Here is a 57,671-nt window from a genome sequence, read left to right as displayed (position 1 = left end):
CTTCCAGTTGCCATTGCATTAATTTCTTCACGTCCTAATGGCATGCATGGAATCCCTTTTTCCTTTGCACGATGTAAGATAAAGTTTAAGTCCTTATCATTTTTATGTTTATCATAGTAAAGTTTTTCTACTTTGCGATGATTCCCAAGAATGGCAGCTTTTACACTGACATTTCCTTCTAATAACATTAGCGTGCCCTCCGCACTAGGTCATTTTCACCTATTTCAAATGGAATTGGAACTTGTACCACTACCATTGGACGTCTAGAACTTACAAGGTATTCTCCCTTTGGATCTTTAATCCACTCAACTTTGAAAGTACGCTTGTCTTTGCCAGGTGAAATCACTTCTAACATCTCACCAACATCAAAGGCATTACGCGTCTCTAAGTAGGCTACATTTGCGTCTTGATCGTATCCAGCAACCTTGGCTAGGAAGTCATGATTTACATCTGCATCAGAGTATGCATGATAGATGAGTGTATTTAATCCTGCTTCACCAGGATAGAACGCTGTTGTTGTCTGGCGATTTTCAGCACGTGAGATTTCCTTTTTGTGATATGCCAATCTTTCTGGTGAAAGTGGTCCATCATTCTCTGCAATCTCATCGATCAGATGACGATATGCACTAACAACAGATGCGACATAATACTCTGTCTTCATACGTCCTTCAATCTTTAAGGAACTAACACCTGCATCCATTAATTCATACATGTAGTCCGCTGCTAGTAAGTCTTTAGAACCCATGGAATATAAAATATCTGTATTTATTTCTTTATCGTCTTGATAAACATGATATTGCCAACGACAACTTTGTGCACAACCTCCACGGTTAGCATCTCGCAATGTCATACGGTTGGATAGTGTACATCTACCAGAGTAGTTTACACACATACCACCATGGATAAAGGCTTCTGTATCTACTGGACATTCCTTTGTGATGGCATAAATATCTTCAATTGAACACTCACGCGCAAGTACCGCACGGTCTAACCCTAACTGTTCGTGGAGGAATTTAGCTGTTTCTACATTGGTAATACTCATCTGGGTGGAACAGTGAATTTCTAATTTTGGTGCACATTCACGTGCTAGTTTCATAATCGATGGTGATGCTGCAATAATCGCTGTAACACCATACTCTTCTAACTTCATTAAATACTCGCGTAAACCCTCATAATCTTCTTCATGAGGAATCACATTGGTTGTGACATGGATATGTGCGTTATGTTGACGGGCAAATTCACATGCCTCCTTGATATCTTCCATCGTAAAGTTAGAAGCTCTTGAGCGTAAGGAATAGGATTGTCCACCAATATAGACCGCATCAGCACCATAACGAATCGCTGTCTTACAACGATTCAGATCCCCTGCCGGGGCTAATAATTCAGGTTTCTTCATCATAACTTTATCTGATCGTCTTCTGTCCATAATATCCATCAGATACTGGTAATTCCGGATATTTTAGAACAAATTCCTTTCTAACACTCTCGCCATCTTCCCCATCAAGCACACGACGATACATACGTACCGCATCTAATAGCGCTGCTTGCGGAATATAGTTTCCATACATTTCAAAACGCTGAATGCCTGCGTTTGAAAAAGGCTCTAACCACGCAAATGATTCCTGTACGAAATCTGTATAGATCATCATACCTGCTTCATTTTCATATGCTGGCATCATACCATCACGTTTCTGTTCACGAAGGTATAGATGATGGTTATGATGTAACGGCTCTTCAATATTTGCGACTTCCTGATATGCTGTTAGTAATGGTCGCTTGGAAATACTCATAAGTAGGTAACCAAATACCTGAATACCAGAGTGACGTACACATGAGGCAATCTTTAAGATTTCCTCCTCTGTTAAAAGCGGTGAAATATTCACCGAATACATTCCTGTCGATAGCCAAAACTTTGCGTCCTCTGCAGAGGTTACTAAGGTTTCTGGGCTGTAGATGAGCTTATCTTCTAACGATAATTCCTTGGCTGCTTGATATAGACCAGGATCAGCAATAATAACACCATCAACCCCTATCTCTAGTAACTGTTGGATTTGTTGTTGTGCTAATTTAATTTCACTTTGTGGAAACAAACGATTCATTAGCACAAATAGCTGTATCTGCACCACACGTGCTTGTGTTAATAGTTCTTCAATCTGCGCAATCGAAAAAGTATGGAGCGAGCTAAATACTCCTCCTTCGAGTGCAACGATTACTTCATCAGCACCAGCTTCTTTAAGCAGTGCGATATCTTCTTTTCTTTCACATGTAACTGATATTTTCTTCATACCGCCCTATTATAACATGGATTTCAAGCACACCATTTGACATTGCACCTACTTATGCTATGTTATAGACGTAATTGGCGTTAAGTGCTGTTTGGGACGGGTCCTTACAGACGAAAAGCATAGCTTGCGGTCATTACAACTCCCATTATGTGAATGAAAACCTTTCTTCACAAATGGATGTGAAAGGAAGGTTTTTTATATGTTTAAAAAAGAATTTTGGAACTCATCCGCTTCAAAACTAAAATCAGTAAAATATCTTGCGTTAATGGGTGTGTTTATCGCGCTCAAGATTGTAGCTTCTAAACTATACTTCCCAGTATCCGAAAATTTAAAAGTCGGATTTGGCTTTGTGCTACTCGCAATTGAGTCATCCATTCTTGGTCCAGTTGCTGGTGCACTATCCGCAATTATTACAGATAACCTAGGTTTCTTCTTGGGTGGTGGCGGTGTCTACTTTGCAGGATATACATTAACACCAGTGCTAGCGTGCCTAGTATGGTCATGTTTCTTATATAAACAGAAGATTACTGTCGTTAAGATTGTCATCGCAAAACTCATCAACTCATTATTTGTAAATGTAGTAGTTGGATCACTTTGGAGTTCTATGTTATATGGCAAAGGTTATATTTTCTACTTTACAAAGAGCTTCATTAAGAATTCTCTTTTATTCCCAATTGAAGTCATTTTACTAGTCATTGTATTCAATGCATTAGCACCTGTACTCAAGCGCTATAAGCTCATTGATTCATCCAATACATTTCCAATTCCTTGGTTTTAATTCTCGCCTGCTGTAACATCAGCAGGTTTTCTTTTTGTATGCACAAAACCATTGGTGTATAATTGCAATATGATAGAAAAACATTACTGGAAGATTAAGCAAGCAGCCTTAAATATAGATTTATGTGTTGTTTCCAAGCATCACAGTACCGAAGAAATACAATCTTATTACGACGCAGGCGAAAGAATCTTTGCAGAAAATAGAACTGCTGAACTCGTTAAAAAGGCAGCTGTTCTACCAAAAGATATCGCTTGGCATTACATAGGACATTTACAACGTAATAAAGTAAAAGATATCTTACCTGTTGTATCCTGTATTCAATCACTCGATAATATCGCTCTTGCGAAAGTTATTGAAAAAGAAGCGACCAAACAAGATCGTAAAGTTGATGTGCTAATTGAACTACATTTAGCTGATGAAGATACCAATAAGAGTGGACTAGATCCAGCTGATGTAGAGGTATTTACAAACTTCCTCTTACAAGAGTGTCCACATATTGCAATTCAAGGTTTAATGACCATGGGACCACATACAGATGATGAAGTACGAATTCATGAAGTCTTTGCTAAAGCACATGAAATCTTCAAACATCTTCAAGCACTATTTGGTAAACAATACTTCCATACTCTTTCTATGGGTATGAGTCATGACTATCCAATCGCAATTGAACATGGTAGTACCATGTTGCGGATTGGAACATATTTATTTGAGGAGAATGAATTATGACATTTACAAAAAAGAGCGCAAATCTAACTCCAATCGCAGATGCAGTATTTACTGTCGTTGCGAAAGCAAAGGAAGATAAGCGTATCAACGGTGAAGAAAATGTAATAGACGCAACGATTGGTACACTTTGTGATAACGATGGAAACCTCGTTGCACTCAAGTCAGTATTTGATCACTACGATACAATTGACCACCGCATCAAAGCTTCCTATGCCGCAAGTTTTGATGGTAACCCAAACTTTCGCAAAGATGTATATGAATGGGTAACCCAAGGCAACAACCTAAAACTTGCACATAACGTTGTCGCAACGCCAGGTGGATCAGGTGCTGTCAGTTCTACCTTTACTTCTGTATTAGAAGAAGGAGAAACTGTCATCATCCCAAATATTGCTTGGGGTAGTTATCGTTTGATGGCTACAGAAAATAACTTAAAAATTGCTGAGTATGAACTCTTTAGTGAAGATAATCATTTCAATATCGCTTCCATCAAAGAAACGGTTCAGAAAGTGATGAAGACGCAAGAACGTATTCTATTACTCATCAATGACCCTTGCGAAAATCCTACTGGATATACGATGAGCCATGAGGAATGGAAAGAAGTTATCGACTTTGTAAATGAAGTATCTAAAACACATCCTATCATTTTAATGGATGATATTGCGTATATCGATTATGCTTACAATGTAGATACATCACGTAAGTATATGGAAACCTGGAATGCACTTAGTGATAACGCAATGATTATCGTCTGCTTCTCCTGTTCTAAAACAATGACTTCCTATGGCTTACGTTGTGGAGCTACTGTGATTCTTGCTCAACAGGAAGAATCCGTTACAGAGATGAAGACAGTATTAGAAAAGAAAGCACGTGCTACTTGGTCTAATATTCCGAATGCTGCAATGGAAAACTTCAGTTGGGTTGTTAATGAAAATAGAGAAGAATTCCTTAAGGAAAAACAATCTTACATTGATTTAATGAAAGAGCGCTCATCAATCTTCTTAACAGAAGCAAATGAAGTTAACCTACCACATTATCCATATCGTGAAGGTTTCTTCGTAACATTAAAAATCTATGATAATGATTTATGCAAAAAAGTTCATGAAGCATTCTTAGAGAATCATATTTATACAGTGAGAGTAAACCACGGTATTCGCGTTGGTTTATGTTCCCTACCAAGCCATAAGATTTATGGTCTAGCAAAGAAAATGAAGGAGATTGAGGATACTATCCTCAAGTAGAAAACTATGCCAGCTGCAACTACACACGTTGAATTTGCGAAAGATGTACTTCGTACAATAGATGAAGAACATGCACGCATGATTACTAACAAAGGGATGTTTTATCTAGGCTCTCAAGGCCCAGATATGTTATTCTTCTCAAGAGCTTCCCTATTACCAGGATCACTTAAAAAATATGGTGATTTAATGCATGATGAAAAATGCGATGAGTTTATTGATTATTTTGATAAATATAGCGAAAATGATTCTGATCTTAGAAGTTACTTCTACGGATTCTTATGTCACTACGCCCTAGATTCAACTGCGCACCCACTCATTAATGCAGTCGCAAGAGATACTCATATACAAACAGGATTACACGAAGGTGCTGCTCACGTTATTAGTGAAGCTAATATTGACGTATGGATGTTACACCAACGTGGAAGAAGTGAACAAAGCTATGATGTCTTCAACTTTATGAAGATTGATAAGGTATCTAAATCCAAGCTTGGATTAATGTATGCAGGAATGTTCCAAAATGTATTTAATCTAGAAATCAAACCTAGTTTATGTGCAGAATCTGCGACAGAGATTGTTCGTTATACAAAGTTCTTATATCCAACGAAGTTAAAGTATGATTTATTATGTGCATTAGAGAAACAAATTAAAATACCACCCGTTTTATCCGGCATGGTATTGTATAACAAAAATGATTTTAAAGTATTAAACCTTGAACATAAATCTTATCCACTTCGCTATGACTTAACAAAAGAGATTCATGCGTCATTTCCAGAATTATATGGTAAAGCAGTTAACTTCGCAAAGCAGTTAATTGATACACGTAGTCCAGAAGATTTCCGTATCAACTTCAATGGTGAACCATACCAAGAATAAAACCGATTCAATGGAATCGGTTTTTTAAATATCTGTTTCTGCCCAAGATGGTAATTCATTACCCTTACGGATTAATACAGTCTTTTGATAATTTGTTTGGTTGAGGAAACGCAATACCTGGTCTACTTCTTCCTCTGTACAACCCACAAGAACCTTTACATCTAATTCCTTGATGAGGATGTCTGCCGCAACAACTAATGCGCTAATCTCATATCGATTGCCACTACCAGCATAAACTGATACACCATCTTTTCCAAAACTCTTTGTATCGTTGATATATCCATAATCAACTGGATAGATTAAGTTCTGAAAACGTGGATGAACTTCACCTTTTTTTCTTGTAATTTGGTATCCACTGGATAAGTACAGTGTATCTAACTTCTGCCAGAAATAGGCATTATTTTCAAATTCAATCATTGTATACCCCTTTGATGTTTTCATTATACTATTACAGAATATTTCTGTAAACATATCCCATTTTCTCTGAAAAAAATTTCACTAAAATTAGAATTTTGAAATATTTATTTCAATTACTATCATTCCCAAATACTGGAATCTTTTCCTGACGCAACTTCAAAGTGATACTTTGCAATACCAATATCGGTATCTAGCGCAAAGCCAAGGCCCTTTTTAACATATACCTTTCCATCTCTATAGCCAAAGCGATAACTATGTTGGTTTAAAGCAGATGGAGCCATAGCCACAGCCTCTATTCCTTTGATAAACCAATCCGGTAGTTCAGGATAGCCAATGGATAAGTCTTTCACCTTCTTATATTTATGTTCTCTTCCTTGGTTTTCACCATATCCAATTGCGATAATCATTAAGAACTTTTCACCAGGTTTGATATCTACAACACTTTCAATCTTTTTATAGGTGCCACCTACCCAACAGGTATTAAGACCTAACATCTGTGCCTTAAGAACAATCTTTTCTCCATAGTAGCCACAGCGCTCATTCAAGGTTGAATCCTCCTTACCTACTAATGCGATATAGTTCTTTACGTTAGAGAATAATCCATAGTGATATAAACGTTTTGCGAAAGCCTGTGGTTCATTTTCAATCAGTTGAATATGTAAGTTTCCTTCTTGATTACATTCGTCAATATACTTACATAATTCATTACGCACATCTATATCAATTGACTTATCTAAGTACGAACGTACGGAATGTCTTTGCTTGATAGCATCTAATAATTCCATAATCATATCTCCTCTAAAAAGAAATGGCACAAGCTTTCTAAGATTGTGTCATTATCAATGGATGTATTATAACAGGATAGTCTTCATTATCACCATTATTTCATTTTCTATCTTGCAAAGAAAGCGACTAGATTACTAGCCGCTTATATGTATGTATTAGCGATAAGACTTCTTCATATAGGCAATGGATACCACTGCTAGTGAAGAAAGACATAGGATAGCCATATACCAAGCCATTTGGTTATGGTCAGCTGTCTTTGGTGTAGAGATACCTACCCATCGATAGACATGAGTAGTATCACCATTTACAGCTGTATTTGTAGATACATATACATATCCATCAAATACTTCTGGACCAAATGTTCCGTAGACTGTTTCCTTAATTGGCGTACCATCTTCCGTTACCCAATTTGTCTTCACGCGGTATGTATAGATAAAATCTAATAGATTCATCTGATCAGATGAAAGTGTTAAATTCTTACTTTCATAATCTACTGCATAATCTGGAATCAACTTTCCATATCTAAAGAGTACAGTATAGAGATTATCTTCACCTGTATCTTCTTGTGCTAGCACTCTTCCTTGATCATCAATATAACGGATTCTCCAACTTGTTGTCTTACGATTAATCCACTTTGCATAGATTGTCATATCATAGGAAATTGATTCATTGATATCGAACGGCTGCGTAAATGATGGATCCTTATACCAACCATCAAACCAATATCCGTCCTTAGAAGGAATATTTGGAATATCTTTACGAACACTAGACATCATTGGAATCGTTACAACTCCTGGTAGTACAGAAGTAGCGCCATTACTTACAACCGTTACATTTACACTAGGTTCTTCCCATTTTGCATAAATGAAGCGATCACGGCTAGACATTGTTGTGTTCTCTTTCAACTTAGTACCCTCTTGGAATGTATCAGTTGTATACCAACCCGTAAATACATAGTGTGATGGTACATTGCTTGGCTTAACTGGATTATTTAGGATATTTTGATAGTTGGATAATGGCTCTCCATAATAGAGATTTAGTACTGTTCCATCTGTATTTTCTAGGTGGAGATTATACTTATTACGTGTTTTATATACGTGCATATATGTTTGGCCATCACCATCATAGTCATTTACCACTTGATTATTGTTATATACAACAATTAGTGAGCCACCTGTATATGCAGTTAAATCAGGGTTAGACGCATTAACATCTGTCGTATACTCATCTACCCCATTCGTCCAATAATAATAGGAATAGTTAAATGCGGCTGTATTAGGAAAATATACGCTAAACTTACTGTAAGTAAGTGTATCTACATCCCAAATACGATTATTTGGATTTCTTGACCATGTGCCATCAGGATTTTGTTCATGATAGATTACATGAATTTTCTTTGCACTAGGAGCCACAGCTAATTTTCTAGCATGGAATTCCAAATGATATGGATCGACATTAAAGAATTGTTGTTCTGTAAAGGTAGGTGGTGTCTTGTCATAGTGAGAGCTTGCATTATTTGGTGCAGACCATAGATATGTTAGGTCAATGCTAAAAATACCATCTGTCTTATGCCCATAGATTCCCTGGTATGACTCACGACGCTCTTCTGTATTTGTAGAAAAGTTATAATACACAAGTGTAATTGTCATCACCGGACGATCATAGTAGACATTTACCACAGTTGAACCATCCGCTAAGACAAGCTTTGTCGCATTTTCTGCATCAGTCTTTGCCTGATTGTATTTACGATAGGTCGTATCGTATTGTGGACCATTATATACAACCGTACTATTTACATTCTGTGTTTTTGTTTCTGTATTAAATAATGTATATGTCTTTTGTGCATCTGTAAAGGATAATTCATCCGTTGCGTTTTGATACCAATAATTAATAATATATGTCGATTGGAATGGAATATCATACTCTGCATAAACATGCATATCCTCTGCTGGTTGTATTCCAGCATTCCATGTCTGTAAAGCACCTGTGCTATCCTGATATGCCCAGCGAATAAATACCTTGCCTGGAATCGTTGGTTGAACTGGTTGTGTCTGTGTACTTTCATATAAATATGTTAAATGGAAATCTTGTGCTGGATCACCTGTATGAAAATATGTCGTTAGCTTCTTTCTTGCATAATAAACAGAAACCGTAATATCTCCACTTGGTGCTATCTGTACCTGTTCAGGAATCAGAGCTTGAAACCCAGGATATGTTCGATTGGCTAGTGCCTGTGTCATATCCCCTACATTACCTGTAAGAGTTTCGTATTCTGCCAAGGATTCGTCTTCATAGCTGCCAGACAATGTCTGACGAATATGTCGAACGGTATAAGTTCTAGTCGTTGGTACTGGTTGTGTTGTAGGTGTTGATGAATCTGCGAATACTGCAGTAGAAATTGTGGTCACACAAATACTACATACCATCAGCAGAGCACAAAGAAAACTAATCACTCTGATTTTCTTCATTCTTTTGTCCCCCATAAATAATAGAGTTATTTTAGCACGTAAAAAGGAAATTGTAATCATTTTTTGGTGTTGTTTTTTACAAAAAAAGTTGATATGAATCTAGTAAAAAAAACAATGAATATAAAGCGTATCCATTGTTCGTTTTATAACTGATAAAGTTTTGTTTGACAACGTTCTAGTAGTTGGTAAATATCATACTCTCCAACCAGATTCATCACTGCCATGACAATTTCCAAACAACCATTCGCATCACTTAATGCATTATGGTGGTCCAGCTCAATTCCAATATACTCACATACATCATTGAGACGATGATGTTTGAGATTCGAAAAGACACGTTTACATAATTCCACTGTATCAAAGTATTCTATTACAGGTATCTTCTTACCTGTATTCAAACAAGTTTGTTTTAAACAGTTCATATCAAATCGTGCATTATGTGCCACGATCACCGCATCTTCAAAATATCCCGTTAATTCACGATAGATTTCTGAAAATGTAGGCGCATCTTCAACGTCTTTTGCAGTAATGCCATGAACACGAATATTGTAAGGTGAAAAATAACTAACGTTTTCTTCCGGTTTAATCAAAGAGTAATAGTGATCAATGACCACTCCATCTTCCATTACCGCAATACCAACTGAACAAACACTCGACATTTGATTGTTTGCAGTCTCAAAATCAATCGCAACGATTTTAGTCATCTTCTTTAATATGCTCGTATGTCATCTGGTAGATCTTTTCAATATGTTCATCTGCCATAGAGTAATAAACATTCTTGCCAATCTTCTTTGTCTTTACCAATTTCGTTTTCTTTAAAGAAGATAACTGATGGCTGATAGCACTTGTACTCATCTGTAATAAAGACGCTAAATCACCCACACATAGTTCACTGACAAAGAGTGCGTTCATAATCTTGAGTCTAGTACTATCACTAAACATATCAAAAATTAAACTCATATCATCTACGTCTGCTTCACAAATCATATTCGCTTTACATTTTTCTACTGCTTCAGGATTTACTAATTTTGTCATACTCCCTACTTTCTATGATTCTTTTTCGCTTGCTTGCCTGGTGCTAAAGAATTTAACCATTTCTCTATGCGATATTTCGCATAGACTTCTTGTTTTTCAACACTGCCATCTACTAATGAAATGACCAGCTGATCAGTACTTGGATTCCATTCATAATGCCAAGATACCATATCTTCATAGTAGATGATGAAACACTCTCTTTTATCATGACGATTGTAAAGCACAATGTAGTCCTGATGAATTTCATATAGTTTACAATCCGGCAACATTAATAGCGAGAATAACGATACCATGATGACCATAACCCCAATCACCTGTAAATAGGAACGTATCCATAAAAAAATAATGCCAGCAATCATCGCAATCATTAAAAATGATGTTGGTTTTACATTGGAAACGTAAAAAGGAACGTCATCTTTCGGTAAATTTCTTACACGTATTTCTTTCGATTTCATAAAAACATTATAACACGCAGATGTTTCTCAGCGAATTAAAGTAATATTTGATATACTTTATAGCGGAAAAGAGGGAAACTATGAAACAACCAGTTACTTTTGAAATTACACATATCTGTAAACAATCCGGTGCCCGTACTGGTATTTTACATACACCACACGGTGATGTAGAAACACCAATGTTTATGCCTGTCGGTACACAAGCAACCGTTAAATTCGTATCCCCAGAAGAACTAAAAGATATAGGTTCTGGTGTAGTGCTTGCCAATACCTATCATTTATGGCTAAGACCTGGCGAAGATATCGTTGACCAAGCTGGTGGAGTTCAAAAGTTTATGAACTACAAAGGTCCTATGTTAACAGATAGCGGAGGATTCCAAGTATTCTCCCTCGCAGATCAACGTAAGATTACAGAAGACGGTGTTACCTTCAAGAATACTCTCAACGGAGATACACTCTTCCTCTCCCCAGAAAAATCAATTCAAATTCAAAATAAGATTGGTGCAGACATCATTATGTCCTTTGATGAATGTATTCCATACCCTGCAACACGTGAATACGTTGAAAAGAGTACAGAGAGAACATTACGTTGGGCACTTCGTGGCAAACAAGCACATAGCCGTCCAGAAGAACAGGCACTCTTTGGTATTGTACAAGGTGGTGACTATGAAGATCTTCGTAAATACTGTGCTGAAAAGTTAATTGAGATGGACTTCCCTGGTTATGCGATTGGTGGTACATCGGTTGGTGAAGATAAGGAAACAATGTATCGTATGGTGAAGTGGGCTTCTGATGCCTTACCATTTGATAAGCCAAGATACCTCATGGGTGTTGGTGCAGTCAATGACTTATTAGAGGCAGTTAGCCGCAATGTCGATATGTGCGATTGCGTATTACCAACTCGTATCGCAAGACATGGAACACTAATGACAAGTGAAGGAAGAATCTCTATCCGTAAGGCCATCTATAAGAATGACTTTACACCACTTGATCCAGAGTGTGATTGTTATACATGTCGTAACTACACAAAGGCTTACCTCAATCATCTGCAGCGTACAAACGAAGGATTTGGTACACGCCTAATGTCTATCCATAACTTACGATTCTTAGTAAAGCTGATGGAAGACGCAAGAAAAGCAATCAAGGAAGATCGCTTTAATGACTTCAAAGAGGAAACTCTTGCGAAGATGAAATTTGACCACAGAGGATTTTAATATGAAATGGAAAACAAGTGATTTTGATTATGACTTGCCAGAAGAACTAATTGCGCAAACTCCTTTGCTCGATCGCACTTCTTCTCGTATGCTTGTCATCCACAATACAGAAAAGAAATATGAAGACAAACACTTCTACGATATTGTAGACTACCTGCATGCAGGTGATGTTCTAGTACGTAATAACACACGTGTTATCCCTGCTAGATTATTTGGTACAAAGGAAGAAACAGGCGCTCACGTTGAGCTACTTCTACTAAGACAGCTTCCAGATGATATTTGGGAGTGTCTAGTTGGTAATGCGAAGGTTGTAAAACTTGGTGCGATTGTCTCCTTCCATGATGGACGTTTACGTGCAGAATGTATAGAAATTGGTGAAAAAGGTTTACGAAAGATGCGCATGATCTACAATGGTATCTTCAATGAAATCTTAGATGAATTAGGAAATGTACCATTACCGCCATATATCAAAGAGAAGTTAAATGACCCAGAACGTTACCAGACTGTATATGCCAAGGTAAGAGGCTCTGCCGCAGCCCCAACTGCTGGTTTACACTTTACAGATGAAATCTTTTCAAAGTTAAAAGAAAAAGGTGTTACTGTCGTTGATGTAACATTACATGTAGGTTTAGGGACTTTTAGACCAATGGATACAGAAGATGTCGAAGACCACGACATGCATAGTGAAGTTTACTACATGTCTAAGGAAGCTGCAGACACACTAAACGCTGCCAAGTCTAATGGTCAACGTATCTTTGCGATTGGCACGACATCTGTACGTACACTTGAGTCCGTATGGAATCGCTTTGGTAAGTTTGAAGAATGTTCTGGTGAGACAAAATTATTCATCTATCCAGGATATCAGTGGCATACTATCGATGGTATGTTAACAAACTTCCACCTACCAAAATCAACTCTGATTATGATGATTGCGTCCTTTGCAGGATATGAATTTACTCTAGAAGCGTATCGCCATGCAGTACAGGAGAAATACCGTTTCTTCTCCTTCGGCGATTGTATGTTAATTACCAATGAATGAGAAAGAAAAAGAAGCCTATATTGCCTATTTAAAGAATCGTAAATCTTCTGCGAAGACAAACTACTATGTAGAGTCTCTCAAAGAGATGAAAAACATCAAAGCTAGTACAAATGAAAAGCCAAAGTTACTCTTGCATGCATGTTGTATTGTATGTGCATGTTGGCCTCTGGAATTCCTTCACGAAGTATTTGATGTAACGATTATGTATAACAACTCCAACATCTGGCCAGCCTCAGAATACGACATGCGTTTATCTGATATGAAACGGTATCTGGATGAAAGATGGCATGGAGAAATTAAAATGGTAATAGAGCCATATAACTATGATGCTTTTGACCAAAAACTTTTGGCAAAAAGAAAAGATGATCCTGAAGGATGGCTACGTTGTTTCTCATGTTACACAGAGAGAATGAATGCAGCGTTTGCCTATGCAGACCAAAATGGCTATGACTACTTTACAACGGTCATGACCTTCTCACGTCAAAAAGATTCTCAGAAGCTCAATGAGATTGGCCGCTCATTACAGCAGAAATATTCACACACGAAGTATTTCTACTCTGATTTCAAAAAGGGAAATGGCCAACAACATTCTACAGAAATCTCTGATGCATATTGTCTATATCGTCAAGATTACTGTGGTTGTAAGTATTCCTATGATTCTCGTAAAAAAGATAAGTGCGACTCCTAAGAATCGCACTTTTTCATTACTTCTCTAATACATCTAACTTTTCGTTTAATAGTTCAATCAACTTTTCTTTTGTACGGATATTGTCCATTACTTCTGTATATGTACCAGACTTCTTATTGATGACAATATCGTTGTAGTAGTTACGGCCTAATGTTTCATAGTACTTAGATAGCTCACGTGAGTGATGTCCAATCTCGGCACGAATTTCAGCCTTTTGCTTTTCAACCTTTAACTTAGAAGTAAGACCTTCTGTACTTTCTGTTACAACCTTTGTAACGTTTGTTAGTAAATCGGAAATTGTTTTTCCTAAATCTTCGAATCCATTCTTGTTATTTTCTGACATGTCCTTAGTCCTTTCCGGCCCTTTCAATGAGGTCCCAAATAATAAATGCGATTTCTTCATTTGTAGCTTCGCCTTGGTCAATCAACTCTACAATACCACTGATTAAGATGTTTGCGTAATACTTCGTGTTGTCTAATGTTAACTCACCAAGTCGTACTCCTTCATCAAATAGTTTTGTTAAATCTGTGATTGCTTTATTCTTCGCTTCCAAGGTAGATCTAACACTTAGGTTAGAAAGATCTGCACCATCTTCGCCATTCAGCTTTTCGTGTAATACGCGGAAAGACTTCACAGAGTTATTTACGAACTGTTGTAAACGTTCTGTATAATCCTCTTTATTCATGCTTTCCTGCATCATGGCATTAAATGCTTCGTTGTATTTATTACTGATTGCTTCAATTACATCATCTTTTGATTTGAAGTAATAGTAGAATAGTCCTTTTGCTACATCCATCTCTTTTACAATGGAGCTGATTGTTGTTTCTACAATGCCATTTTCTTTAAATAGCTTTTCTGCCGCATCTATAAACTCATTCTTTCGTTCTTCGTTATCTTTATTTTCTGGCATTTTTATTACCTCCTACATCTACTATAACTATTGACTGACTTTCAGTCAAGTACTTTGTGCTATACTTTTTCTATGAAATTAATTTGCCCAATTTGTCAGTCAAAATTAAATCGTTCCACCCGAGAAGCAATCTGTGAAAATAACCATCATTTTGATTATGCTAAACAAGGCTATATCAATTTATATCGCTCAAATAAACCATTTCATGGTGATAATATCGAGATGGTAAAAGCACGTACTGCCTTTTTAGAAAAAGGTGTCTATGCCTTCTTAAAAGAATATCTCATTAACTTAAATACAACTTTTCATCCAAAAGTCTTTGTCGATTTAGGTTGTGGGGAAGGCTATTATACCGATGGTTTTATTGCACAGGAAAAATATGGATTTGATCTTTCAAAGGATGCTTTAAAACATGCTTCTAAAAATGATAAGTCAACCCAGTATGTTGTAGCTTCTATTTTCCACCTTCCGCTCGAAAGCGACTCTTGTGATGTAGCTGTTACCTGCTTTGCGCCTGCCGCAACAGATGAATTACAGCGTATATTAAAACCAGGTGGAAAGTTTATCTTCGTTACACCTGGCCCAAAACATTTGTTTGAGATGAAAGCAGTTCTCTATGATACTCCATACGAAAATATCATGGAGGATATCAAAACAGATCTACAACTCATCCAAGATGAAATCATTGAAAATGTTGTAACACTTGATCAGGAAACACTATATCAGTTATTCCAGATGACCCCTTATGCCTATAAGACATCTATTGAAGATAAGCAGCGTTTACTAGAAATCCCAACTTTAGATGTAACTTGTCAGTTCCGTATTCGTGTATATGAAAAAGCATTGTAGATGCTTTTTTATTTGTACTCACCTTCATGATCATTTAGCATCATGGCATAATCTTGTTCTTCATCTTGTGTACGATACTTCGTTCCATTAAAACATAGCTCTCGTATTACCTTCCGCATCCAAGCAGGTCTTCTACGATATGCCATGAACATCTGTGCTTCCGTCTGCGTTGGAAGGACGTCATGTATTGCACCATATAGATTGATTCCCATCAAATAAGCAATATCCACTTTAAAATACTCAGCATACTTCATAATCACTTCAATATCTGGTCGAATCACACCATTTTCATACGCTGAAATCGATTGTGCTGAAACATTCAAAATACTTGCCATTTGTTTTTGAGTCATATGATGATTGATTCTTAGAGTTCTCATTTGATAGGTCATCAGCTTTATTGCATCTTGTATAGTCTTCTTCATATCTCAAATATAGAAAATTTATACTGGTTTTTATACTGAACAACAGAAATACTAGATAGAGTTTTTAATTACACAAAAACTGGAATAATACGTATTATCCCAATCAAACTCTTAAAAGACAGTATTTCTTTCGCCCTTAAATATTCTAATACTACTGGAATTTATCTTTTTGATTTGAAATCATTCTCATTCAGTGTTACACTATATTAGCAGTCATAGCACAAGAGTGCTAAGGAGGTAAAATACTATGGCAAAGAAACAATTTAAAGCAGAATCAAAAAGATTGTTAGATATGATGATTCACTCGATTTATACCAATCGTGAAATCTTCTTACGTGAGTTAATCTCTAATGCTTCTGACGCTTTAGATAAACGTCACTATCTCTCTCTTACAGATTCTCGCTACGCAACGAATCAAGAAAATCTAAAGATAACTTTAGCTATTAAAAAGGATACACGTCAGTTAATTATCGAAGACACTGGTGTTGGTATGAGTGCAGAGGAGCTAGAAAAAAACCTAGGTACTATCGCAAGAAGTGGCTCTGCCGAATTCCGTAAACAACTTGAAAACAATACTGATAACGTCGATATTATCGGTCAATTTGGTGTTGGTTTCTATAGTGCATTTATCGTCGCAAAGCATGTACTTGTAGAGACAAAGTCTCCAATTGAAGATAAAGGTTATGCATGGTCAAGTTCTGGTGAAGATGGATACACAATCACAGAGTTTGAAAAACCTGAAGCAGGCACAAAGATTACAATTGACCTTAAGGACAATACAGAGGAAGAATCTTTCGATGAATTCCTAGAAGAATATAAGATTCGTGAACTCGTAAAGAAGTATTCCGATTATGTTCGCTACCCTATCCAAATGGAAGTCACAAAGTCTATTCCTGATCCAACTGAAGAAGGAAAGACAATTGATACCAAGGAACTTGTAACACTAAACTCAATGGTTCCACTTTGGAAGAAGCCAAAGTCCGAAGTAACAGAAGAAGAATACAACTCTTTCTATAAGTCTAAGTTCAATGATTGGGAGAATCCGCAGAAAGTAATTCACTATAACGTTGAAGGAACACTGTCCTACACAGCGTTATTGTTCATTCCTTCCAGAACTCCATATAACTTCTATTATCAAGATTTTGAAGCAGGATTACAGTTATACTCCAAGGGTGTATTTATCCTTGATAAGGCAAAAGATCTCGTACCTGATTACTACCGTTTTGTGCAAGGTATTATTGATAGCGATGATTTAAACCTCAATATTTCACGTGAGATTCTCCAACAAGACCGTCAGGTTAAGTTGCTTGCGAAATCTATCGAAAAGAAGATCCATTCCGCACTCGAAGATATGTTAAAGAACGACCGTGAAAACTATGAGAAGTTCTTTGATAACTTCGGTTTAAATCTTAAATATGGCATCTATCAAGATTATGGTATTCATAAGGAACAGCTCCAAGACCTCATCTTATTTAGATCTTCTAAGGAAGGTAAGTATGTCACCCTGAAGGAATATACAGATCGTATGGTAGAAGGTCAAAACGCAATCTACTACGCAGTCGGTTCTTCCGTGGATGAAATTGAACATTCCCCTATCATGCCTAAGTTAAAGAAGAAAGGCTACGAAGTACTCTACTTCTTAGATGCGCGTGATGAGTTTGTTTCAGGCATCATGCAAAGCTATGATGAAAAGAAGTTCGTTTCCATCTCTCAAGCAAATCTAGACTTAGATAGCGAAGAAGAAAAGAAAGAAATTGAAGAAAAGACAGCCGAAAACAAGGATATGTTGACAGCGATGAAGGATGCGTTAGCAGATAAAGTTAAGGATGTACGTATCTCATCCAGATTGATTGATGATCCTGTATGTATCGTTGCGGATGAAGGTGTATCCCTAGATATGGAACGCTATATGGCAAATGATCCAATGAATAAAGATAGAGCAATTACAGCCACAAAGATTCTAGAAATCAACCCCAACCACCCTATCTTCAATAAGCTACGTGAAGTATCTACATCTTCCCCTGACAAACTTAAGGAGTATACAGATGTACTCTATGATCAAGCATTATTGATTGAAGGATTACCAATTAAAAATCCAGTTGAGTTTGCTAAGAAGATTACAAACCTCATCGTAGACGCAAAAAACTAAATATGTAAAAAGGCGCAACAACTTGTTGCGTCTTTCTTTATGTCTAATATTATGTTTCTTTTGTGACATTTACCATATCACGACGATCAGGAAGTTGTGCAATCACAATCGCTATAAAGATGAGTACACAACCAATTAATTCTCTGGTATTTAAAACTTGATTTAATATTAGATACCCTGCTAGTGCCGCAAATACAGACTCTAAGGATAATAACATTCCTGCAATCGTAGGGTTAGCCTCCTTCTGTGCAAAAATTTGTAGTGTATACGCAACACAAGAAGAGAAGATACCTGTATATAGCAGCGGAATATACGCTGCTAATATAGAGGCGATTGTAGGTCTTTCAATCACAATCATTGGAATCACTGTCGCAAATCCACCGATTAATAGTTGCCCACAAGATAATCTGACTGGATCAACGCGGGTACTAAAATGACCAATGATGATAATATGTATCGCAAATAAGAACGCAGCTAAAATCAAGAATATTTCTCCAATCCCAAGCGCAAGATTACCTGCCATGCTCAAGAGATATAATCCAAATAAAGCCATTGCAATACCAATCCAAACTTTCAATGGAATCTTTTTGCCAAATAAAAGTGTGATAATTGGCACAAACAATACATATAAGGTTGTTAGAAAACCAGACTTCGCCACTGGTACCGTCAACATCGCGATCTGCTGTACGATACTACCAATGGATAAGGCAAGACCACATAAGACAGAGCCTAATAATAACTTCTGCTTTTCTTCCTTCGTCTTAGGACGAATCACATGCGTACGTTTCTTATCTAGAATTGGAATGATTGCTAAAAGTGAAAAACCCGCAATCAAAAAACGTATTGTTGAGAATGTCCACGGGCCTATATAGTTCATTCCAACATTCTGTGCCACAAACGCACAACCCCAGATAATCGATGCTAATATCAGTAATAAATTACTTCTTGAAAAGAAATTCCTCATAACTTACCTCGATGGAAACGACATAATTTTGCGGACTCAATAAACTGTAAATCATTTAGTTTCATTTCTAAAAGATCTCTAAAATACTCTTTCGCAAATATGGTTTCTTGTAATGACTCACCCAGCATCTCATATCCAGATCCTCTTTGTAGAAAGTCACTTGTAATAACACGATAACACTTTTCTTCGTCCAGTGGTATTCCATCTATCTCAATTGTATGTAAATCACAATTTACTTGTACATTAAGACTCACCGCCATTGTCCCTAGTTTGGTTCCTCGGAAACCAGACCAACGATTTGAAGTCATATAAATATACTCATCTTTTTGTGATGCAAATATTGCATCTTTGATCTGCTTTCCAGACCATACGACAGTTGTTAGATTTAATGGAGATGGCGATACTTCCAATAGATTCAACTTCGTAACCTCCTTTGAAATTCCCTTCGAAAGAATTCCATGATTGATCAAAGCCAAATCCGAAGGATACGTCTTCCACATCATATCCGCAAGTACGTTCATTGCCATGCATTCATGTTCCATTGAAAATTCAAGATCTTGTGGTAAGACGTACAGAACTTTGCTGAGCTCTGCAATGGCTATTTCAGTTTGTTGTGCTATCACTGATTCAATTGCAGAATCCTTTTCTTTCTTAACAACAATATTTTCTCCATAAGCAGACACAACATGATACTGGTCATCTACTTCTAAAGTTAATTTACCCAAATACTTTGCCCAACAACCACTTTGGTGAATCCAAGTCCCATTGATATATTCAGCCCCGTCCATTTCAGTGTGAGAATGTCCACCAATGATACAATCTAGGCCATCTGTTGCCTGTGCAATCAAGCAATCTTTCTTAATGCCACCATGGGATAACAGAATAGAAATATCAAATTTCTCCTTTTCTCTTTCAAGAATATCTTGGACGATAGCTGTCGGCTCAAATAGTTTAATACCGCACATTTCTGTAAATGCAGTGCTTTCAGGATTTTCTCCCCAGTATGGTGAAATACCAATCACTAATACTCGTAATTCATTACGTCTCAAAATGATATAAGGTAATACCCCAGGAATATCTTCCTTGTTTAAACAAAAAAGATTTGCGGAAAGTAATGGGAAATTCTGATTCGCCATTTCTTCCAAATACTCAACACCCGCAAAGAATTCATTGTTTCCAATTGCCATCGCATCATAACCCGCACTCTTTAATAGTTCAATTCCACCCACACCATACGTTCCATTAATCATGACCGACTTCTGGTCGCAAAAATCTCCTGCATCGAGCAGGAAATCTTTTTCTTTATTCATATGTGCACGGAGATGATGAACAATCGCAGAGAAATCTTCAAACTGACTATGTACATCATTGGTATGCCAAATTGTTATCTTTTTCATCCTAAACTCCTGTATATGCGTGATCGAATGTAATCACAGTATAAATCTTTGTTGGATACGATTTAAAGTGACGATCAATTTCTGCTTTGATTTGCTCATCCTCTAATTGGAAACCGTATGGAATTACCAAATCAAAAACAAGATTGGTATGTTCATCACCTAATACAGTTCTAAAATCATGAACTGTAATTGTTGGATCTATCTCTGAAAGAATGCGTTTTAAATCTTCAAAATATGCATTTGTAATAGGATTATCATATTCAATAGGATCCATATGCAAAGTCATCATCACGTGTAATGTATCTTCTACTTCACGTTCTGCTTGGTCAATAATGTCATGAATCTTTAAAAAGTTCATCTTCGCATCAACTTCTGCATGTGCACTACCAATCTTAACACCTGGTCCATAATCATGAATAATTAAATCATGCAGACCACGAATCTCTTTATATTTTAAAATAATTTCACGAATTTGTTTTACCAACTCTTCATCTGCTGGTTTTCCAATGAGACGGTCAATGATTTCTTTGATCAATTCATATCCTGATTTTAATATGAAACCCGCAATTATCAGTGTTGCCACACCATCAAATGGGAATGATGTTTTGAGTTGGCTTAACAACATCGCTACAATCGTAATGAGTGTAGACCATGCATCATTGCGTGCATCCTGTGCTGTCGCAATCATTGCTAAATTGTCAATTTTATTTCCGATTGTACGATTAACATAACTAATCCAAAATTTAACACCGATTGATAAGACCAATATCACCATTAGTACAGGTCTAAAAATAATACTGTTTGGCTCTATAATCTGTTGAATACCCTGCTTGATTAGTTCAAAGCTAACACTAAAGATAACAACCGCTATGACAAAACTTACCACGTATTCCACACGACCGTGTCCAAATGGATGTTCCTTATCCGCTGGCTTACTAGCGATACGATATCCTAACACCGTTACAAGACAAGTCATCAAATCAGATAGGTTATTAAAACCATCCGACATTATGGATACAGAATTCGTCATAAAACCAATTGTAAGTTTTACAATAAATAACAATAAATTTGCGATAATCCCAATAATACTCGTCAGTTTTCCATACGCAAAACGTACAGATTCATTCTGAATATCATCCGCATTTTTAATATATTTTTTTATCAGATAGTTTATCATAGGCACTTTCCTTAGTACCTATTTTAACGTAACGAAGCCTTCTTATCCAACGTATTTGCATATTCTTTTGAAAATAACAATACAATTCCATAGGAAGCTAGAATTGGCATAAATACAATTGCGATAAATACCATTGTATGACCAAACTGCAAGGAACTAATTGGAAGGATAAACGACACCCCAATAAATACAAACATTAAAGATAAAATATGTCCCAATAACTCTGAAACAGTATGGAAATGATACTTCACCCAATTTACCGCAAAGAGTGCGGAAGCGTAGGTAGATACTTCTAACATTGGTAAGTTTACTTGCAAACCAACCATACGAATCATTCCAATTAGTACGACTCCCATTACAAGCACTTGCATGAGACTATCCTTTACTTTTTCATATCCAATAAACTCACAAGTCAAGAATGCAGATATGATACTGCAGGCCAGTGCCGGTAGTGTATAACCATTGATTGCGTATGCAATTGCTAGAAATAATACAGAACGATTTACGAAATATAGTTGTTTGTTTGTCATATTTATCACCTTCTCTACATGGATTATCTTAGCAGTTAGGTATATAATTGATGTGCATATAAGTGCACATCAATTAAGAATATGAAAAATATAAACTCACTCCCATTACAAATTCTAGAGATACTACGTCAGTATCCAGATCAAGAACATCTAATCTCAATGCCTGAGTTGCAGGCAATCTTAGAAGCAGATGGCTTCCCTTCCAATCGTCGTACTGTATATCGTGCAATTGATACACTGCGAGAATACAACTATGATATTCGCTATGAATTTCATAAGTTTTATTCTGGCTATTATCTTGTACCGTATTTCAATGAAACAGAGCATTTTATTCTTTCTGATTATCTTAACCAACAAACAACATTATCAAATCAAGAAATTAGTACAATACAAACAAAGCTCCAGCATCTTGCAAGTCCCTACCATAGTCTAAAACGCAGGCAAAATATACATACAAGCAATCAAGAAATTTTATCCAACATCAAATTGATTTTACATGCTATCAAGCATTCCTATCAGATTTCTTTCTACTACTTTGACTATACAATTTCAAAGGAAAAGAAATACCGTAAAAATAAAAAACGTTATATATTAACGCCATATGCAGTTACTTCCGATGAAGGAAAATACTATTGCGTACTCTATAGTGAGAAGTATCAATCCTTTACAAACTATCGTATTGATAAGATGGAGACAGTTCGTCTGATTGATCAACCTGTAGAGACTATCGCATTCAACTTAGAAGAGCACCTACAAACATCCATGAAGATGTACGCAGGCAAAGCAGAAACAATTACCATTAAATGCACAACAGACATGGCAAGCATCATCTTAGATGAGTTCGGTAAGCAAATGATTATCTCCGAAGTAAATGATGACTATTTTATCCTAAGCCTAAAAACAGCGATAACACCAACCCTATTAAGTTGGCTATTATTATTCTATGATCGTGTAACAGTAATCCAACCAGCTAAGCTAAAAGAAAAATTACTAACAATCGCAAATAAAGTTATTGAAACTTATTAGAAAGAAATCATATGAACGAAAAGATAAAAGAACTTCAAGACATCATTGATCATTCAAATCATATTGTCTTCTTTACCGGTGCCGGGGTATCTACTGCTAGTGGTATCCCTGATTTCCGTAGTATTGATGGCCTCTACAATCAAAAGTATCAATTCCCACCAGAAGAAATCTTAAGTCATCACTTCTTCCTACAACAACCAAAAGAATTCTTTCGCTTCTATCGCGATAAGATGTTATATCCAAATGTAAAGCCATCCTACGTACATACATATATCGCCTCTTTAGAGAAGCGTCAGAAAAAGGTTACCGTCATCACCCAAAATATAGATGGACTACATCAACTTGCCGGTTCAACAAATGTATTAGAACTACATGGTAGTGTTTTACATAATACATGCATGCAATGTCATACAAAATATTCACTAAATGATATTTTAACAATGGATACTGTACCACTTTGTCCAAAGTGTAAAGGTATCATTAAACCAAATGTAGTCTTGTACGAAGAAGGATTAGATGAAACAATCCTGAATCAATCATTACATGCATTACAAACTGCAGACACCTGTATTGTATTAGGTACATCTCTTGTTGTATATCCAGCTGCAGGACTGCTGCGTTACTTTGGTGGTAAAACACTCGTTTTGATTAATCGTGATCAAACCAGTTACGATTCTACTGCCGATTTAACAATTCATGATGACTTCATCAACATCTTTCCAAGTTTAAAATAAAAGCTTAATCAACTTCACTTTGTGTCGTTTATTAAGCTTTTCTTTTTACAATGTGAAATGAATACCCTTTTCTCTTAGGTTTTCTATACATTCAAGTAAATATTGATGATTATGTTCTTTATAAATTGGAGTATCTACCGTCACTTCTTTAAGATTAGTATACCTTTCTGCTACCTTTCCTCGATAATTCTTATCTCTCCATTCTTCAGAAACTCGATACCCTCTTTTTTCCATTTCATCCATGACTAAGGAATGATAGCGATATAAGCAATACGGAGAGTAGAGAAACACATAATCTACTGTTCTATGTTTCTTTTGCCATCCATTACCTCTTAATGCACAACATTCTCTATGCTGTCCAAGAAGTTGATTTTTAGGCAATTGCGTAATCATTTGTTCATGCCAGAGTCTCATCATATTCTCCTGTCAATAAAGTAGATTCTTGTAAATATTGATTTGGATATTTCTTTAATAAAGCATTGATATATTCAATCACAGTTTCTTGATTTGATTCATCTATCATATATTTTTCTAGTATGCTAAATAAGCCCTGTTTTTCAGCGTCACTTGCGTCTTTCTTGAAATATCCCCATACATGAAGAATCGCATTATTAAAATCTTTTTTACTCTCTTCTACATCTCTTAGATTTAAGATTTTTTCTTTTAGAAATTGAATATCAACTTCTTTTTCTTTCAAATACTCTCTAATTTCTAAGTATACTTTATGTGACTTGCTTAACACATAATATTTATTTTTAGCCCACAGTACTTCACATTCTTTTCGCATCTTTGTGTTATTCACATTCGTACCTTCTTTCATCGTTTTTTTCTTTTCAAAATGTAGTATCTTGCATATTATACAATTTAACAATCTATAAATATATGGTGCTACTTCATCCTGTGTATGAACTAAAAAAGGTTATTTTTACAATAACCCAATGCCTGTCACAAATATTTCAATACCAATCAAGATAAGAATGATACCACCTAAGATAGATGACTTATTCGCAAAAGCCATACCAAACTTCTTGCCTAATACTACACCTACATAACAGATGATAAATGTCACAACTGCAATGATAACTGAAGTAATCAATGCGGAAGATAACGTATAGTCTGCAATCGTAAATCCAACGGATAAAGCATCAATCGAAGTCGCGATACCTTGAATCATAAGCTTACGAGTACTAGCTTCATATTCAGCTTCATCCTCTTCCTCTTCTTCAAAACCATCCTTGATCATTCCACCACCGATATAAAGTAGTAAGATTAAGGCAATCCATGGCACAGCATCCATAAAGATGACAAAAGCAGAAGAAACCGTATGTACCGCAAACCATCCAATCATTGGCATCAAAAATTGAAAACCCGCAAAAACAATGGCAATCTGAATCACTCTAGATATTGCCATTTTCTTTTCGTTCATTCCATTCGCCATTGATACCGAGAAAGCATCCATCGCAAGACCAACACCCAATAAAGCGGCTTGTATTAATAGTTTTATCATATCCATTCACTCCTATTGAATATGGTAAGGAACATGTTAATAAAAAAAGACCATGTATTACCAAAAAGGTAATCATGAGTCTCGCTAATTAAAACAAGCCAGGTTTTTACCAGTATGTTGACTTGCTGCACGGGCATGTGCCAGCTACTCCCTCAAATTACACCTATATTTTCACCGAATAGGTTTCTGTTAGTCAAGGCTTACTTTAACTTCCAAAGTCTTTTCCAGCCATACACTAACACTTCCATCAGTACAGGAGAATTCTCCACAACCCTCTTCATCAATTATAACTGTATTGGAACAATGTCCTAGTATATCTCTAAATTCTTCTCCTACATGATTGGTGCCAATATACATTCTTTTAGAACCACCATATCGATTACTTAGCACAACAGCCAAACCACTTCCACTAAATTCATCACTGCCACTTCTTGTCCAGCCAATTACATCTGGATTATCAAAATAATCATGTTGGTCACCATAAGCATAAAGTTCTCTAATCTTCATTAATGTAGGAAGGTCAGCCACCGCGGGAATATTCTTAGCAGGAATTCCATATAAATCCCCATAGAATACACACGGTAATCCATCTATACGCAATAAAATTAACGCATACGCTATCGTTTTAAACCAAGGTAAGACAAAGGATTCTAACGACTGTCCTGGCTCAGTATCATGATTATCTACAAACGTTACCGCATGCCATGCATCAGCTTGTACAAGTGTTCCTTGAAATAATTCTCGCATATCAAAGTTACCATTTGTATCGGAAGCATTTAATAACTGATAGTGTAAAGGTACATCAAACAAAGACATACAATCTGACGCATCCGCAAGATACTCCTGTAGCTTACTAAGATCACCATTCCAATACTCACCTACCGCAAAGAAATCTTCTCCTTTGTATGCACGCATGTCAGATAACCAATTTTTAAAGAATTGGTTATCAATATGTTTTACCGCATCTAGTCGCATACCATCGATACCAGTGATATCCAAATACCATTTACCCCAACGATTCAATTCTTGTAATACTTCTTGATTTTTAAAATCAATATCACAACCCATTAGATAATCAAAGTTACCATGTTCTCCATCTACATTTGGATCCCAGTTCTTTCCCTCAATAAGATAGATTGAACTTTGTTTCTTCTTCTCATCCCAATCCGTACCATCAAAATGGCTTGCATTCCATGTAAAGGTAGAATATTTCCCTTTACGATTTGGAAAGGTAAATTTTGTCCATGCAGTAATTTGATAATCACCACCGATTTCTTCATTACGATTATTTGGATCTGTTTTAATGACATCTATCGTTTCTTCCGTATCGCCGCCCATTTTCTGGTTGAGAACGATATCCGCAAGAACTGATATATTTTCTTTTTGTAACGCACCAATCGCATCTAGATATTCTTGTTTTGTACCATATTTTGTAGGAATTGTTCCCTTTTGATCAAACTCTCCTAGATCATATAAATCATAGACACCATATCCTACATCATGTACTCCACCCGCACCTTTATATGCTGGTGGTAACCACACCAGTGTAACTCCCAGATTAGAAAAAGAAGGTGCCAGCACCTTCAATTTATTCCAATGTTGACTATCATCTGGAAGATACCACTCAAATGCTTGTAATAGTGTATCGTTTTTCTCCATAGTCACCTCTTATTCAAGAGTTAGTTTCGCTACCTCTTTTTCAAAATATTCCTTTGTGTCTTCAATTGATAAATCTAACACAACAGAAAGTTCTTCATATAGATATTTCTCAGCTATCTGTAAATACTCATCATCGATAGAAGCCAACTTCTTATGTTGTTCAAGACGTTCTTGATTACGTCCATAGGAAGTCTTGATGATACGTACTAATTCACTAATATCATTCCCTTTTAACAGTGAAGCATACTGACTCTTCATATTTGCAGGCTTACTTTCAAGAGTCTCTAAATCAGGTGTATCAATAATCAACTGATCAATCTCTTCTTTTGTAATTAAATCACGTAAGTGACCTGCTTTATTGGACACTGGAACCTGAATAGAAACAGATCCAGAAGTAGGAAAATACGGTTCAAGAATATAACACTGTTCCCCCGTAAAGTCACTGCGTTTCTTTCCTGTAATACGACATACATCTCTTCGATAGACAACGATATCTTTTACTTTATACAAAGAAATCACCTACTTTCACCATTTCTATTTTACCACAACATCCATCTTTTTTCTAATGTGCCAAGAGTCGCAAAGAAAAGAAGTTGCTTGCCGCAACTTCTCTATCTTTATGATTAACGTGTTCCCTTATCGTAAGGAATACCTTCTGCCTTAGGTGCTCTCGATTTCCCACTAGAGAAGCCTAACACAATCAATACGACTAGATAAGGAATAATGTTATAGAAATACATTGGTAATGGTAAGCCCTTTGTAAATGGGATTTGGTTATACACTACACTTAAACACTTTAAGAATCCAAACATCAGCGAACCAAACGCAACTCCAATTGGTGACCAGTTACCGAAAATCATGATAGCCATAGCTAAGAATCCCATACCCGCTACTGCACCAGAAGCTGTACCATTGGCAACTGTCGCAATATATAAGTAACCACCAAATCCACCTAACGCACCTGAGATTGTTGTACCAAGATAACGCATCTTATATACATTGATACCTACAGAGTCAGCTGCTTGAGGATGTTCACCACATGCACGCAAACGTAAACCTGTCTTGGTCTTGTATAAGAAGATAGATAAGATAATAAATAACACAAGTGCAATAAAGGTTGAAATATAAGCCTTATCAAATAGTACCGCAAAGATACCAGTTGCTTCTTTGTTTTGGATTACATAACCAAAGTCATGACGTTGTCCAAGGGAGTCGACAGCTGTACCCATCTCTAATTGGTCTTTACTTGTAAATACCTTGATGAAGAAGAGCGCAACAGCTGGCGCAAGAAGATTTAATGCTGTACCAGCGATTGTCTGATCTGCTTTAAACTTAATCGCAGATACAGATAATAGAAGTGAGAATAATGCCCCTGCAACAGCTGCCGCAAGCATCGCAACCACAAACATCAACTGATTATGGTCAACGAAGAATGGAACATTCTGTCGTAACAATAGTGTCACAACCGCACCAATGAAGGCACCAAAAATCATAATACCGTCTAATGCAATGTTGATGATACCGCTACGTTCCGCAAACATACCTGCCAAGGCAACGATCAATAGCGGAATAGTAAAAATCAATGTTTTCTGAAGAATAAAAATCATTTCTTTTCCTCCTTGCTATTTTTGATCTCTGTCTCAATTTCTTGTAAGGATTTCTTCTTCGTGCTTAGTAACATACTGATATATCTTGCAAAGCCTGAGAAGTAGACAATCATCGCTACCATTAACTGAGATACATATTCGTTGAATGCAGTATTTGCCGCTAGGTTTGATCCACCAACGTTGATATACTTTAAGAAAATTGCAGTAAAGATAATACCGATAGGATTGTTTCCTGCAAGCAAGGCTGCTGGAATACCATTGAATCCATCGACTGGCAGTGTCTGATATGTCTCCCACTTGAAGTCTTGATGACCATTGAGACACCAGATAGAGGCACCCATCGCCGCAAGTCCACCAGCAATAGCCATCGCTAGAAGTAGATTTCTCTTTTCATTCATGCCTGCATACTTAGCACCATCACGGTTATATCCACAAGCCTTTAGTTCATATCCAAATGTAGTCTTATTCATCACAACATAAAGTGCGATAGCTACACAGATTGCTAGGAAGATACTTGCGTCCGCATAGGAAACAACAGAACCACCAGAGAAAATCTTATCTAAACCAAATGTTGCCGTTGCGATATTATTTACTTCTGTTTTCATAATGAAGTTTACTTTTGATTCCGCAACGTTAATAAACTTAGAACCATTAAATACCCAGCTAACTACATTGGCCGCAATCCAGTTTGTCATAATGCAAACAATAACTTCATTGACATTAAGATATGCTTTGAAGAAACCAGGAATCGCACCCCAAAGTGCACCAGCTAATGTACCGCAAAGTAATGCTAGCAACCAAATCACTGGAGATGGAACAGTTGCGGATGGAATAGATAATGAAACAATCAATGTTACCATTGCTCCCATCAAATACTGTCCTGGAGCACCGATATTAAATAAACCTGTCTTAAATGCAATACATGCAGATAAACCAGTCAGAATTAATGGAGTTGCATTAAACAACATGTTACCAAACTGGAATAGTGAGTTACCACCACCAGAGAATGGTCCACCAAGAACAATGAGAATGCCACGTACAGCTTCCGCAAATCCAATACGAGGATTAAATATGGATAGTAATACAAGGACTACAAATCCAACAAAGATACCACCGAAGATACATAACAAAGAAGCACTCAGCGACTTTAATCCTGCAGAGGATTTTTTATTCTTATTTTTCATCGCTGTGATCCTCCTTACCATTACGTTTCGCACCAGCCATGTATAGACCTAACTCTTGAACAGTTGTCTTCTTAGGATCAAGTTCTCCAACAATTTCGCCTTCATACATGACAAGAATACGGTCGGATAAGTTCATAACCTCATCTAATTCTAAAGAAACAAGTAATACACCTGCTCCACTATCACGACTTTGAATAATCTGCTTATGAATGTATTCAATCGCACCAACGTCTAGACCACGTGTAGGTTGTACTGCAATCAATAGATTATGTTTACGGTCTAATTCACGTGCAATAATTGCCTTCTGTTGGTTACCACCAGACATACTACGAGAAATTGTAATTGGTCCTTGACCACTGCGTACGTCGTACTCTTGAATGAGTCGATCTGCATACTTTCTAACTTCCTTGAAGCGAATCATGCCATGGTTTTGGAATTCAGGTTCAAGATATCTTTGCAAGACTAAGTTTTGTTCCAAAGAGTAATCGAGAATTAAACCATGTTTATGACGGTCTTCTGGAATATGAGAAATACCATGTGTATTCTTATAGCGAATCGAAGTATGAGAAACATCCTTCATCTCACCATCAATATTGAGTTTTACCTTACCACTCTTAATCTTTTCAAGACCAGTGATTGCATGTACTAGCTCTGTTTGACCATTACCATCAATACCTGCGATACAAACAATTTCACCCTTACGAACCTTGAAAGATACATCATGGATACTATCCTTCTTATGAATCTTGTCAAAGACACATAAGTTTTCAAGTTCTAATACTTCTTCCGTAGGATTACTTTCCTTTTTATCTACGACAAACTTAACATCACGACCAACCATCATATTTGATAGTTCTTCCTTTGTCGTATTCTTAACATCAACAGTACCGATATACGCACCCTTACGCAGTACAGAGCATCGATCTGCTACCTGCATAATTTCATTTAACTTATGTGTAATAAATAAGATAGACTTACCTTCCTTTGCAAGACTCTTCATAATTTGCATGAGTTCTTCGATTTCTTGTGGTGTTAGTACCGCTGTAGGTTCATCAAAAATTAAAATATCATTATTACGGTATAACATCTTTAAGATTTCTGTACGCTGCTGCATACCTACCGTAATATTCTCAACTAACGCATCTGGATCTACATTTAATCCATAGGACTTGGATAGTGCAACTACCTTCTTACGTGCTTCTTTCTTACTGATAAAGCCAAGTTTTGTCGTTTCAACACCAAGAATAATATTTTCTAAAACAGTAAACACCTGTACCAACTTAAAGTGCTGGTGTACCATTCCAATACCCAAATCATTCGCATCATTTGGATTGTTGATTTGAACTGGCTTTCCATTCTTATAAATCTGTCCCTCTTCTGGCTGATATAGACCGAAAAGAACACTCATCAGAGTACTCTTACCAGCACCATTTTCACCCAAAAGGGCATGAATTTCACCCTTCTTTAACTGTAAAGTAATATTGTCATTTGCAATAATTCCAGGGAAAATCTTGGTAATATTGCGCATTTCAATAATATAGGGAGATTCATGAACTACATTTTCATCCATAGTCTATCCTCCATTACCGATGATGTAATAATCAAATTTTCTCTTGTTGCAAGTTAATTATACATGATATTTTTGCAAGGTTATATGAGCAGTTTTATATCACGTATCTTTGATACAGGATATAAAACCGTCCTTGCATACAACAAGAATATACAAATACAGGGATGATAGCGTTACTATCATCCCTGTAAAAAACTTATGACTTTATTACGCTTCAAAATCAATTGTTACGTTTGGAATGCCCTTCAACCAATCAGCGTTGTTTGCATCTTCCGGTGTCTTAGAATCTGGTACGATTTCACCGTCAGCAACCTTCTTGAACAATGCCTTGTATTGTTCAACTGTGAAGTTCTTCATTGACCATGTATCTTCTGGTAAGCCTGTAGCACCTTCAGCTGCGCCAAGGTTCTGAGCCTTATCAGCAAGTTCACTGTCCCACTTACCTTCGTAGAATTGACCTAAAATACGTTCAACAGATGCACTTAAGCCCTTCATAGCACTTGTGATAACCTTTGAACTTTCAGCAGACTGGTCAACGTCTACACCGATAATCTTTGCATTTTCATATTCAGAAGCTGCAGATAATACGGACTGGAACATGGATCCACCACATGCGAATACAACTTCAGTTCCAGATGCATACCAACCAGCAATCTGTGTCTGTAATTCTGTTGAAGCTGAGAATGTAGAACCATACTTATAGGAGTACTTGATTTCTACTGTGATTCCCTTTTCCTTCGCAGCAGCACTTGCGCCTTGAACGAAACCATAACCGAAACGGTTACATGCAGGGTTAGCACCTCCGCCACCACCTGTATAACCTAGTTTTGTATAACCTTCCATTACTGCAGCGTATCCAGCAAAGTATCCAGCTTCCTGTTCCTTATAAACGATAGCTGTAACGTTATCTAGACCTAAAGCCCAACCATCAACGAATGCAAACTTTACATCAGGATTTTCCTTAGCTACTGCTTCCATTGCCTTAGCCTGTAAGAAACCAGGAGCTACAATAATCTTTGCACCATTTTCGATAGCCTGTTTCATCGCATCGATACGGTCGTTATCTGTTGCGTCTGAACCATTTGCTGGCTGATAGTAGTTGTGAGTTAACTTGTGGTCTTCTGCATACTTTACAGCACCTTCATAAGTACCTTGGTTGAAGCCTTTGTCCATTAACTGACCTACGTCAGTAACAACAGCGACCTCAGCAGTAGCCTTGCCTGAACCTGTTTCTGTAGCAGTACTGTTCTTTGCAGTGTCTCCGCCACAACCTGCCATCGTTGCAATCATTGCAAGTGATAGCACTGAAGTAAATAATTTCTTCATGATAATTCTTTCCCTTTCTTTGTCAGAATACTCTGACTCCCGTTGTTTCTATTTTAAAACGTAATGAAAGCCTTTGCAATAACTCAACCCTGAACTTCCTCTTTAACAGTTGTTAAATTTAATCTTTAATTTGCCATTTTATCTATTAAGAACGATAAAAGCGTGATACGCTAAACACAGATATTGTAGAAAGAAGCTTTTAAGCAAACGAGGTCACTATGAAAGTAGAATTTAAAAAGTTAGGAATCAACGGTGAAGGAATCGGTTTTATTAATCGAAAACCAGTGTTCTGTGATGGAGTATTACCAGAAGAAACAGCAGAAGTAGAAATTATCGAGGAGAAGCCAAAATACGCAATGGCTCGCCTCAAGCGACTTATCACAAAATCACCAGATCGTATTGAATCCCCTAGTCCACTAGAACAAGCACATGGTTGTCCTCTCTTTATTTTGGATTACCAAAAACAATTACGTCACAAACAAGATATTCTTGAACAAGCATTATTTAAATATGGAAATGTAAAACGTTCCTTCGTGCGTGATATGCACGCAAGTGAAAAACAGGTCGGATATCGTTCCCAATGCAAACTACCAGTCCAGAAATCACATGATGTATTGGTCAATGGTATGTATGAACCAAAGACAAACCACTTCCATCCTATCGAACATTTCTTAATTCATGATTCAAAGCTAGAAGAAATCCGTAAAGAAATCTTACGTATCCTCAACGAAGAAGGCTATGATGCCTACAACCAGAGATCACAAAAAGGACTGCGTTATATCGTTCTGCGTGTGATCGATGGCAAAGCACAATGCACCCTTATCACTGGTAAAGAACATATTCCTTCTGTCATCATTGATAAAATCATGGAAATTCCTGGTATGGAATCCCTATGTCAGTCCTTCAATACCAACCGTAAGACAAATCAGATTTTTGGCTCACCTGCAAAAGTACTTGCAGGCAAAAATGCATTAACCATCTCTATGGATCAGATTCAACTACAACTTTCATCTGAATCCTTCTTCCAGTTAAACATTGACCAAGCCGAAAAGATGTATCAGATGGCAATCAGTAAAATTGACCCATGCAAGGTATTGGTCGAAGCGTATTGTGGTATCGGTACAATGGCATTAATGGCCAAAGATAAGGCAAATGTCGTCTATGGTATTGAATCTGTTCCAAGTGCTGTTGAAAATGCCACAAACAACGCTAAACTAAACAACATCACAAATACAGAATTCATCTGTGATGATGCGGCACATGGCTTACGCAAGATTGCGATGAAGAAGACAGTTGACTGCTTACTAGTCGACCCACCACGCAGTGGCATGGATGATGAGATGCTAGATACCATCATGCATGTATTACCAAAGAAGATTGTCTATATCTCTTGTAATCCTTCCACCCTTGCAAAGAACCTCAAAGTTCTTAAGCAACGCTATCACGTAGTGACAGTAATTCCATACGATTTATTCCCACAGACACCACTTGTAGAATCTATTACTGTATTGGAGTTAGGTTAATGAAATACCTCGTAAAAGACAATACGATTACGATTGATCCAGAAGGAAAATATCTCAAAAAAACAGTAGACGATTTTCTAAACGATTACTATCAATCAAAGAAAAACAAATATCTTCTACTGCTAAATAAACAAATCCTATTAGATGGTATCCCTGTCAAACACGGAAAAGAAATCATTGACCGCAAGGCAATCACAATCACCTTCCCAGAAAGTACAGTTGATTGGATTCCTGCCGAAACAGAATGTAAAGTCATATACGAAGACGCATTCATCTATATCGTGCATAAAGATGCAGGCATGATTATCCATGGTGATCCTGGAGATACAACATGCTTGAATGCTTATGCGGCTAGATATCAGATCAACCATGGCATCAAACAGCCAGTACGACCAATCCATCGATTAGATAAGGATACAGTTGGACTTGTCATCTATTCAAAGATTTCATTTTTCCAACCATGGTTTGATGCACAACTTTCTAGCAAGAAAATTTATCGTCACTACCTAGCGATTACAAATGGTAATATTGATTCAAACTTCCGTATGACAATCAATAAACCACTTGGAAGAGACCGTCATAATAGTGGTATGTATCGCATTTCTTCAACAGGAGTTGAAGCTATCACATGCGTAGAAGCACTGGGTAATTATCAATCTTATAGTTTACTGGGATGTACACTTGAAACTGGCAGAACTCACCAAATCCGTGTTCACCTTGCCAGCATTGACCATCCTATCGTCAATGACGTACTCTATGGTATTAAAACAAAAGATTTCCCTACGATGGGCTTATGGGCAGATTGGATTGCATTTAGAAATCCAATCACCAATAAAAAACACAAGATATTCGATCAACCTAATCCAATGTATGAACCATTTAAAAAGTAGATGTCCAGCATCTACTTTTTCGTTATACAATCCCTAATTCTTCTAATACCTTCGCTACACCATCATTTGCACAAGTATCGGTAATGATATCCGCATACTGCCGAACATCATCCTTCGCATTACCTAAGGCAACACCAATTCCTGCTTTTTGAATAAATGGTGTATCATTTCCTGCATCCCCAAACGCAATGACATTCTCCCAAGTATAGCCTTTCTTCTTGAGAACAGCTTCTACTGTTAATGACTTATTGATAGAATGCAAGAATACATCAAATCCCTTTAGAGATGACCATGCGAATACTAGGTCAGGCATCTCCTTAGCAAAACCCAAAATTTCATCTTCATCTCCCACTAAGAACGTTCCTAGAGGATTACCATATTCTAAGTGATGCGTGCGCTTCTCTGTATCATTAATTAGAAGTTGTGCCTTAACAGGATCCCCATTTACATAACCATCCACAAACTTCTGATAAGCATTGTATATTACGACATGATCTACAAACTTAAACCCTAAACCAATATTATTCGCTTGCGCAAATGCAATAATTCGCTCCATATATTCTGTTGGTAGTGGATGTGTTTCTAACACAGTTCCATCACGCTTTACCAAACAAGCACCATTGATCGTACCAATGATGTCCATTGGTAAATCATCAAATAGCGATGGCTGTAAAAACGTATAATGTCTACCCGTGTTAATCATGACATCATATCCACTCGCCAGCGCTGTTTGTAAAGCATTACGATTGCGCTCACTTAACTGCTCAGAACCACTTGGAATCAGTGTATTGTCTATATCACAGACAATCATTTTTATCTTATCTACATTCATATTCATAACTTCAAAATTATAGCATACCGTGCTAATATATAAAGTGTTCTGTGCTCGTGGCGCAACTGGATAGCGCATTTGATTCCGAATCAAAAGGTTGTGGGTTCAATTCCCATCGAGCACACCATTCAAATCAAAGTCAAACCCTTCGTAATGTTGGGTTTTTATTATATCTACTTCAAATAAAAAAACACCCTATTTAGAGTGCTTGGTAGTATCATTGTTTTCTTCGGAATTGGATAATAACTCTTCAGCCTCAAATTGTCTTAAATCTTCCATGAACAACTTATGATACTCTTCCATTGTTAATTCTTCACCATCGAGCATACTATCAATTCCTTTCTACGCCTAGTTTGTAAGGCTTTTTTTAATTTCTTTAAAGATAACTGATTTGTCGTCGTTCCTGTCATTGCATGGCCATCCCGCATTTCCTCTTTTTCAGCCGGATGTAGACGAGACAGATTTTTCTACTTCAGTCATCTACTTACATCATACGCTAGTATATTGATACGTCAAGTATGATTAGATACATATGTATATAAAAAGGATTATATTGAACATGAATGCATGTATCAAGATAATCCCTTTTCATAACGAATTACTAACCAAGGAAGTGTAACTTTTCATCCATCAGATGATAAGATACAGAATCCGTCTTATATTCTACTTCACCATCTGTATGAACCCATACTGGTTGTTCTGTTTGGATATGAATTTGTTTGCCCTCTTTTAGGGAAACACCTTTGAACTTTCCGTGTTCTCCCTTCATTGCATAAGGGAAGATACGGAAGAAGTCAACTCTACCTAAACCATCCGCAATACAAGTATTCAAGATCCCATCACATGGATTCGCTGTTGGGCAGAACTTAAAGCCTCCGCCTTCATATGGTTCGTTCATTGTTGCGATAAACAATAACTTATCATAGGAATAACTTTGATCATCAATCTGAATCTTTGTCTTGAAGTGATGATGTAAGAAAATTAAACGTGCACCAACAAACAAGTAAATGAGCTTCCCTAAATGTAATGCATTTAAGACTTTCTTCCATGGTGATCTTTGAACCTGTTCAGAGATTGCGGCGTCATAGCCAATGCCAGAACTGATATTGTAGCGACGTGAATACGGTTCATCAGACACCTTATTTCCCTTTTCATCATAGCGTGTATGGTATGTCAATACACCTACGTCTAGGTCTTTGCCATTCTGGTCATTTAGAATACGGTGTAAACATTCAATCTCTGTTCCATGAATTCCAAGTGACTTAGCTAAGTCATTGCCTGATCCACAAGGAATCAAACCAAGATATGTCTTATCAAAGTTTACAATACCGTTTACTGCTAGGTTCATAGAACCATCGCCACCAATCAAGATGATATTGACTCTTTCATCATTTGAAGTTAATTCCTCCATTATATCCTTGATACCATGTTCAAGATTTGAAAGATGTACTTTATACTCAACTCCAATTGTATCGAGTTCTTTTTTAATTATATCCCAACACTCGTTTGTCCTACCGCTAGCCCCAGCAGGATTAATCACAATATGATAGACACTCATTTTATTCCCCTTCATCCACAAATCGAAGTACCTTTTTTTGTCCATCTGCAGGAATGATTGCCTGCGGGAAGATTTGTCTAATGACTGTTTCGTATTCCAATGGATCTTTAATAGATGGAGAATAATGTGTAAACCATAATTCTTTTACCATCATCCGCTTTGCAAGGATAGCTGTTTCTTGCATGGTACTATGTTTGTTTAGATTTGCTTTTTCAATCTTTTCTGGATCGCCATACATACCCTCACCAATATAGAGGTCCGCATGACTTCCGTATGTTACTAACTCTTCTAGTGGTCTAGTATCTGTTGCATAGACCATCTTAAGACCTTGACGACTTTCACCTAACACATCATCAGGTGTATATATCTTACCATCAAACTCGACAGTATTGCCTTTTTGAAGCCTTCCCCAGACTTTCATTGGCACATTCTTAGCAATTGCTTTATCCTTATCAAACTTACGCATGCGGTCTAATTCAAAGATGTATGCATAACAAGGCACACTATGTTTGGCATGTAATGCTTTGATTTTTAGACCTTTTACTTCAAAGTCTACTTGTGGCCCATCAATCTCTACAAGTTTAATTTCAAAAGGAATATAACGAGCAACTTTATAGATACCCTCAAATACTTCTGTTAATCCTTTTGGGCCATAGATTGTTACAGGTTCTGTTCGCTCAGACTTTGCCATTGTTAGTAATAGACCAGGTAAGCCAGCTGTATGATCTGTATGGAAATGCGTCAAAAGAATTGTATCGATTGTCTTACAAGAATATCCATATTGATGTATGGCTATCTGTGTACCCTCTCCACAATCCACAAGTAATGTATTTCCATTCCATCTTACCAATAAGGATGTTAACCATCGATTTGGTAAGGGAACTGTTCCACCTGTACCTAGTAAACAAATATCTAGCATAAAACCTCTTTCTACTCATCTATGGTAACACAAAAAGCCCTGCAAAAGCAGGACTTAGAGTTCTTTGATGATTGCAGATAGTTTTGGTAATAACTGCTGCTTTCTAGAAATGATATTTGGATCATAACCAGAATGTTCATCAATCTGTGTTTCAATCATATCTGTTATGACATAAGACATTGGTCCGTAGAAGACGAAGTAGGAACCATTCCCCATTACATCCGTAAATAACATCAGTAAGAGATCTAGATGACGATCCTTCTGTTCCTTCTTCATATTTTCCTTGAATGCAGGTAGTAACTTCTGTACTTCTTCGGTATGACTGTAGTTTGTCTGACCGATAGAAATCTTATACTTACCGATATCGTAGTTCTTAAGGTCACGGTTGAGGATTTCATGTGGTGTAGAATCCTTCAAGGCAACAGAAGCACCTAACATCTCTCTTGCGTAAGCATCAATATCATCAATACCTGCAAGCTCTGCTAACTTCTTAGCTACGTTAATATCTTCCAGTGTTGTTGTCGCAGACTTGAAGTTAAGTGTATCGGAAAGAATTGCACTCATCATTAAGCCAGCCATTGTAGGATCTGGAACAATGTTCTTTTCGCAATATAAGCCATACACAATTGTACTTGTACAACCACAGCGGTGGTTGCGGTATTCAATTGGATGGTCTGTTTGAATATCACCAATATGGTGATGGTCGATAATTGCGACGATATCGGCTTTATCAATATGATTCATTGTTTGGTTTGTTGCACTATGGTCAACAAGCGCAATACGTAACTTCTTATAGTTACGTGTATGGTAGCGTGATATACCACCTACAACTTTACCGTTTTCATCCAGTACAGGATAACTACGTACACGTGAGGCATTCATCTTTGTCGCAACATCTTCTACGTACTCTGTATTCTTAAAGCAGATTAAGTTTGTTGTCATAATCTGAGAAACAGAATAACTCTCTGTAATCACTGTTGCTGTATGCATGGTACGATCAGGTGTCTCAACAATTGCACAACCATACTCCATCGCAAGTTCTTTAACATCATCTGACGCATGTTCATCGCAGGTTAGAACCAAGCACTTTACACCTAAACGAATTAGGTTTAACTGCTTTTCGTGTCCTTCTGACATGATGATAATACTGCCAGCGATAAAACTCTCAACCAGTTTCAAATCATCTAAAGTAACGATGTGTACTTGACCATTTGTACTGAATTCTTTTGGTCGCAATACTACCTTACCACCAATCGTACGTGCGATATTATCTAATGTCGCTGTTGCCATCAAGTCCTTTAAATCTGTATCTTCATGGATGCGATAGCGAGATAAATCACTTGTGGAACAGATACCACATAAATTATCATTCTCATCTAATACATATAAAGAACGGTTCTGTGTTCTTAACATTAAATGCCATGCATGATGAACTGTTTCATCATAACGAATGGTTGTTGGAGTATCGAGATTGATATCTGCTAAACGTGCACGTGCATCCGTCATCAATAACGGATTATCTAAATGAAATGTACGTAAAATAAATTTTGTTTCTTCATTTAAAGGTCCTTGGCGACAAGCAATTGCCGTACTACCAGTCTTATTCAATAAATTCGCAAACGCAATTGCCGAGCAGATTGAATCACTATCTGGATGTTTATGACCTGTTACATAAATATTGTGATTACTCATGTTCTATCAACTAAGCCCTCCACTATCTATTTTATCAATTAATAACTTAATACTTCATTACCATCTTCTGTAATCAAAATTGTATATTCCCATTGCGCACTATCTTTACCATCTTTTGTACTAATAGTCCAATTATCATATGGGTCGATTACAACTGCAGCCTTACCTAAGTTAATCATTGGTTCAATGGTAATAATCATACCCGGCACCAGTACCATGCCAGTGCCTTTTTTGCCAACATGTGCGACAAATGGATCTTCATGGAAATCATTACCAACACCATGTCCACCTAATTCTCTTACAACACTATATCCCTTAGATGTCGCATATTTCTGAATCGCATAACCAATATCACCAACTGTATTCCATGGTTGTGCAGCTGCGAGTCCAATTTCAAGACATTTCTTTGTCTCTTCGACAAGCTTACGGCGCTCTTCACTTACATTTCCAATACAGAACATACGGGACGCATCACCATAATAGCCATCCACAATTGTTGTACAGTCAACGTTGATAATATCACCATCATGTAGTTTCTGAATATGCTTTGGGATTCCATGGCATACAACACTATTTACTGATGTACATACATGTTTTGGAAAACCTTCATAGTGATATGGTGCACAGATGCCACCACTTTTTTCTGTGAAGTCTTTCACGATATCGTCAATTTCTTGTGTCGACATACCTACATGAATGTGTTTAGCAACTTCATCTAACACCTGTGTGTTTAATTTAGCAGCCTTACGAATTCCTTCAATCATCGTTGGACGCTTGATATATTTTTCCTCAGGTAAAATCGCACCCTTTTGTCTGAATTCCTCCATACGCTTTAGGATATGTTCTGGAATTGGTTCATTCTGATCTATTTCTTGCCAAAGTTTTAAATCCATCTTACTACCTATCTTTCTATTTTGTTGTACTACCAAAGCCACCAGTTCTTACAGCGTCAGCTTCATCATCTACCGTAATACCGAAGGAAACAAAAATACCCTGCAACATTCCCTGGCCACTTGCAATCTCAACTGTTTTATTTTCATTTGTATCATTTGTTAGTTTGCAGAAGATATGTCCCTCATTATCTGCGTGATAGTAATCACTATCGATAATGCCCACTGTGTTATTCATCTGTAGACGATACTTGAATCCTAGTCCACTACGTGGAAATAACATCAGTACATAATCATCTGCCATCTTCACTCTGATACCGGTAGGTATTAATACCGTTTCTTGTGGGGCAATCTTCAAATCAATTGGTGTATAAAAATCATACCCCGCAGAACCTTTTGTTGCACGGCGTGGAAGTACGATTGCGTTGTATATTTCCGCAATATCTCTTGTTTCATTTGGAAAAGTCTTCTGCCAATCCTTATAAAACTGTTCGTAACTCACTTTTTCAAACTGTGCAATTTTGTTCATTTTGTATTACCTACCTCTTCTTCCATGATATTTTACCACGTTTATGCGATTTCTCTATACTTTCAGCCACTTTAATTAGTTATGATTAACTTCATTTTAAGTTATAAAATTTCATTTTCGTTTCGAATGGAGTTTAGAGTATAATAAGGAGTGTTAACGGAGGTCTTATGAAATTAAATATCGCAGTATTTTTCGGTGGTGAATCCGTCGAACATGAAGTAAGTATTATCTCTGCACATCAAGCGATTGAAGCACTTGATAAAAATAAATACAACGTCATTCCTGTATATGTCTCAAAGGAACGTAAACTATATGTCTCTGATTTATTAAAGGATATGAGTAACTATAAAGATCTCAAGCAATTGATTTCTCAATGTACACAAGTTTCCATTACATCAGAAGATAATCGTGTCGTAATCCGTCCTGTCAAAGCCTCTCTATTTGGGCGCAAGGAATTAGGCACAATCGACGTAGCTATTCCTGTCATGCATGGTACAAACGGCGAAGATGGTACAATCCAAGGTTTCTTTGAAATGTTAAAGGTTCCATACGCTGGTTGTGACCTCTATGGTGCAGCGATTGGACAGGATAAAGTTTTACAGAAGAATGTACTCAGTGATAACAACCTACCAATCACAAATTGGTTCTGGGTATACGGTTCAGAAATGGATACACATCAAAGTGAAATCCTCGATAAGGTGCATCGTTTAATTTATCCAGTTATTATTAAACCTGCACGTACAGGTTCTTCTGTTGGTATCTCTATCGCTCATAACGACGAAGAATATCTTGCATGTTTTGATGAAGCACGTCAGTATGATGAAAAGATTATCACAGAGAAAGTTGTAAAACCAATGCGTGAAATCAACTGTTCTGTAGTTGGAGATTCCTATTCCTGTGTAGCTAGCGTACTAGAAGAAGTAAGTTCAGTGTCTCAAGATGAATTACTCAGCTTCTCTGATAAGTATCTCGGTGGTGGAAAGAGCTCTAAGAGTCAAGGTTCTAAAGGTATGGCAAGTACTGCACGTATCGTACCGGCACCTCTTACAGATGAACAGACAAGACTTGTTCAACAATTAGCCAAGGAAACTTTCCGTGTACTAGGCACATCTGGTGTATGTCGTATCGATTTCTTAATGGACGCAGACACAAAGAAGGTTTATGTAAACGAAATCAACACTATTCCAGGCTCCCTTGCCTTCTACCTATGGCAAGCTGCTGGTGTATCTTTCTCTGAGTTAATGGACAAACTTGTAGAACTTGCATTAGATAGAGAAAGAAGAAGATCCAAGATGACCTTCTCCTATGAAACAAATATCCTCAGTAACTTCTCCGCTTCTAGCGCAAAGGGTTCTAAAGGATCTAAGATGTAAGATAAGCCCACATGTTGTGGGCTTTTTAAATGTATACATTCATCCATACAGATACAGAAAAGCACTTCATCGTGAAGTGCTTTGTTAACAAATCCTTTTATGCTTGTTGTTTACGAGTAAGTAGTACACAAACAATTACAAGTCCTGATACTAACATGAATCCTGCATACAAGGAAATATCACCACGATCACCAGTTTTTGGTGTAGTTGTGCCAGGTGTAGGTGTTGGTACAGGCGTTGGTGTAGGTGTTGGTACAGGCGTTGGTGTAGGTGTAGGAGTAGGTGCAGGAGTTGGTGCTGGAGTTGGTACAGGAGTTGGTACAGGCGTTGGTGTTGGTGTTGGTACAGGCGTTGGTGTTGGTGTTGGAGTTGGAGTTGGTACTGGTGTTGGTGTTACAGTAGGATCTTCGATATGACCACTTAATAAATGCTGGTAAGTAGTATCTTTACCCCTATAAATATCAATTGAAGTTCCAGCAGGAATTGCTGTAGTACTATTGATTAAATCATTGAAAGCATCCAACTCATTTTGAGAATAAGCCAAACCACTTGTATCGCGTAATGGCATATTGAAACTATCTGTATAATACCAAACCGCAAACTGTGTAATCTGTCTAAACTGTCCATCTGTTAAACCATATCTTTCTTGGATACCAGATTTATTATTAGGATAGCCATCATAAACAACTCTAAGCAATCCATTATAGAGATCTTCGCCAGTAACTCTTTCTGTATCCGCTAGTTCTTCAAAAACAGCCCCACTACCAGCTTCTTTTGTGTAATACACCTTTCGTGGTGAAAAGCTACTTTCAGGAAATGCTTTATGATCATTAAAGCAGTATCCTACAATACCCTTCTCAGTCGCTCCCTTTGGTCTAATATAGATAGGATTTTTAATGTGATCACTTGCAGGGTATTCGCCGGATTTTGTATATGCCTCAAATTCTTCGGCAGCCTCTACATGTATTGATACATTTGAAATTACCGGAATAAAGATTGATAACATCAACATTATTGTTAATGCAGGCCGCAAAAAAGCTTTGAATTTCTTCATCATAAAAAACCTCCCCATGAATTTGTAATTCACAAATATTATATTAGACAGAAATATTTAATCAAATAAAAATTGTATAATTGATATACAAATAGTTAATTTTCATTATATATGAAAATTATATATTATATTTTACATTATAAAAGGCAATTTTACGGATAATGTCCAAAAATTGCCTTTTATCAAAATTAATCTAACTGTATAATACTAGTTTTATAAAGTATTCAAATTCACAATATGAACTTCAGGATCGTGTGAACAATATAGTGTATCTAAACGAACTAGGAATTCTTCTGCATCTTCTTTGGATGGGAATGTTCTAACTGGTTCAGAAACACCATTTACGATAAATGTTACATCAAACATATCATCTGTATTGTAGACAGCTGAAATTGTCATTGCTTGAATCTGTGTAGGAACATAGTATTTTGTTTCCTTTTCACGTACAACTTTTAAAATCATATCAATTATCCTCCAAAAAACTTTTATCTATATAAATCATATCATTTACTAAAGGTTTCAACTAAGAAATATTTCCATTTTTGATATCTTCAAACATGCGAATAGCCGTCTTCATAAAGTTATCATTCGCATTAGCTAGAATTTGTTTTTCACATAGTTCCTTATCTGTTGTGGCATAGAACTTTGTAATACCGTGTTCATATAACGCTTCATAGCCATCACCAAGACAACCACAGATTGCGATAACTGGGATATTTCTTTCTTTGCAACGTCTACCAATGCCATATAGTACTTTACCATGCAGTGTTTGTGCATCTGCTCTTCCTTCGCCACTAATAACATAATCAACGCCATCTAACATCTGATCAAAGTTCATTAAATCCATGACAACTTCAATTCCAGACTTCATTTCTCCTAATAGGAATAATGAGAAGGCTGCGCCCATTCCACCTGCTGCACCAGAGCCAGGGATATCATTTACATCTTTTCCAAATGTTTTAAGTAAAACTTGACGGTAGTTTTCCATACCCTTTTCAAGTTCTGCTTGTATCTCAGCTGTAGCACCTTTTTGTTTTCCATAGCACATCGTCGCACCATTTGGGCCACATAAAGGATTATCTACATCACACATAATCGTAAACTTAGCTTCCTGTACCAGTGGATGCATGCATGAAGTATCGATTGTGACGATATCTTTTAAACTATCACCAATTCCTTTTACTTCTTTTCCATCTTTATCTAAGAAGTGCACGCCAAGTGCCTGCATCGCACCAATACCACCATCATTTGTAGATGTACCACCAATCGCAATTTTAATGTCACGGATTCCATCCTCAAGAATATGAGCAATTAGTTCACCAACACCATAGGATGATGTATAGCGAGGGTCTCTTTGTTCTACTGGTACAAGTGGTAATCCTACAACTTCCGCCACTTCTAAGATTGCTTCTTTTTGATTCACTAAGCCAAACTTTGCTTCTCTTCGTTTCATGTATGGCCCATGTGTTGGTACATACATAATTGAACCACGCAGATTACGAGTAACAGTTTCCACTGTACCTTCTCCACCATCTGCCATTGTTACATCGATATATTCCACACTTCCAAGCACGCGATGTGTCGCATGTCTTAACAAGCGATTAATACTGATAGCACTCATCGTACCTTTAAATGAATCGGGGGCAAATAAAAATTTCATATATCCTCCTGCTGTCGACATTTTTATAATGATATCATTCTCAAACATTTTTCGCATTAAAAAAGTGATTGATGATTATCTCATCAACCACTTACTCACGACGTAATGCATCGATTGGATTTAAGTTTGCGGCCTTGTATGATGGTAGGATACCAAATACAATGCCAATTAACATTGAGAATAATACCGCAAAGATAGAAGCTTCTACGCTAATCGCAATCGGTGTTCCATTTAACTTCGATATCAAGAATGCAAGTATGACACCTGAGATAACTCCAATCACACCACCTGTCGATGTTAGAACGACTGCTTCGGTTAAGAATTGAATCAGAATCGATTTCTTTGGTGCTCCAATCGCCTTCTTCAAACCAATTTCACGCGTTCTTTCGGTTACGCTTACTAACATGATATTCATAACACCAATACCACCAACGAGTAAGGAAATACCCGCAATCCACAACAACATTGTATTTGTTGCTTGCGATAACTGTTGGATTTGCTTGGCTTGTTTCATCAAGTCTTCTGACTTATAACTAGTTTCGTTATTGCCAGTTGCTGTAGCGTTCAAAATCTCTTCAGCTTGCTTACCGATTGTAGTCATTGAGTTTGTATCTGTAGCACGTAAGATTACATTTTCTGGCTCATCATATTGATATAATAATGGCCACACTGATGTAGGTACATATACTTTTCCAGAAGTATCCTGGTTATATGTATAGTAATCATTCATGTTTTTAATCGTTGGTTCAAACTCTACCGCTGGTGAAACTACACCAACAACCACAAATGGTTCCTTTTGAATTTCTACAGTTTTTCCAATTGGATTTTCTCCTTGGAATAACTGCTCTGCAGAAACCTTATCCAATAAACAAACCTTACGATTCTTATCGATATCATTTGCAGAGAAAGCTCTACCACGACTTACAACCAAGCCATTTGTCTGTAAATATGTATCATCAATACCGTATACATATCCACCTGTTAAGGAGTTTGTCAGATGGAATACACCATCATATACCTGACGACGATGATAGAGTGATACATTCACTACACCAGGAATATTCTTTAAATCATCTTTTTGAGAAGCAGAAATTTCTCTGTATTTACCAGGGATGCCCTGTCCAAAGTCATATTCCCAGTCACCTTGTGTCATACGTACATTGACTGTATTAACACCTGAGCCGATGAGGTTAGTTTGAATCTGTTCATTGGTACCTTTGATTGTGGAAACGATAGCGATAATTGCCGCAATACCGATAATAATACCTAGCATTGTTAGAATCGAACGCATCTTATGTGATAGGATTCCACGAATTGATAATCTAATATTCTCGCCCATTAGTAGCCTCCTAACATTGCATTATCATCCATACCAATCTGTGTACGAGTTCCTTCTATCGCACCATCACCATATGGGAAGGCAATATAATCTGTATCTGAAAGGCCAGACAATACTTCAGTCGACATATTGAAATATACCTTACCAGTCTTGATATATGTCTTAACAAGCTTACCATCCACATCCTTCATAACATACTTTTGTCCGTGTTCATCACGGATGAAAGCGTTGCTGAGATAGATAGAAGATGTGTCTGTATTCTCTTGTTGAAGTGATAAGGAGAGATAAGAACCTTGTTTCAAATCATCACCCTTTTCAATATATGCAGTAAAACCATACATTGAAACATTTGGATTACCACCATAGAAACCTTCCCCAGAATTTGTTGGGAAGTTATCAATATGTGTTACGACTGCTTCATAGATAGATCCTGTTTCATAACTTGTTACAGATACTTTTGTTCCCTTTTGAATTGTTGCTAATAATAGCTCAGAGATAGAACCCTTTACTTCTGTACCAGTTCCACCTGCAACAGTTAAGAATGGTGTTCCATCTGTAGGGACATTGTTCATATCCTTTAGACCTTTGATAACACCACTACGTTTTGCGTAAACAACACCATCTGCTAATTGTGTCTGTAGTTCAGATAGTTCAAGTTGTTTACGACGAACATCAATATCATACTCACGCACTTCAGATTCCTTGGCATGAATTGCACGTACAAGTTCAGAAGCTGTCATTCCCTCTGGTTCAATTTCAGGTTCAGGTTGTTGTGGTTCGATAAGATTCTTATGAATCACACGTGTCTGAATATCAAGTTTTGCCATATCATCTGTGACAGTACCTAAGATTGACTTTAACTTATCTACAGATACCAACCAAGAATCTTCAAGACCCTTCGTCTTATCATCCTCTGAATAAACATCTATAGAAACGTAGAATGTCTTTCCATCTGTTTCTGCTTTCTGGATGAGTTCCTTAATAAACTTACCAGAAAGGAAGCCATCATGTTTAATCGCAAAGTGATATGGATTTGCCTTTGTACCCTTTGCATATGTGTTTACAGCAGGAACTGCTGGCGTTGGCGTAGGAGTAGGAGCAGGTGTTGGGGTAGGAGCTGGTGTTGGTGTTGGGGTAGGAGTTGGTGTGGCTGTTGGATCTGGAGTTGGTGTTGGTGTTGGAGTCGGAGTCGGTGTTGGAGTCGCTGGAGCTGTTAGCTCATCAAGATCCTTTGTAAACTCTGTGTCCTCATCCGTTAACGCATTCAGATAGTTCCATACTTTATTTTCTTCTACCTGTGTTACTGCTTCTGTATCCACTTTATATTCTGGCTCTGGTGCAGGAGTCGATGTTGGCGCTACTCTTCTTTCCACCGGCCTTGTATTCTGTAGTTGCTGTAATTCTTTTCTGGATTGTTCTAAACGAAGCTGTGTCGTAGAAATTTCAAGCTTCTTTAGTTCTACAGTATAGTTCAAGCTTGTAATATCATACGCCAGCAATTTATCACCAACAGATACTGCTTGTCCTTCGGTAACATATACCGCAGTGATAATTTGAGATACAGATGGTGTAACAGTCTGTGTAGCTGGATCAGATACCAAACCACTCATCTGTGATTCCATCGGATTACCACCCATATTCATTGCACTGACTTGCACTACATCCACCTTGCGGGATGCCTTACGGAATTGAAGGATTCCAAAGTATCCAAGTACTAAGGCCGCAACAATAGAAACACTAATAATAACTCGTTTTTTATTCATGCGTGCCCTCCTGTATCATGCCATCAATGATATGAATGACACGCTTTGCCTTGCTTGCGACATGCGCATCGTGCGTAATCATAACAATTGTGACACCTTCTTTATTCAGTTCTTCAAATAGTTCCATAACCTGTTTACCAGATTTTTGGTCTAGTGCACCAGTTGGCTCATCCGCCAAGAGAATACGTGGATGATTAATGAGTGCACGTGCAATCGCTACACGTTGTTTTTGACCACCAGATAATTGATTTGGCTTGAAGTTTACACGTTCACCCAAACCAACCTTTGTCAGTGCTTCCACTGCTGCTTTTTCACGTTCAGCCTTTGGAACACCCGCATATACAAGGGGTAAGGCAACGTTTTCAATCGCTGTTTCACCTGGTAAAAGTTCAAATGTCTGAAATACGAAACCAATTTTCTTTAAACGTACTTCTGATAATTCATTCTCAGAAATACGTGAAATATCTGCGCCATCTAATTCATAGGTTCCTTCTGTACAACGATCTAAACAACCAATGATATTCATTAAGGTTGTTTTCCCTGAACCAGAAGGACCCATAATTGCGACATACTCACCTTCCGCAACCTGTATAGAAACATTCTTCAATACAGGCACTTCAATGGTGCCGCCATAACTTTTATAGATTCCTTGTAAGTTCAATAACATACTTATTCTCCACTTCCTACTGTAGAGATTGATTCTGTCTTCATACCTTCTTTGTAGTCTTCCATTGGCCATGCAATACTATCAGATTCAGATACACCAGATTTAATTTCATACTGGTATAAGTTCTGATCCAATTCACCAACTTCTACTTCACGCTTCTCTAAGCGATGATTCTGATTGGCAACCCAAAGATATGCTTTCTCGCCTTCCATTACAACATAAGATGCGTCTAACCAAATACCATCTTTCTTTACAGCAGTGCCATTATTTTTTTCTAGATAAACATGCTGACCTAACATTAAGCCGTCAGAAGAATCTAATGAAATATAGAATGGATACGTGCTTGCCTTTTCAGAACTACTAGAACCACCCATGCTGTACATATCATTTTGTTTTGCGTTTGGTTCTGTCTTAATTTCTGTAATCTTACCAGTCCAGAACTTTGTTTCATCAGTTCTGGAACGTACAATCATTTCTTGTCCAAGTGAAATAGATGTAATGGATGTTTCATCAATTGTACCCTTGACTCTAAATTCACCAGACTGAGAAATTTCAATAAAGGCTGCTGTGTTACCTTGTGCATCAGTACCACTTTCATTAATTGCCTTTACGATACCATTTGTATTGGCAAGAACATCTGCGCTAGCAATCTCTTTTTGTTTGGCAGCGAGTTCCAATTGTTTTTGTTGGATAGACAACTGTGCAGCACGAATTTCATTTTCAAAAATAGAGATTTGTTCTATGTTTGTCCCATCATTTCGTGCATCTGAGATAGCCTTATTTTTATCTGTAATTGTTCCATTTAAAGATTCAATCTCTAAATTAATAGAACTGATTTGTTTTTGTGCTTCCGATACATCATAGCGGAAAAGAACCGTTGTAGGAATTACCTGATCACCAACAGACACAAATACTTGTTCAATCTTCTTTTCTTGGTTTTTATTCACCTTTACACTCTGCTGGGATTCAACCACACCAGAATAACGATCATTTCCACCACCAGAAAAGCCCATGATATTACTAATGGTATCTACATAGGCAACTGTTCCTCCACTAGAACCTCCTAGATTCTTTTGGAAAAAGGTGAATATTGTAGCGACAATCACCACAACCGCAACAAGTACCGCAATCAAAATCTTCTTATTTTTTAACATACAATTCTCCTGTATCTTCTATAACAGTTTATATCTAGCAAAATGATAACTTTTCTTTGATATAACTAGACTCTTTAACAATATTCTACCATCTTGCAAGTTTAGTATATATAACAAAAGTGACAATTCCGTTACAATCCAACTATAATATTCTTATGAATAAATTAAGACGACGCATTCCACTTGTGATTACAGCTATTTTACTTATCACAAATATCTATTTTTATCAGGATTATCACAAATTAGATCAAACAAATACCATGTTTTTGATTGCAATCATCGTATCAATTTTATCTATTATGCTGAAGTGGTTACCACATAAGCCAAAGATAGATAAATTTATCAAAGTGATTACAATCTTACTTGTTCCATTGCTCATTGAAATGGCAGTCGAACTTTGTAATAACAATCTTCTTTCCGATATCGAAGGTATCGGTAATGTATTTGTAAACTACGGTATTATTCTTCTGATTGCGATGATATTCTACATACTATTTGCAAGCATGAAAATCTCTTTTGCGATTACCACAGTTATTCTATGTATTTTTGGAATCGCGAACATGTATGTAAAACAGTTTAAAGGCATCCCCCTATTACCATGGGATATAAGCGTGATTAAAACAGCAGCCGGTGTCGCATCCAACTATCAACTAACATTCAATGTTCAGATACTCTTTACACTAACTGTTATCAATATCATCTTTGCGCTATTATTCTGGCTACCAAAAGCAAAGAAGACAAAACAGCGAATGCTTTATCGTACAACTTGTCTATTCCTGTCTGCCGCAATTCTAATCACTTTCTATGGTACCGATTTCTTCCAAGTAACGCTCGGCGCAACACCTGACTTCTTCAATCAAGCAAGAGGCTACGAAAACTATGGTGCGATTGCGGAGTTCTTCGTAAATACACGCTATTTGTCACTAAAAAAACCACATGGATATGATGTGGAGACTCTTGAAACACAATTAAAAGAGAACACAAATTCAACACAAACCATCACAGAAACAGCACTAGGACAACGTCCAAATGCGACGGTAGAACATCCAAATATCATTACGATTATGAATGAAGCGTTCTCCGATTTACAGGTGATTGGAAAGTTTGAAACCGATAAAGAGTATCTTTCCTTTGAAAATAGTATGAAGGATGATAAAAATACCATTCAAGGAAATGTATATGTTTCTACAATCGGAACAGGTACTAGTAATACAGAATATGAATTCTTAACCGGTAACTCTATGGCCTTTTTACCAATCGGTTCAAATGCCTATACGCTTTATGAAAAACATACCCAACCAGGTTTTGCGATGACATTATCTGACCAAAACTACAGTACAACCGCCTTCCACCCTTACTATAAGGAAAACTGGAATCGAGTAAATACCTATCAATACATGAACTTTAATCGATATATAGGTATAGAGGATATTACAAATTATCAGAAGCTACGAAACTACATTTCAGATGAATGGGATTTCCAACATATTATTGATTTATACGAGCAACGTGATACAGCAAAACCATTCTTCATGTTTAATGTGACGATGCAAAATCATTCCCCATACAATACAGGATTACTACGCGATGTTCATATCACTTCTATGAAGGGTGACTATCCACAAACAGAGGAATATCTCAGTGTTATTCGTCGCAGCGATATGGCTTTAGAACAACTTGTAAATTACTTCAAGAATGTTTCTGAGCCAACGATTATCCTCATGTATGGAGACCACCAGCCATTTATTGAAGATGAATTCTATGAAGAACTTTATGGCAAAACACTCCACGAACTAAGCGATGCGGAAAACCAGCGTAGATATATCACCCATTTCTTCATGTGGGCTAACTATGATATTCCAAGTGGTACAATCCCTTATATCAGCGCAAACTATCTCAGCACCTTACTTGCGGAAAACGCAAATGTTAAGCTAACGCCATATCAAAACTTCCAACAGAATATATATCAGGATGTACCTGTTGTATCAGCACTAGGTTGTATTGATAAAGATGGTAACTACTTTGTATTTGGGGATGAAAATGAATATTCCAGTAGACTTCAAACTTATGCACAACTTGCCTATAACAACCTCATTGAAGAAGAAAAACGGAAAAATGAATTATTCACTCTTCTTCCTACAAATTCAAAATAAGTACTGTATAATGTCCTTATGAACGGAATTCAATACGAACGCAGTTGTGCAAAATACCTATCCTCACTGGGATATAAGAATATAACTATTACCAAGGCAAGTGGTGATCAAGGCATTGATATCATCGCTACCAAAGGCAGCTTGAAATATGGTTTTCAGTGTAAGTACTACAGTGGAACCGTTGGTAACGATGCAGTTCAGCAGGCCTTCTCTGGCATCGCTTATTACAAGCTGGACAAAGCAGTTGTGATTACAAATAGCGACTTCTCCTCTGGTGCTCGTAAGTTAGCGGAAGAGGTAGACGTCCTATTATGGGACCATGTTGACCCGATGGAAGAAGATAGCCGATATACACTTTATCAAGTGATGGCAATTCTATTCTTTGGTTGGTCTATTATTCAGCTCTATCAAATCTTCTATAGTACTGAGCCAACCAAAGACTATCAGTTTATTTCATATAGTCTATTGTTTATCTCATCCTTTTTACAGGCAATTCCACATCATGCAAGAATCGCAACAAGTATCGCACTCGTACTCTCTTCCATTCATGCATATATGTATTCTTTACAGAAGACATTCTCACTTCTTACATTAGACTATTACCAGATTGCGTTATTTATCTTTATTCTCATTACTTTTATTCGATTGGTTTACTACATTAAAAAATATTCTATACGAAGACAAGCCAATAAACGCAATCAGTTACGTCAAGATATTCAACAGACACGTTATACAATTGCACAGAATATGGCAGAGATACTAGCAAATGAATTTGACTGTAATGTAAAAGTAATCGATACAAAAGTACAAGATAACAATCTCATTATTACTTTACAAACAAATCGTACACAGACAAATCAATTATCTGCTGTAGAAGAAAAACTAAATCATATCCAAGAGAATGCTCAGTTTGAACTACGTGCTACGGCACTACACATGATTGAACTAACGATCAAAGCCAGTCACTAAGACTGGCTTTGTTTTTCTTTCACTTTTCTAAGGAAATCACTAACCCAATACTGATCAATTTCAACCGATTCATCATCAGCTAGATATGGTTTATAGTGTTCTTCTAATGTTTGATATAGCTCTTTGGTAAAAGAAACTTCTCCTACAATGCCTTCCCCTGATTGAATTAGGAATGTATACTCATCACCACTCGTATTGAAATACATATGATCAATCTCTAAACCCTGTGATTGGATTTTTGCTAAATCCCCTGTTACATACTTACCAATTTCAATAATACGATCATCTAGACCCAGTAGTGAAATCAGTGCTTTTTCCTGCATGTCAGATTGACTGGACACAATTCTCTTCGTGCATGTTTCAATCCATTTATTGAGCGCTTCATCTAACTTGTCACGATGATAGCGTCGATTGAACATCAAATTCATTTCTTCATAGTCCTTCTGATTATCTGGATATCCAATCAATAGATTCTTACTACTATCATGATACATGCATGTATATAACATGTTTTGTTCCGTATGGCATTTCGAGCAGCTATGACGGAATAACTTACCACGTAGTAGGTTTGTTTCTGCAGTTGGATCTAAAGCTGTATCAATGAGTGATTTGATTTTAACCTTTTCTTTCTTCCCACAGGAATGACAAGTAATCTCTGCTTCATAGGTATTCATATCTGCTCTTTTAAACATGGTATTCTCCTAAACTGTTATTTCTGTAATTCCTCTAATGTTGGGGCTGCATTCATCGCACCTTTCTTTGTAGTCACGATCGCGGCAGCGTGGTTGGCAAAGCATAATCCCTCTTTCATCATTTCTGGTGAAATATGATCTGGCTTTTGTTTGTGATGATCTAAGTAGTATAGTAATGCGCCTACGAAAGTATCTCCTGCACCGGTTGTATCAACAGGATCGACCTTACGTGCATCCGCATGGCTATGACAATGCTTTAAGTACGCATCACTACCCTCTGGGCCATACGTAACGATTACATGTTCTACTCCATATTGTTTGACTACTTCGATAGCTTCTTTAACGCTTGTCTTACCTGTAATAAATTCGACTTCATCATCTGCCATTTTTACGATATTTGCATACTTCATAAAGGATAGCACTGTCTGTCTGCACTCTTCTAAATCATCCCAAAGATCTTTTCTAATATTTGGGTCAAACAAGATTGTCGCATTCACCGCTTTAGCCTTTTGTAATAAGTACTCTGTTGCATACTTTACAGGATACTCTACTAAGTCAACAGAGCCAAAACTGATATAGTCTTCACTTGTAAATACTACCTCTTCAACATCACTCTTATCTAAGAGTAAATCTGCGCTTGGATTACGATAGAAACTAAAATCACGTTGACCATCCTCTGCAAGACTAACAAAGGCTAAGGCTGTCTTTGCCTTCTTTGTTGTCTTTAAATATCTTGTATTAACACCATAATTTTGAATAGTATCTTTTAAGAAATGTCCAAATGAGTCATCTCCAACCATTCCAATAAAATAAGATTCAGCCCCAAGTTTCGCAGCTGCTACAGCCACATTGGCAGGTGCTCCACCAGGTCTTTTCTGAAAGGCATCCACTGCACTTAGATTTGCGGCTGTCTGTACTGGAATAAAGTCAATTAAAGCTTCCCCGATTGTATAGATTTTTCCCATATATTTTCTCCAACTTTACATACTGATTTTACCCTTTTTAATCATACTAGTGCAATCATTCCTGTATATTTTTCTTCTCTCAATTATTTTTGAAAGTTCCTCTTTTGATTTTATTATTTGTGAAGGTTCCCTTTTTAATATGATGTCTTTAGAGATGGTGCTGGCATTTCAAAATAATATTCCTAAAAAGCAATCCATCGATACGATCATCCATACTAACGACCTAAATATATCTACCTCTACTGCATACAGATACATTCGTGATCACCAGATTCCAGGAATCGCAAACATCGACCTAAAACGTCAGGTACGCTACACACAGCGCAGTTCTTCAAGGCATCATCCTGTATCAATCGACTATGACTTCCTCGAAGGTCGCAAATACGAGGACTTCCTAGCAGCACTAGAAACAGCAGGACCGGATGTAAACGTATGGGAAATGGATACGATCATCGGGAAGAAAGAGAGTAATGAGAAGTGTGTACTGACCCTGTTACACAGACGTTCCAATCTTCAATTATATTTTCTCTTACGTAACAAGAACATGTTTGAGGTAACGTATCTATTCGATACCATCAAAACTTTTTTGGGTATCAAACTATTCAGAGAAATGTTCACTATGATACTCACCGATAATGGCACTGAGTTCCATGACCCACTATCGCTTGAGACAGATCCCGAAACGGGAGAAAAACTCATCAGCATCTATTTCGCAAGACCTAGGCGCTCTGATGACAAAGGCAAATGTAAAAAGAACCATGAACACTTCAGAGAGAAGATCCCAAAAGGATTCAGTATGAACAGACTTACAAAACACGACATCAATTTCGTATCAAATCAGGTAAACAATTATGTACGTAGGAAGTTAAATTACCAATCACCCTACATCATTGCCAAGCTAGTACTAAACGAAAAGGTGTTAGAACTAAACCGCCTACATTCCATTCCACCCAAGGCAGTTAATCTAACACCTATCCTTCATTAGCATCAGGCCTTAACAGCACCGTCTCCTTATATCCAAAGGGAGCTTTCAAGAGAAAATTAAAAAATTTTCATTTGAAAGTATACTTTTCGTGCGGTCAAAATGCCCAATATCTATTTAGATTATAGCTTAAAACATATCAATTCAAAACCCACAAAAGGAAAAGCACCCCAATGAAGTGAACCCAATTTTTGTTGTCCAACTTTTGGGGTTCACTTCAAATTAAAGGGCGCTTTCGGTAGAAGGGAGCTTTCACTGAAAATTGAGCCCTATCATTAAAAGCTTCTTTCAGAGAATTTTTTGTTTAGTCTGCTAGCTCATTTAGTAAACATTCTCGCGAGGGTTCTTTTAATGATATAAGGACGATTTATTCACTCTGCAACAGCCCTAAATCTTACTTATTAAAATAGCGGACAAAGACTATTTTCCCAATATGAAGTCCTATAAAACTACAAATAGGAACAAGTAACATACCTATAATAAATGTAGGCAAGGTAACAAGGTTTACTAATCTTAGAACCATATCTATAGGCATTCCTAAAGATTCTATATAGGTTATATAGTAATCTCTTGCAACAAGCATAATAAGATATGTTGAAATATAGAAAACAAATCCAAAACCTATATAACCATACAAAATACTTCTGTGGGTGGAATTTCCATTTTTATCAAAAGTTATAAACTCTGCAAGAACTCCTCCAAGCAGCATGCCAAGAGCAATAAAATAAGGTGAGCCTCCAACAAAAGTTAGAATAGATAGTAGGGTACATTGAATTAAAATGCTATATTTCGCTTTAACTTTCATCCTTAAATAAATCCACACAATACCAACTGGTATTAAAGTTATAGCTGCCGTGAAAGGATATACTCCAGGAATTAATGATACTAAAGAGGAAACTCTTATCAAAATATACAACACTACTGTAAATATTGACAGTTTAATCATTGTTTTAACGTCTAATTTGTTTGTCATATTAATACTTGTATGATAATTTCGTCCTGAGAAGACGAGATATCATACTCTCCTTTCTTGTTTTAATTTAAAAGATTAAA

The 57,671-nt window shown here is 37.0% G+C and carries 59 protein-coding genes and 1 tRNA gene (1 of these 60 running past the window's edge); 18 read left to right on the top strand and 42 right to left on the bottom strand.

The features are described from left to right. The 3 genes in view from RYK16_RS03050 to RYK16_RS03040 are tightly spaced (each overlapping or abutting the next) and all read right to left on the bottom strand, a layout consistent with a single transcriptional unit that may run on beyond the window. On the bottom strand, positions 1–188 hold the beginning of the coding sequence (locus tag RYK16_RS03050; protein WP_314850687.1) for an RNA methyltransferase. It extends 529 nt beyond the left edge of the window; the window shows 188 of its 717 coding nt (coding positions 1–188); it begins with the start codon at positions 186–188; the stop codon falls past the left edge of the window. Further along, entirely contained in the window at positions 188–1,426 is a 1,239-nt protein-coding gene (locus RYK16_RS03045; protein ID WP_314850686.1) for a U32 family peptidase, read from the bottom strand. The genes RYK16_RS03050 and RYK16_RS03045 overlap by 1 nt, the downstream gene beginning before the upstream one ends. Next, positions 1,404–2,285, bottom strand: coding sequence for a U32 family peptidase (locus RYK16_RS03040; protein ID WP_314850684.1), 882 nt, complete (start codon positions 2,283–2,285; stop codon positions 1,404–1,406). The genes RYK16_RS03045 and RYK16_RS03040 overlap by 23 nt, the downstream gene beginning before the upstream one ends. Positions 2,286–2,484: 199 nt before the next feature. Between RYK16_RS03040 and RYK16_RS03035 the strand changes: the two genes are divergently transcribed. The 4 genes from RYK16_RS03035 to RYK16_RS03020 all read left to right on the top strand — a co-directional run bounded on the left by RYK16_RS03035 (position 2,485) and on the right by RYK16_RS03020 (position 5,900). Further along, entirely contained in the window at positions 2,485–3,063 is a 579-nt protein-coding gene (locus RYK16_RS03035) for a folate family ECF transporter S component (RefSeq protein WP_314850682.1), read from the top strand. A 69-nt stretch (positions 3,064–3,132) separates the two neighbouring features. Further along, the gene (locus tag RYK16_RS03030) at positions 3,133–3,789 is read left to right on the top strand and encodes a YggS family pyridoxal phosphate-dependent enzyme (RefSeq protein WP_314850680.1); all 657 of its coding nucleotides are present in this window, start codon (positions 3,133–3,135) and stop codon (positions 3,787–3,789) included. Beyond that, on the top strand, positions 3,786–5,027 hold the full coding sequence (locus RYK16_RS03025) for an aminotransferase class I/II-fold pyridoxal phosphate-dependent enzyme (RefSeq protein ID WP_314850678.1): 1,242 nt from the start codon (positions 3,786–3,788) through the stop codon (positions 5,025–5,027). The genes RYK16_RS03030 and RYK16_RS03025 overlap by 4 nt, the downstream gene beginning before the upstream one ends. Before the next feature lie 6 nt (positions 5,028–5,033). Then, positions 5,034–5,900, top strand: a complete 867-nt coding sequence (locus RYK16_RS03020) for a zinc dependent phospholipase C family protein (protein WP_294207217.1) — start codon at positions 5,034–5,036, stop codon at positions 5,898–5,900. A 24-nt stretch (positions 5,901–5,924) separates the two neighbouring features. Here RYK16_RS03020 and RYK16_RS03015 read toward each other — a convergent pair whose 3' ends face one another. From RYK16_RS03015 to RYK16_RS02990, 6 genes are all read right to left on the bottom strand, one after another. Continuing rightward, complete coding sequence (locus RYK16_RS03015; RefSeq protein WP_294207221.1) at positions 5,925–6,317, bottom strand: Inorganic pyrophosphatase; 393 nt, start codon at positions 6,315–6,317, stop codon at positions 5,925–5,927. A 119-nt stretch (positions 6,318–6,436) separates the two neighbouring features. Continuing rightward, entirely contained in the window at positions 6,437–7,102 is a 666-nt protein-coding gene (locus tag RYK16_RS03010) for a nitroreductase family protein (protein ID WP_294207224.1), read from the bottom strand. A gap of 156 nt (positions 7,103–7,258) precedes the next feature. Next, positions 7,259–9,571 carry an InlB B-repeat-containing protein gene (locus tag RYK16_RS03005; protein WP_314850676.1) on the bottom strand — a complete coding sequence of 771 codons (2,313 nt, stop codon included), beginning with the start codon at positions 9,569–9,571 and terminating at the stop codon, positions 7,259–7,261. Between the two features lie 143 nt (positions 9,572–9,714). Further along, on the bottom strand, positions 9,715–10,275 hold the full coding sequence (locus RYK16_RS03000; RefSeq protein ID WP_294207230.1) for a 3'-5' exonuclease: 561 nt from the start codon (positions 10,273–10,275) through the stop codon (positions 9,715–9,717). Further along, the gene (locus tag RYK16_RS02995; protein ID WP_294207233.1) at positions 10,268–10,606 is read right to left on the bottom strand and encodes a metalloregulator ArsR/SmtB family transcription factor; all 339 of its coding nucleotides are present in this window, start codon (positions 10,604–10,606) and stop codon (positions 10,268–10,270) included. The genes RYK16_RS03000 and RYK16_RS02995 overlap by 8 nt, the downstream gene beginning before the upstream one ends. Positions 10,607–10,611: 5 nt before the next feature. Beyond that, complete coding sequence (locus RYK16_RS02990; protein ID WP_314850675.1) at positions 10,612–11,061, bottom strand: hypothetical protein; 450 nt, start codon at positions 11,059–11,061, stop codon at positions 10,612–10,614. A gap of 80 nt (positions 11,062–11,141) precedes the next feature. Here RYK16_RS02990 and tgt point away from each other — a divergent pair, with 80 nt between their 5' ends. Genes tgt through RYK16_RS02975 form a run of 3 tightly spaced genes read left to right on the top strand, consistent with a single transcriptional unit; the run spans position 11,142 to position 14,002 of the window. Then, entirely contained in the window at positions 11,142–12,275 is a 1,134-nt protein-coding gene (gene tgt / locus RYK16_RS02985) for a tRNA guanosine(34) transglycosylase Tgt (RefSeq protein ID WP_314850674.1), read from the top strand. A 1-nt stretch (position 12,276) separates the two neighbouring features. Further along, positions 12,277–13,314, top strand: coding sequence for a tRNA preQ1(34) S-adenosylmethionine ribosyltransferase-isomerase QueA (gene queA / locus RYK16_RS02980; RefSeq protein WP_314850673.1), 1,038 nt, complete (start codon positions 12,277–12,279; stop codon positions 13,312–13,314). Then, on the top strand, positions 13,307–14,002 hold the full coding sequence (locus RYK16_RS02975) for an epoxyqueuosine reductase QueH (RefSeq protein ID WP_314850671.1): 696 nt from the start codon (positions 13,307–13,309) through the stop codon (positions 14,000–14,002). Before queA ends, RYK16_RS02975 begins: the two co-directional genes overlap by 8 nt. Positions 14,003–14,018: 16 nt before the next feature. Here the strand turns inward: RYK16_RS02975 and RYK16_RS02970 are convergent, their stop codons facing one another. Both RYK16_RS02970 and RYK16_RS02965 read right to left on the bottom strand, forming a co-directional pair. Further along, entirely contained in the window at positions 14,019–14,345 is a 327-nt protein-coding gene (locus RYK16_RS02970; protein ID WP_294207247.1) for a hypothetical protein, read from the bottom strand. A gap of 4 nt (positions 14,346–14,349) precedes the next feature. Beyond that, the gene (locus tag RYK16_RS02965; protein ID WP_294207252.1) at positions 14,350–14,913 is read right to left on the bottom strand and encodes a TetR/AcrR family transcriptional regulator; all 564 of its coding nucleotides are present in this window, start codon (positions 14,911–14,913) and stop codon (positions 14,350–14,352) included. A gap of 72 nt (positions 14,914–14,985) precedes the next feature. Between RYK16_RS02965 and RYK16_RS02960 the strand changes: the two genes are divergently transcribed. Continuing rightward, positions 14,986–15,762 carry a putative RNA methyltransferase gene (locus tag RYK16_RS02960; protein WP_314850669.1) on the top strand — a complete coding sequence of 259 codons (777 nt, stop codon included), beginning with the start codon at positions 14,986–14,988 and terminating at the stop codon, positions 15,760–15,762. 8 nt (positions 15,763–15,770) lie between these two features. Here RYK16_RS02960 and RYK16_RS02955 read toward each other — a convergent pair whose 3' ends face one another. Next, complete coding sequence (locus tag RYK16_RS02955) at positions 15,771–16,139, bottom strand: helix-turn-helix domain-containing protein (protein ID WP_294207262.1); 369 nt, start codon at positions 16,137–16,139, stop codon at positions 15,771–15,773. Positions 16,140–16,431: 292 nt separating this feature from the next. Here RYK16_RS02955 and htpG point away from each other — a divergent pair, with 292 nt between their 5' ends. Continuing rightward, positions 16,432–18,333 carry a molecular chaperone HtpG gene (gene htpG, locus RYK16_RS02950; protein ID WP_314850667.1) on the top strand — a complete coding sequence of 634 codons (1,902 nt, stop codon included), beginning with the start codon at positions 16,432–16,434 and terminating at the stop codon, positions 18,331–18,333. 49 nt (positions 18,334–18,382) lie between these two features. Here the strand turns inward: htpG and RYK16_RS02945 are convergent, their stop codons facing one another. The 4 genes from RYK16_RS02945 to RYK16_RS02930 are packed head-to-tail and all read right to left on the bottom strand — an operon-like array spanning position 18,383 to position 22,401. After that, entirely contained in the window at positions 18,383–19,297 is a 915-nt protein-coding gene (locus RYK16_RS02945; protein ID WP_314850665.1) for a DMT family transporter, read from the bottom strand. After that, positions 19,294–20,694: a bifunctional UDP-sugar hydrolase/5'-nucleotidase gene (locus tag RYK16_RS02940; RefSeq protein ID WP_314850663.1), complete on the bottom strand. Its 1,401-nt coding sequence runs from the start codon at positions 20,692–20,694 to the stop codon at positions 19,294–19,296. The genes RYK16_RS02945 and RYK16_RS02940 overlap by 4 nt, the downstream gene beginning before the upstream one ends. Before the next feature lies 1 nt (position 20,695). After that, positions 20,696–21,871, bottom strand: a complete 1,176-nt coding sequence (locus tag RYK16_RS02935) for a cation diffusion facilitator family transporter (protein ID WP_314850661.1) — start codon at positions 21,869–21,871, stop codon at positions 20,696–20,698. 23 nt (positions 21,872–21,894) lie between these two features. Continuing rightward, on the bottom strand, positions 21,895–22,401 hold the full coding sequence (locus tag RYK16_RS02930) for a hypothetical protein (protein WP_314850659.1): 507 nt from the start codon (positions 22,399–22,401) through the stop codon (positions 21,895–21,897). 81 nt (positions 22,402–22,482) lie between these two features. Here RYK16_RS02930 and RYK16_RS02925 point away from each other — a divergent pair, with 81 nt between their 5' ends. Together RYK16_RS02925 and RYK16_RS02920 are read left to right on the top strand one after the other, a co-directional pair. Continuing rightward, positions 22,483–23,427, top strand: coding sequence for a WYL domain-containing protein (locus RYK16_RS02925; RefSeq protein ID WP_314850657.1), 945 nt, complete (start codon positions 22,483–22,485; stop codon positions 23,425–23,427). Positions 23,428–23,438: 11 nt separating this feature from the next. Then, the gene (locus tag RYK16_RS02920) at positions 23,439–24,161 is read left to right on the top strand and encodes an NAD-dependent protein deacylase (protein WP_314850655.1); all 723 of its coding nucleotides are present in this window, start codon (positions 23,439–23,441) and stop codon (positions 24,159–24,161) included. A gap of 45 nt (positions 24,162–24,206) precedes the next feature. Here RYK16_RS02920 and RYK16_RS02915 read toward each other — a convergent pair whose 3' ends face one another. The 9 genes from RYK16_RS02915 to RYK16_RS02875 all read right to left on the bottom strand — a co-directional run bounded on the left by RYK16_RS02915 (position 24,207) and on the right by RYK16_RS02875 (position 33,014). Next, on the bottom strand, positions 24,207–24,575 hold the full coding sequence (locus RYK16_RS02915) for a TIGR02328 family protein (RefSeq protein WP_294207289.1): 369 nt from the start codon (positions 24,573–24,575) through the stop codon (positions 24,207–24,209). Beyond that, positions 24,559–24,981, bottom strand: coding sequence for a YbgA family protein (locus tag RYK16_RS02910; protein WP_314850653.1), 423 nt, complete (start codon positions 24,979–24,981; stop codon positions 24,559–24,561). Before RYK16_RS02910 ends, RYK16_RS02915 begins: the two co-directional genes overlap by 17 nt. Before the next feature lie 105 nt (positions 24,982–25,086). Then, positions 25,087–25,668, bottom strand: coding sequence for a manganese efflux pump (locus RYK16_RS02905; RefSeq protein WP_314850652.1), 582 nt, complete (start codon positions 25,666–25,668; stop codon positions 25,087–25,089). 189 nt (positions 25,669–25,857) lie between these two features. Continuing rightward, on the bottom strand, positions 25,858–27,327 hold the full coding sequence (locus tag RYK16_RS02900; RefSeq protein WP_294207298.1) for an alpha-amylase: 1,470 nt from the start codon (positions 27,325–27,327) through the stop codon (positions 25,858–25,860). Between the two features lie 9 nt (positions 27,328–27,336). Continuing rightward, on the bottom strand, positions 27,337–27,837 hold the full coding sequence (locus tag RYK16_RS02895; RefSeq protein ID WP_294020059.1) for a hypothetical protein: 501 nt from the start codon (positions 27,835–27,837) through the stop codon (positions 27,337–27,339). Between the two features lie 113 nt (positions 27,838–27,950). Then, the gene (locus RYK16_RS02890; RefSeq protein ID WP_314850651.1) at positions 27,951–28,934 is read right to left on the bottom strand and encodes an ABC transporter permease; all 984 of its coding nucleotides are present in this window, start codon (positions 28,932–28,934) and stop codon (positions 27,951–27,953) included. Beyond that, on the bottom strand, positions 28,931–30,118 hold the full coding sequence (locus tag RYK16_RS02885) for an ABC transporter permease (protein WP_314850650.1): 1,188 nt from the start codon (positions 30,116–30,118) through the stop codon (positions 28,931–28,933). The genes RYK16_RS02890 and RYK16_RS02885 overlap by 4 nt, the downstream gene beginning before the upstream one ends. After that, positions 30,108–31,688, bottom strand: coding sequence for an ABC transporter ATP-binding protein (locus RYK16_RS02880; RefSeq protein WP_314850649.1), 1,581 nt, complete (start codon positions 31,686–31,688; stop codon positions 30,108–30,110). Before RYK16_RS02880 ends, RYK16_RS02885 begins: the two co-directional genes overlap by 11 nt. A 207-nt stretch (positions 31,689–31,895) precedes the next feature. Next, complete coding sequence (locus RYK16_RS02875; protein WP_314850648.1) at positions 31,896–33,014, bottom strand: BMP family ABC transporter substrate-binding protein; 1,119 nt, start codon at positions 33,012–33,014, stop codon at positions 31,896–31,898. 218 nt (positions 33,015–33,232) lie between these two features. On the opposite strand from RYK16_RS02875, the gene rlmD reads away from it, so the two are divergent. Next, positions 33,233–34,537, top strand: a complete 1,305-nt coding sequence (gene rlmD, locus RYK16_RS02870) for a 23S rRNA (uracil(1939)-C(5))-methyltransferase RlmD (protein WP_314850647.1) — start codon at positions 33,233–33,235, stop codon at positions 34,535–34,537. Beyond that, positions 34,537–35,427, top strand: a complete 891-nt coding sequence (locus tag RYK16_RS02865) for an RluA family pseudouridine synthase (protein ID WP_314850645.1) — start codon at positions 34,537–34,539, stop codon at positions 35,425–35,427. Before rlmD ends, RYK16_RS02865 begins: the two co-directional genes overlap by 1 nt. A 22-nt stretch (positions 35,428–35,449) precedes the next feature. On the opposite strand, the gene RYK16_RS02860 is transcribed toward RYK16_RS02865, so the two are convergent. Next, entirely contained in the window at positions 35,450–36,259 is an 810-nt protein-coding gene (locus RYK16_RS02860) for an HAD family hydrolase (RefSeq protein WP_314850644.1), read from the bottom strand. 50 nt (positions 36,260–36,309) lie between these two features. Here RYK16_RS02860 and RYK16_RS02855 point away from each other — a divergent pair. Further along, positions 36,310–36,386: transfer RNA gene (locus tag RYK16_RS02855), tRNA-Arg, on the top strand. A gap of 68 nt (positions 36,387–36,454) precedes the next feature. Here RYK16_RS02855 and RYK16_RS02850 read toward each other — a convergent pair. The 6 genes from RYK16_RS02850 to RYK16_RS02825 all read right to left on the bottom strand — a co-directional run bounded on the left by RYK16_RS02850 (position 36,455) and on the right by RYK16_RS02825 (position 41,847). Next, the gene (locus RYK16_RS02850; RefSeq protein ID WP_314850643.1) at positions 36,455–36,586 is read right to left on the bottom strand and encodes a hypothetical protein; all 132 of its coding nucleotides are present in this window, start codon (positions 36,584–36,586) and stop codon (positions 36,455–36,457) included. A gap of 274 nt (positions 36,587–36,860) precedes the next feature. Continuing rightward, positions 36,861–37,817: a diacylglycerol kinase family protein gene (locus tag RYK16_RS02845; protein WP_314850641.1), complete on the bottom strand. Its 957-nt coding sequence runs from the start codon at positions 37,815–37,817 to the stop codon at positions 36,861–36,863. Between the two features lies 1 nt (position 37,818). Continuing rightward, positions 37,819–38,736 carry a ribonuclease Z gene (locus RYK16_RS02840; RefSeq protein WP_314850640.1) on the bottom strand — a complete coding sequence of 306 codons (918 nt, stop codon included), beginning with the start codon at positions 38,734–38,736 and terminating at the stop codon, positions 37,819–37,821. Between the two features lie 54 nt (positions 38,737–38,790). Then, positions 38,791–40,428 (bottom strand): putative manganese-dependent inorganic diphosphatase, encoded by a 1,638-nt coding sequence (locus RYK16_RS02835; RefSeq protein WP_314850638.1) that lies wholly within the window; start codon positions 40,426–40,428, stop codon positions 38,791–38,793. 38 nt (positions 40,429–40,466) lie between these two features. Further along, complete coding sequence (map, locus tag RYK16_RS02830; protein WP_314850637.1) at positions 40,467–41,321, bottom strand: type I methionyl aminopeptidase; 855 nt, start codon at positions 41,319–41,321, stop codon at positions 40,467–40,469. Between the two features lie 16 nt (positions 41,322–41,337). Beyond that, complete coding sequence (locus RYK16_RS02825; protein WP_314850635.1) at positions 41,338–41,847, bottom strand: deoxyuridine 5'-triphosphate nucleotidohydrolase; 510 nt, start codon at positions 41,845–41,847, stop codon at positions 41,338–41,340. A 167-nt stretch (positions 41,848–42,014) separates the two neighbouring features. On the opposite strand from RYK16_RS02825, the gene RYK16_RS02820 reads away from it, so the two are divergent. After that, positions 42,015–43,220: a D-alanine--D-alanine ligase family protein gene (locus tag RYK16_RS02820; RefSeq protein WP_314850633.1), complete on the top strand. Its 1,206-nt coding sequence runs from the start codon at positions 42,015–42,017 to the stop codon at positions 43,218–43,220. 97 nt (positions 43,221–43,317) lie between these two features. Here RYK16_RS02820 and RYK16_RS02815 read toward each other — a convergent pair whose 3' ends face one another. The 7 genes from RYK16_RS02815 to RYK16_RS02785 all read right to left on the bottom strand — a co-directional run bounded on the left by RYK16_RS02815 (position 43,318) and on the right by RYK16_RS02785 (position 50,857). Continuing rightward, positions 43,318–44,277 carry a thioester-forming surface-anchored protein gene (locus RYK16_RS02815; protein WP_314850631.1) on the bottom strand — a complete coding sequence of 320 codons (960 nt, stop codon included), beginning with the start codon at positions 44,275–44,277 and terminating at the stop codon, positions 43,318–43,320. Between the two features lie 210 nt (positions 44,278–44,487). Continuing rightward, the gene (locus RYK16_RS02810; protein WP_314850630.1) at positions 44,488–44,736 is read right to left on the bottom strand and encodes a hypothetical protein; all 249 of its coding nucleotides are present in this window, start codon (positions 44,734–44,736) and stop codon (positions 44,488–44,490) included. Positions 44,737–44,797: 61 nt separating this feature from the next. Next, complete coding sequence (locus RYK16_RS02805) at positions 44,798–45,934, bottom strand: glycerate kinase (RefSeq protein WP_314850629.1); 1,137 nt, start codon at positions 45,932–45,934, stop codon at positions 44,798–44,800. A 91-nt stretch (positions 45,935–46,025) separates the two neighbouring features. After that, complete coding sequence (locus RYK16_RS02800; RefSeq protein ID WP_314850627.1) at positions 46,026–47,273, bottom strand: ABC transporter permease; 1,248 nt, start codon at positions 47,271–47,273, stop codon at positions 46,026–46,028. After that, positions 47,273–49,036, bottom strand: coding sequence for a biotin/lipoyl-binding protein (locus tag RYK16_RS02795; RefSeq protein ID WP_314850625.1), 1,764 nt, complete (start codon positions 49,034–49,036; stop codon positions 47,273–47,275). Before RYK16_RS02795 ends, RYK16_RS02800 begins: the two co-directional genes overlap by 1 nt. Further along, positions 49,029–49,703, bottom strand: a complete 675-nt coding sequence (locus tag RYK16_RS02790) for an ABC transporter ATP-binding protein (RefSeq protein ID WP_294207359.1) — start codon at positions 49,701–49,703, stop codon at positions 49,029–49,031. The genes RYK16_RS02795 and RYK16_RS02790 overlap by 8 nt, the downstream gene beginning before the upstream one ends. Before the next feature lie 2 nt (positions 49,704–49,705). After that, positions 49,706–50,857 (bottom strand): efflux RND transporter periplasmic adaptor subunit, encoded by a 1,152-nt coding sequence (locus RYK16_RS02785; protein WP_314850624.1) that lies wholly within the window; start codon positions 50,855–50,857, stop codon positions 49,706–49,708. Positions 50,858–51,012: 155 nt separating this feature from the next. Here RYK16_RS02785 and RYK16_RS02780 point away from each other — a divergent pair, with 155 nt between their 5' ends. Both RYK16_RS02780 and RYK16_RS02775 read left to right on the top strand, forming a co-directional pair. After that, positions 51,013–53,010, top strand: coding sequence for an LTA synthase family protein (locus RYK16_RS02780; protein ID WP_314850623.1), 1,998 nt, complete (start codon positions 51,013–51,015; stop codon positions 53,008–53,010). A gap of 18 nt (positions 53,011–53,028) precedes the next feature. After that, positions 53,029–53,979: a restriction endonuclease gene (locus RYK16_RS02775; protein WP_314850622.1), complete on the top strand. Its 951-nt coding sequence runs from the start codon at positions 53,029–53,031 to the stop codon at positions 53,977–53,979. On the opposite strand, the gene RYK16_RS02770 is transcribed toward RYK16_RS02775, so the two are convergent. Together RYK16_RS02770 and RYK16_RS02765 are read right to left on the bottom strand one after the other, a co-directional pair. After that, complete coding sequence (locus RYK16_RS02770) at positions 53,976–54,671, bottom strand: CpXC domain-containing protein (RefSeq protein WP_314850620.1); 696 nt, start codon at positions 54,669–54,671, stop codon at positions 53,976–53,978. The genes RYK16_RS02775 and RYK16_RS02770 overlap by 4 nt on opposite strands. A gap of 17 nt (positions 54,672–54,688) precedes the next feature. Next, on the bottom strand, positions 54,689–55,636 hold the full coding sequence (locus RYK16_RS02765; protein WP_314850619.1) for a carbohydrate kinase: 948 nt from the start codon (positions 55,634–55,636) through the stop codon (positions 54,689–54,691). A 139-nt stretch (positions 55,637–55,775) separates the two neighbouring features. Between RYK16_RS02765 and RYK16_RS02760 the strand changes: the two genes are divergently transcribed. Beyond that, positions 55,776–56,621, top strand: a complete 846-nt coding sequence (locus RYK16_RS02760) for an IS30 family transposase (protein WP_314850617.1) — start codon at positions 55,776–55,778, stop codon at positions 56,619–56,621. Positions 56,622–57,012: 391 nt separating this feature from the next. Here RYK16_RS02760 and RYK16_RS02755 read toward each other — a convergent pair whose 3' ends face one another. Then, positions 57,013–57,591 carry an MptD family putative ECF transporter S component gene (locus tag RYK16_RS02755; protein ID WP_314850615.1) on the bottom strand — a complete coding sequence of 193 codons (579 nt, stop codon included), beginning with the start codon at positions 57,589–57,591 and terminating at the stop codon, positions 57,013–57,015. Between the last annotated feature and the right edge of the window lie 80 nt (positions 57,592–57,671).

The sequence above is a fragment of the uncultured Solobacterium sp. genome (assembly GCF_963550625.1).
Taxonomy (GTDB): domain Bacteria; phylum Bacillota_I; class Bacilli_A; order Erysipelotrichales; family Erysipelotrichaceae; genus Bulleidia.
Note: the sequence above shows the minus strand (reverse complement) of the source record. Positions and strands in the feature narration are given on the sequence as shown.

What these genes read in the sequence shown, in the direction of transcription:
- RYK16_RS03010 (WP_294207224.1), bottom strand. Translation starts at nt 7,102, where the DNA reads ATGGAATTATTAGATGCTATCAAGCAAAGACATTCCGTACGTTCGTAC.
- RYK16_RS02915 (WP_294207289.1), bottom strand. Translation starts at nt 24,575, where the DNA reads ATGAGACTCTGGCATGAACAAATGATTACGCAATTGCCTAAAAATCAA.
- RYK16_RS02995 (WP_294207233.1), bottom strand. Translation starts at nt 10,606, where the DNA reads ATGACAAAATTAGTAAATCCTGAAGCAGTAGAAAAATGTAAAGCGAAT.
- RYK16_RS02845 (WP_314850641.1), bottom strand. Translation starts at nt 37,817, where the DNA reads ATGAGTGTCTATCATATTGTGATTAATCCTGCTGGGGCTAGCGGTAGG.
- queA (WP_314850673.1), top strand. Translation starts at nt 12,277, where the DNA reads ATGAAATGGAAAACAAGTGATTTTGATTATGACTTGCCAGAAGAACTA.
- map (WP_314850637.1), bottom strand. Translation starts at nt 41,321, where the DNA reads ATGGATTTAAAACTTTGGCAAGAAATAGATCAGAATGAACCAATTCCA.
- RYK16_RS03020 (WP_294207217.1), top strand. Translation starts at nt 5,034, where the DNA reads ATGCCAGCTGCAACTACACACGTTGAATTTGCGAAAGATGTACTTCGT.
- RYK16_RS02885 (WP_314850650.1), bottom strand. Translation starts at nt 30,118, where the DNA reads ATGAAAAATAAGAATAAAAAATCCTCTGCAGGATTAAAGTCGCTGAGT.
- RYK16_RS03045 (WP_314850686.1), bottom strand. Translation starts at nt 1,426, where the DNA reads ATGGACAGAAGACGATCAGATAAAGTTATGATGAAGAAACCTGAATTA.
- RYK16_RS02880 (WP_314850649.1), bottom strand. Translation starts at nt 31,688, where the DNA reads ATGGATGAAAATGTAGTTCATGAATCTCCCTATATTATTGAAATGCGC.
- RYK16_RS02760 (WP_314850617.1), top strand. Translation starts at nt 55,776, where the DNA reads ATGATGTCTTTAGAGATGGTGCTGGCATTTCAAAATAATATTCCTAAA.
- RYK16_RS02905 (WP_314850652.1), bottom strand. Translation starts at nt 25,668, where the DNA reads ATGATAAAACTATTAATACAAGCCGCTTTATTGGGTGTTGGTCTTGCG.
- tgt (WP_314850674.1), top strand. Translation starts at nt 11,142, where the DNA reads ATGAAACAACCAGTTACTTTTGAAATTACACATATCTGTAAACAATCC.
- RYK16_RS02825 (WP_314850635.1), bottom strand. Translation starts at nt 41,847, where the DNA reads ATGAACAAAATTGCACAGTTTGAAAAAGTGAGTTACGAACAGTTTTAT.
- RYK16_RS03040 (WP_314850684.1), bottom strand. Translation starts at nt 2,285, where the DNA reads ATGAAGAAAATATCAGTTACATGTGAAAGAAAAGAAGATATCGCACTG.
- RYK16_RS02765 (WP_314850619.1), bottom strand. Translation starts at nt 55,636, where the DNA reads ATGGGAAAAATCTATACAATCGGGGAAGCTTTAATTGACTTTATTCCA.
- RYK16_RS02755 (WP_314850615.1), bottom strand. Translation starts at nt 57,591, where the DNA reads ATGACAAACAAATTAGACGTTAAAACAATGATTAAACTGTCAATATTT.
- rlmD (WP_314850647.1), top strand. Translation starts at nt 33,233, where the DNA reads ATGAAAGTAGAATTTAAAAAGTTAGGAATCAACGGTGAAGGAATCGGT.
- htpG (WP_314850667.1), top strand. Translation starts at nt 16,432, where the DNA reads ATGGCAAAGAAACAATTTAAAGCAGAATCAAAAAGATTGTTAGATATG.
- RYK16_RS02945 (WP_314850665.1), bottom strand. Translation starts at nt 19,297, where the DNA reads ATGAGGAATTTCTTTTCAAGAAGTAATTTATTACTGATATTAGCATCG.
- RYK16_RS02800 (WP_314850627.1), bottom strand. Translation starts at nt 47,273, where the DNA reads ATGGGCGAGAATATTAGATTATCAATTCGTGGAATCCTATCACATAAG.
- RYK16_RS02780 (WP_314850623.1), top strand. Translation starts at nt 51,013, where the DNA reads ATGAATAAATTAAGACGACGCATTCCACTTGTGATTACAGCTATTTTA.
- RYK16_RS02900 (WP_294207298.1), bottom strand. Translation starts at nt 27,327, where the DNA reads ATGGAGAAAAACGATACACTATTACAAGCATTTGAGTGGTATCTTCCA.
- RYK16_RS02840 (WP_314850640.1), bottom strand. Translation starts at nt 38,736, where the DNA reads ATGCTAGATATTTGTTTACTAGGTACAGGTGGAACAGTTCCCTTACCA.
- RYK16_RS02940 (WP_314850663.1), bottom strand. Translation starts at nt 20,694, where the DNA reads ATGAAAAAGATAACAATTTGGCATACCAATGATGTACATAGTCAGTTT.
- RYK16_RS02795 (WP_314850625.1), bottom strand. Translation starts at nt 49,036, where the DNA reads ATGAATAAAAAACGAGTTATTATTAGTGTTTCTATTGTTGCGGCCTTA.
- RYK16_RS02925 (WP_314850657.1), top strand. Translation starts at nt 22,483, where the DNA reads ATGAAAAATATAAACTCACTCCCATTACAAATTCTAGAGATACTACGT.
- RYK16_RS02865 (WP_314850645.1), top strand. Translation starts at nt 34,537, where the DNA reads ATGAAATACCTCGTAAAAGACAATACGATTACGATTGATCCAGAAGGA.
- RYK16_RS02935 (WP_314850661.1), bottom strand. Translation starts at nt 21,871, where the DNA reads ATGATAAACTATCTGATAAAAAAATATATTAAAAATGCGGATGATATT.
- RYK16_RS03005 (WP_314850676.1), bottom strand. Translation starts at nt 9,571, where the DNA reads ATGAAGAAAATCAGAGTGATTAGTTTTCTTTGTGCTCTGCTGATGGTA.
- RYK16_RS02975 (WP_314850671.1), top strand. Translation starts at nt 13,307, where the DNA reads ATGAATGAGAAAGAAAAAGAAGCCTATATTGCCTATTTAAAGAATCGT.
- RYK16_RS02805 (WP_314850629.1), bottom strand. Translation starts at nt 45,934, where the DNA reads ATGAAATTTTTATTTGCCCCCGATTCATTTAAAGGTACGATGAGTGCT.
- RYK16_RS02815 (WP_314850631.1), bottom strand. Translation starts at nt 44,277, where the DNA reads ATGATGAAGAAATTCAAAGCTTTTTTGCGGCCTGCATTAACAATAATG.
- RYK16_RS02790 (WP_294207359.1), bottom strand. Translation starts at nt 49,703, where the DNA reads ATGTTATTGAACTTACAAGGAATCTATAAAAGTTATGGCGGCACCATT.
- RYK16_RS03025 (WP_314850678.1), top strand. Translation starts at nt 3,786, where the DNA reads ATGACATTTACAAAAAAGAGCGCAAATCTAACTCCAATCGCAGATGCA.
- RYK16_RS02770 (WP_314850620.1), bottom strand. Translation starts at nt 54,671, where the DNA reads ATGTTTAAAAGAGCAGATATGAATACCTATGAAGCAGAGATTACTTGT.
- RYK16_RS02955 (WP_294207262.1), bottom strand. Translation starts at nt 16,139, where the DNA reads ATGAGAACTCTAAGAATCAATCATCATATGACTCAAAAACAAATGGCA.
- RYK16_RS02960 (WP_314850669.1), top strand. Translation starts at nt 14,986, where the DNA reads ATGAAATTAATTTGCCCAATTTGTCAGTCAAAATTAAATCGTTCCACC.
- RYK16_RS02875 (WP_314850648.1), bottom strand. Translation starts at nt 33,014, where the DNA reads ATGAAGAAATTATTTACTTCAGTGCTATCACTTGCAATGATTGCAACG.
- RYK16_RS02890 (WP_314850651.1), bottom strand. Translation starts at nt 28,934, where the DNA reads ATGATTTTTATTCTTCAGAAAACATTGATTTTTACTATTCCGCTATTG.
- RYK16_RS02820 (WP_314850633.1), top strand. Translation starts at nt 42,015, where the DNA reads ATGAAATTAAATATCGCAGTATTTTTCGGTGGTGAATCCGTCGAACAT.
- RYK16_RS02775 (WP_314850622.1), top strand. Translation starts at nt 53,029, where the DNA reads ATGAACGGAATTCAATACGAACGCAGTTGTGCAAAATACCTATCCTCA.
- RYK16_RS02810 (WP_314850630.1), bottom strand. Translation starts at nt 44,736, where the DNA reads ATGATTTTAAAAGTTGTACGTGAAAAGGAAACAAAATACTATGTTCCT.
- RYK16_RS02965 (WP_294207252.1), bottom strand. Translation starts at nt 14,913, where the DNA reads ATGCCAGAAAATAAAGATAACGAAGAACGAAAGAATGAGTTTATAGAT.
- RYK16_RS02850 (WP_314850643.1), bottom strand. Translation starts at nt 36,586, where the DNA reads ATGCTCGATGGTGAAGAATTAACAATGGAAGAGTATCATAAGTTGTTC.
- RYK16_RS02930 (WP_314850659.1), bottom strand. Translation starts at nt 22,401, where the DNA reads ATGACAAACAAACAACTATATTTCGTAAATCGTTCTGTATTATTTCTA.
- RYK16_RS03030 (WP_314850680.1), top strand. Translation starts at nt 3,133, where the DNA reads ATGATAGAAAAACATTACTGGAAGATTAAGCAAGCAGCCTTAAATATA.
- RYK16_RS02835 (WP_314850638.1), bottom strand. Translation starts at nt 40,428, where the DNA reads ATGAGTAATCACAATATTTATGTAACAGGTCATAAACATCCAGATAGT.
- RYK16_RS02785 (WP_314850624.1), bottom strand. Translation starts at nt 50,857, where the DNA reads ATGTTAAAAAATAAGAAGATTTTGATTGCGGTACTTGTTGCGGTTGTG.
- RYK16_RS03035 (WP_314850682.1), top strand. Translation starts at nt 2,485, where the DNA reads ATGTTTAAAAAAGAATTTTGGAACTCATCCGCTTCAAAACTAAAATCA.
- RYK16_RS02860 (WP_314850644.1), bottom strand. Translation starts at nt 36,259, where the DNA reads ATGAATGTAGATAAGATAAAAATGATTGTCTGTGATATAGACAATACA.
- RYK16_RS03000 (WP_294207230.1), bottom strand. Translation starts at nt 10,275, where the DNA reads ATGACTAAAATCGTTGCGATTGATTTTGAGACTGCAAACAATCAAATG.
- RYK16_RS02920 (WP_314850655.1), top strand. Translation starts at nt 23,439, where the DNA reads ATGAACGAAAAGATAAAAGAACTTCAAGACATCATTGATCATTCAAAT.
- RYK16_RS02990 (WP_314850675.1), bottom strand. Translation starts at nt 11,061, where the DNA reads ATGAAATCGAAAGAAATACGTGTAAGAAATTTACCGAAAGATGACGTT.
- RYK16_RS03015 (WP_294207221.1), bottom strand. Translation starts at nt 6,317, where the DNA reads ATGATTGAATTTGAAAATAATGCCTATTTCTGGCAGAAGTTAGATACA.
- RYK16_RS02970 (WP_294207247.1), bottom strand. Translation starts at nt 14,345, where the DNA reads ATGTCAGAAAATAACAAGAATGGATTCGAAGATTTAGGAAAAACAATT.
- RYK16_RS02910 (WP_314850653.1), bottom strand. Translation starts at nt 24,981, where the DNA reads ATGAAAGAAGGTACGAATGTGAATAACACAAAGATGCGAAAAGAATGT.